Below are 57,671 nucleotides of genomic sequence, written 5' to 3'. Positions count from 1 at the left end.
TTACCGTCACGGAAAAAAAACCAAGGGTTCCATAAGTTGCAATACCGGCTTCAATGAGTTTTTCGCGGCGTGCCTCTTTGCGCTCAGACAGAGATAACCCTTTGAACTGACGTTCTTTACTCACAGTTTTTGTTTTCTTTTTACTAGTTGAGTCGTTTGTCGCCATAAATAAATGGTTTCCTAATTTATCGGTTTTTCGGCAAATATGAGCCCTATGATAAAGCCGTCAACAGAATTGTGCCAATCTATCTGAAATTACAGTGTACTATATTGACAATGTATATTGTCAAAATTATATTGAAAGAGTCTAAATTGCACATGCAATGAACCAGTTGTGCAAATCGAAAAACAAAGGATGGACAATGAAAAATTTTAAAAACAAAGTCGCTGCAATTACGGGTGCGGGTTCTGGCATTGGGCAACAATTAGCAATTCTTCTGGCAAAGCAGGGCTGCCATCTTTCATTAAGTGACATTAATGAAAAGGGCTTAGAGAAAACTGTTGAGCTATTAAAACCGTACAGTAACATTACTGTAACAACCAAGAAGTTAGACGTTTCTGACCGCGAGGCAGTAAAGCAGTGGGCACAGGAAACTGTTCAAGATCATGGCTGTGTTAACCTGATTTTTAACAATGCTGGTGTAGCTTTAGGCTCAACTGTAGAAGGCGCGACTTACGAAGATTTAGAGTGGATTGTGGGAATTAACTTCTGGGGCGTGGTTTACGGTACTAAAGAATTCTTACCGTTCATTAAGCAAACACAAGATGGCCATATTATTAACGTTTCCAGTTTATTTGGTTTAACAGCTCAGCCAACTCAGTCTGGCTATAATGCGACTAAATTTGCGGTACGTGGTTTTACTGAGTCATTGCGTCAAGAGTTAGATATTGAAAAATGCGGCGTAAGTTCGCTATGCGTACATCCGGGCGGTATTCGTACTAATATCGCTAAAGCTGCAAAAATGAGTGATAGCTTGAGTAGTTTGGGTATGGACCCAACTAAATCGATTCAAAACTTTGATAAGTTATTGCGTACCCCACCAGAGGAAGCAGCTCGTCAAATTTTAGATGCAGTTTTGAAAAATAAACGCCGTTTACTCATCGGTAGCGATGCAAAAATTCTGGATGCATTCCAGCGTTTATTCCCAACGGGATATCAACGTGCTTCAACCATTGTAACCAAATGGATGAAATAAGGTTTAAAAGAAAAAAGCCATCAATTGATGGCTTTTTTATAAGGTTTAATGCATTCTAAATAAGAACTTTGATCTTCTTTTTCTTCCAAATAAATTGATAATACAAGCCTTGAATAATACATAAACTGACAAATGCCAAGGCATAGGCGACCCAAATGCCTTTAAGCCCCCACATCGAACTAAACCAGTAAGCACATGGCATTTCAATAAATAAAATAGCAGAGATGTTAATCAGCATTGGTACGGTTACAGTCCCACTGGCACGCATAATTGATGCAAAAATGGCACCTGCACCAAAGAATAAAATTGCCCAAAGTACAATGAATAAAAGCTGTTGCCCTAACACCACCACAGTTGGATCTGTGATGAATAAAGCCATCAAATATTTTGAAAATAGATAGCCAAGTGCAATTAACACACCTGTGAATAAAAAGTTCATGCCTAAAGCAGTGCGGGTAACACGTGCGAGTAAGTCTGATTTACCTGCACCAATGGCTTGTGCTGCAAAAATTGAAGCTGCAATTGAGATAGACAAAGCAGGGAACTGTATATAATTGAGTACTTGGTTGACGGCACCATAGGCAGCTGTGGCATGAGCACCAAAGCGGTTAACTAAACCTACAATCACGAGTCCCGCCATAGAGGTGGTAATCATTTGAATACCAGTTGGAACACCCAGACGTAAAATAATTTTGCTCAATTCTGGGTTGTGGCGGATATGCTGCAAAAGTTGGCGGTTTGGCCGAAGTGGGTGCTTTTTCTTATTTAGATAAATCGCAAGAAAAATTAAGATAGCTACATAACCCGTAATTGTTGCGATTGCTGGAGCAATAATTCCTAGAGCGGGTAAACCAAAATAACCTTTAAGTAAGATCGGTGTAATCACTAAACCAATTACACTGGTTAAAGCCAGCGCCAGTAAAGGGGTAGTGCTGTCACCTACACCACGTAAAATTGAGGTATAGATAATATAAACAAATAGAAGTGGGCTACCTGCGAGCATCCATTGCACATAAGGTAAAGACAGATGCATTACCTTTGGATCAGTGCCTAAAAGCTCTAAAATATCATGGGCAAAAAATACACCAATAATCGCTGTAATGATTCCACCAATGATGGTCATAAAAAGAGTAGAACCCACCACACTTTGAACTTTTTCAATATTTTGAGCACCCCATGCTTGCCCTACTAACACGGTGGTACCAGTCGAAATTCCGATAATAAAAGCGAGCAGCAAGAATAAAATAGGGAAAAAAACAGAGACTGCGGCAATTGCATCGACACCCATCATTTGTCCAACGAAGATGGTATTAATAGTGCCAGATAAATTTTGCAAGATATTGGTAGCAATGAGCGGCAATAAGAAAACAAAAAATGTTTTCCATAGATTTTGCTGATGTATTAAAGACTGTCTTGGTGGCATGTGTTCTCCATCGCCCATCTCTTTGATGAGCGGGGCGGACATTCAACTTAGCATATTTAGTTGAAATTTCTTGTAGTGTTTTACTATGCTAAGTTTCTAAATTTATTAACATTCATTCAAGATTTCTCCTGCTTTTTGCAATGTTTCATCATTTTTAGCAAAGCAGAACCGTATTAGGCGTAAAGACTCTGGGGCTTGTTGGTAAAACACCGAAACAGGAATAGCCACAATCTTATGTTGCTCGGCAAGAAACTGGCACATTTCCACATCGTTTAAGTCAGGTCTAATCTGGCTGTAATCAAGGTTTTGGAAATAAGTTCCTTGCGATGGTTTAAGCAAAAAACGGCTATTGTGAATCGCCTGATTAAATCGGTCTCGTTTAGTCTGATAAAACTGTGAAAGTTCCTGAATATGTTCTGGGTGTTGCTGCATATATTGCGCAAGCGCAATCTGACATGGTGTTGTGCCACAGAAATTAACATATTGATAAATCTGGCGGAACAAACGCATTAAATCAGGTGAAGCAACACAGTAACCGGTTTTCCAGCCTGTGACATGGAAGGTTTTTCCAAAAGAACCAATCACAAAACTACGTTCTCTAAGCTCAGGGAAATGCAACGCGCTAAAGTGCTGTTGACCATCAAAAACTAAGTGTTCGTAGACTTCATCAGATAAAACTACAATATTTTTATCCTGAATTAGTTCAATGAGTTCTAACCAGTCTTGTTTGGACCAGATTGTACCTGTTGGATTGTGGGGAGTATTTACCACAATCATACGGGTTTTATCGTTAATTCGATCTTTAACTTGTTGCCAGTTCACCTTAAAGTCAGGTGCTTGCAAGGCAATATGTACCGCTTTACCACCTGCTAACTCGACAGAAGGTCCATAGCTGTCATAACTCGGGTCAAAAATAATGACTTCATCACCTGTGTTGATGCAAGCTTGTATGGCACAGAAAATTGCTATGGTTGCACCCGGCGTAATCGTGATTTGAGTTACAGGATCAAGTTGAAGATGGTCACGCTGTTGAAATTGTAAAGCGAGCTGTTCACGCAGTGCGAGAATGCCATCACCAGGTGGGTACTGATTGTGTCCAGCCAAAGTTGCCTGAGATAGGGCTTCGAGCAAAGCAGGGGGTGCAGGAAAATCCGGGAAACCCTGTGAAAGGTTAAGTGCACCCAAGCGCTGTGCCATTGCCGTCATCGTACTAAAAATAGTCACCCCTTGTGCGGGCAATTTGGACTGAAGCTGTAGCATATTGTTCTCTTAAGGAAATTATTAACGTTATAAAATTGATTCAATCGCTGCTCGTATTACACCTAGAGTTAAGCCGATAAATGCACCTACCACAACGCCATTCACACGAATCATGTGTAGGTCGCCACCGACTTCGTTTTCAATTTTTCCAATCATTTCACGTGAGTCCCACTCATGAATGCGCTCACTCACATAGCGTATGATTTTATGGCTATATTGGTCCGTAAAGTTCATGGCAAGTCCTGTCATTTCTTTGTTGAGAACTTCACGTACTTTTACATTTTGGACAAGGTTTTCACCCAACTGCTGAATGGCAGCTCTGAGGTTCATTGCAATACCAGAGTCTTCTTTCATTAAATCTTCTTTAATGGCATCACATAAAATAGTGACAGCACCACTAATGAAATTTAGGACCTGAGGACTATCTAGCAGCGCATCTTTGCCACTATTTAGACGTTGGCTGGCAATACTCTCAGGGTTTGCCAACTCCAGCATGAGCGAGTGGGCAATAGTTTCAATTTCCTGTCGCCATGGGTGTTCATGGTCAGCCAGCATTGATTCTACTTTTTCAACCAGTGAATCAATGGTGCGCTGCTGAACATCAATACCGATCCAGCTTGCACCTTTTGCAAGAGACCAGACACCCAGCGCTTTAAACATTTTTCTTGTCAATTCGCGAGTTTTATCCGGATTTTGTACCACCCACTCATGCGCGATATCGAGGCCACGTTGCAGTACATCTTGGTGGAAGTCATTTTCCAATACTGCACGCAGCATTTCACTCGCCAGTTTATTGACTTGAGTGTTACGCACCCATTGCACACTGTTGTTTTGCACGAAATTGGCAATTTGTTCTTGGCTAACAAATTCAAAAACTTTAGGTACAGTTTGCTGAATGAGTTGTACCACTTGCGTATTGTTTTGTGGACTGGCAAGCCATTGGCCAATGGCAAGACTTAAATCAGTTTTTTCTAGGCTTCGTTCGACCACCTGAGGCGACAGGAAGTTTTCCTGCACAAATCGACCCATTGATTCGGCAATACGTGCCTTATTACGTGGAATAATTTCGGTATGATCACGTAAAAACTTAGGGATAGGAAGCTTACCAAATGGGTTTCGAAACAGAACGGTAATCGCATACCAATCTGCTAGTCCACCCACTACACCAGCTTCCGCACCTAGCATTAAAATATGAATTAAGTCTGTGTACTCTGGCAGAAAGCGATTGGCGATCAATAACCCAATCCACAGCACCACCACAATAATAAGTGCCATCGTAGCGAAATATTTGCTGCGCTTCAGATTGGGTGCATGGTGTACTTCTTCTGCCATATTCATACGGTCATCCTATTCATTTTTGTTTTACTGGCGGCTCAGGTGGCGGCAACAATTCTCCTGTCGGGCTTAAACCATATTTTTGTCCGATAGATTTGAGAATTAACGTTGCATCAAAGGCATCTTGAGGAGCCTGCTTTTGATCCCGATAACATTCAATAGTATACGACACTTGAACAGGGTCGATATTGACCACTTGCGGGAAATCGTAGAACGGATCATGCCAGAAACCCGGATAGCGGCGGTAGTAACCATACGGGTAAAAGCTTGGTGCAGATGGGTAAACTACAGCTTGACGCGGTGGCTTTTGGCTTTGATTACTTGGGTCGTTCAGCACTTTAAAAAAGCGGAAACCTTTTTGTACTGTAGTCTGTGCTGATTTCACCAAAGTAATTTCTTCGGCTGCTCCATAGCTCATGTTTGGATCAGCCTGAAAGCTGATTCGAAACGTTTGAGCATTTAACGGATAGGCCGAAAACTGGCCAAGCTGATCGAAAGTTTTTGGTTTGCTGGGTACAGTTGAACAAGCACTTAAAGTTATGGCAGTGCCTAAAGCTAAACAAAGAGAGAGATATTTCATGGTGAACTCCCAGCTGAGCATAAAAGAATGGATGCCTCAGCATTAAAAATAGAGAAGTCTTAAAAACTACTGTTCGGTTCTAATAAAAATTCGGTTTCCTCTGGTGTTGAGACACGTCCAAGGATGGCATTGCGATGAGGATAACGTCCAAAGCGATCTATAATCACTTTATGTTTTTTCTCAAAACTTAAATTAATTTCATTGCCGAGGCGTTGAAATAATTTTAAAGCAAACTCATGAATTAGCTTCGATTCACTATGCATAAATGGCATGTACAAAAACGAGCGCTGTTCTGGGTTAAGTTGTGCATCGAGTTGCAAACTAATTGCTTCTTGTGACAAGGCTAAAGCAAGTCCGTCATAAGCAAAAGATTCGGGTTGATCACGATAAATGTTGCGAGAAAACTGATCTAGCACAATAATCTCTGCAAGACGACCTTCTGGTGTTTTCCGCCAAGACCAAAGTTCTGCCCGAGTTGCCTTTTGATGAACGTCTGCAAATTGATCACGTATTTTTGCGTCAAAATCATCACTTTTTGCAAACCAGAGTGAACGGTGTTCAGGTGAAAACCAGAAGTTTAAAATGTCTTGATCGTTCATGATATTGACAACTCTTTAGCAATTATTCTTCAATAAAATCACAATTCTTTCGTGTCTTAAATAACAAGATTGTGATAAAAATTGCCAAACTGAAATGATGTGATCATATCAATAGCCGTATCATGTCACGATTTTGTATATAGTGATCTTTTATAAGCGAGCAAATGCATGAGTCAACCCACTACACCATCTCAATCAGTTATTCCTGCTTGGGTGGATTCGTCGCTACTACAAGGCATGTTACGTGGAATAGAACGTGAAAGCCTACGTATGCAAAGTAATGGGTTCTTATCACAAGAGTTACATCCAAAGGCATTAGGTTCAGCTTTAACACATCCGAAAATCACCACAGATTATTCTGAAGCTTTGATGGAGTTTATTACTTCACCACAGCCAACCATTGGTGATGCCTTGCATGAGCTCACCGATATTCATGCGGTTGTGCACCGTCATTTAGAAAATGGTGAAAAGCTCTGGCCGTTGTCTATGCCATGTATGCTAGATGACAATGAAGAACGTATTCGTCTAGCTCAATATGGCACTTCTAATATTGGCCGTTTCAAGACGCTTTATCGCCGTGGTTTAGGTATTCGTTATGGTCGCCGTATGCAGACGATTTCGGGCGTACACTATAATTTATCTTTCCCTGATTCTCTTTTTTCTGCTTTGCAGGCACATGAAACTGACGAAAAATTAAAAGCACTTAGTCTGCAAGATTATCGTAGTCATCGCTATTTTGGACTTATCCGTAACTTTATTCGTTTAACGCCACTAGTTATGTTTTTAGTGGGAGCGAGCCCATCGGTTTGCCGTTGTTTTCTGACGGGTCATGAACATCATTTGTTGCCTTTAATCAAAGGGTCATATTATTTACCGTATGCTACAGCTCTGCGTATGGGACGTTTAGGCTACCAAAACTCGGCACAAAAAAGTTTAGGCATTCACTATAACAACTTAACTGGTTATTTGGATGGTTTACAAAAAGCAGTACATTCTCCATACCCGCCATTTAGCCGTTTAGGGTTAAATGATGCCTCTGGTGAACCATTGCAAATTAATGATCATGTTTTACAAATCGAGAATGAATATTACAGTCTCGTGCGTCCAAAACAAGTTCCTCAAGCGGGTGAAACACCATCTCAGGCCTTGAAAAATCGAGGAGTGGGTTATGTTGAACTTCGTGCAGTGGATGTAAATCCATATTCGGCAATTGGAGTCAATGAAACAACAGCAGGTTTCCTTGAGGCATTAGCGCTTTATTGTTTATTAAGCGATAGTCCTGAACTGTTATGCCCTGAGCAAGATTTGATTGAGAAAAACCAGACAGAAGTGGTTAACCGTGGTCGAGCACCAAACGCAACCATTACTGATTTAAACGGGTCTTACCATATTGAAGATTGGGCACGTCAGCATATTTCTAAAATGCAGGACTGTGCTCGCTTACTCGATCAGACCTATGCAACAGATCTATACAGCTCGGCTTTAGCTGTGATGCAAGAACGTATTGATGAAGTAGATGAAACATTATCTGCTCATGTGATTGATGACACATTAAAGCATGGTGGAACCTGGAGCTTTGGTAGTCATATGGCACAGTTACATGCTGAAACTTATGAAAAGCATGAGATTAGTGCAGAGACTTTGCAATATTTTGAACAATTGGCTGTGCAATCTTTACAGCAGCAAGAACAACTTGAGCAAGAGAGTCAGATCAGTTTTGATCAATATCTTGAACAATATAGATAAAAATGAGGTTTTACATGCGATTAAGTTACCGTTTGGTGAGTGGACTGCTTGTTCTGGCAAGCATTGTCGGCATGTCTTTTGCGTTGTATTTGGAACATGTAAAAGGGTTAGAGCCATGTCCGCTCTGTGTTTTTCAACGTGTTGGCTTAATGGCAATGGGTTTTGTGGCTCTTATTGCGTTTTTGCATAACCCCGTTTCCAATGCGATTAAACGCTTTTATGCATTTTTGGCAGGTATTGCAATTTTATGGTCAGTAGGGGTGGCGGGCCGACATGTTTGGCTACAGCATTTACCACCAGATCAAGTACCAAGCTGTGGTCCTGGTTTAAATTACCTCATTGATGCTTTACCAATGAAAACCGTTTTACAAGAAGTACTTTCTGGCTCAGGTGAGTGTGCGGCAATTGACTGGACTTTTTTAGGTCAGTCTTTACCAGTTTGGTCATTGGTTTATTTCGTTTTGCTTTTGCTGGTCTGTTTATGGCAGTTATTCCGTTTTTATCCAGTATTTAAGACTGCTAAAAAGTGAGTTTAACGCGATTAAAAAAAGCTCAACTTAAGTTGGGCTTTTTTTAATCATATTAGAATAAGTGAGAATATAAGAAAAATTGATAAAAATAACGCATAATTTTGTAGACAGATAGTTCTGTTTTTTATAAAGTGCAGCCGTTTATATATCCTTATGATTATAAAAAAATGCTTTTTAATATATTTAGTGTCTTGGAAAAAATAGGGCTAAATGCTCAGAAACGTGCTATCCATGTACAGTTTTCTAATGAACTACTCAATAACCAAATATTCTTACAACGTATAGAAGGCCAACATCAGCTGAATGGTGGTCTAATGGCAGAGTTGATTTGCCTTTCAACCAATGCCCAAATTGCATTGAAGCAATTTATTGGCGTTCAAGTCGCTGTTGATCAGGTCACAGATTCGGGCCAATTGTTCCGAACAACAGGTATTGTGACTGAGGCCAGTTATGGACAAAGTGATGGTGCTTTAACGCTTTATAAGCTGACTATAGAAGACGCGACAAATTTATGGCACAAACGCCGTAATAGTCGTGTTTTTATGAATAAAAGTATCGTAGAAATTACCGAAGTTTTATTTAAAGAGTGGCAAGAAAAAAGTCCACTGTTTGCTGCGAGTTTAAGTCTTGACTTGAGTGGGTTAAGTCAAAATTATGATATTCGACCTTTCACCATGCAGCACAATGAGTCTGACTATGACTTTCTTACTCGTTTATGGCGAAGTGAAGGCATTAGTTGGCTCATTGATGAGTCAGAGCTTTTTGTTCCGCATTTTACTGCGCCAATACAAGCTCAAAAACTAAGATTAATTGATGACAATAGCCAGTATCAGGCTTTAGAGCGTCGTAGTATTCGCTATCACAGAAGTAGCGCAACCGAATATCAAGATAGTATTACTGGTTTTGTTGCAGTGCGGAGTTTGCAACCAACAGCGGTACATGTGCAGCGCTGGCAACCCGATGCCCTTGCACAAGAAGAGGGTAATGGTTCGGTTGTTACTACGCATACACATTCAGACAGCTTTGACTCCGCCACTTTAAGTCTTGAGCAAGCATGGCACGTAAGCCCCGCTTGGATGCAAGATTTAAAAGGGGAAGATCAGGCAACCGCTTCGGGTAGTAGTCAGTTAGAAAAACTAAATCAGCACTTCACCGATATGCATGCGAGTCGGGCTAAATACTTTAAAGCCTATAGTAGTGTCCGCGATAGCCAAGTCGGCTATTGGTTTAATCTACGTGAACACCCTGAAATTGATCAGCATGAAGGGGCAGATCAAGAGTTCCTGATTATTGCTAAAAACTTCTATAACCAAAATAACTTACCTAAAGATTTACATCAGCAAGTTAGCCAGTTATTAACCCAAAGTCGTTGGGACCAACACGGTTATGATGATATAGAGCGTCAAGGTAATGAACTGACTCTAATACGCCGTCAAATCAAGACTGCACCTGAATATAATCCAGAACAGCACCGACCAATTGCCTATCCACAACGAGCAAAAGTCGTGGGGCCACAAGGAGAAACCATTCATGTCGATGAATGGGGGCGCATTAAAGTACGTTTTCTATTTACCCGTAGTGATGATCATGGCCATGATGGTGGCGCAGGTAGCAATGACAACGATACCGACTCGGCTTGGGTGGATGTACTGACTCCTTGGGCAGGAGAAGGTTATGGCGCACGTTTCTTACCGCGTATTGGTGAAGTGGTTGTTATTGACTTTTTTGATGGCAATATCGACCGTCCATTTGTGACTGGGCGCATCCATGAAGCGCAGCGCTCACCCACCAAGTTCGATGTAAAAGGTCAGCTTCCAGCAACTAAAAAACTGAGTGGAATTCGCAGTCAGGAAATAAACGGGAGCGGCTTTAACCAATTACGTTTTGATGACACAACAGGACAAATTAGTACCCAACTCCAAAGTAGCCATGCAGCAACACAGCTGAATTTGGGTAATTTAAGCCATCCGAAAGAACAAGCGACAAGCCAAGGCCGTGGTGAAGGCTTTGAGCTTAGAACAGACGCTTGGGGAGCTGTGCGGGCGGGTAAAGGCATGCTCATTAGTACCTATGCACAAGAGCAAGCGATTGCAGACCATTTAGAGGCCGCACAAGCACAATCCTTACTTTCACAAGGCTATGAAAGCATGAAAATGCTCAGTGAAGTTGCAGCCAAGCAACAAACTGATGCTTTGAATGTAATTAATCGCTTACCCAAATTCATCCAGTCGCTTGAGTTAAAAACCACAGGGCAGGCATTAAATAGTACGGTAAACCTATTCAAAGAAGGTATTAATAACGATCCTATCCATGCCCTAAAAGACTGTGGTGGCTTTATTCAAGACATTGGTGCACTAGGAGGAAACGCAAAAGGCGTTGTAGATGAATTCAATTCTTTCTTTAGCGATGCCAAAGATGCGGTAGAAAATTTAAAAGCATTCATCGAAAACGTTGAAGAACATGGCCCTGATATTGTTAAAGGAAAACTCGCAAGTATTAAAGACCGAATTCATAAAAATCCATTTGAAAGTATTCAAGAGGTCGGGAAAGTCTTAGCAAATGTCGAGACTAAAGACTTTGATTTGATGAGTACGTGTGGAACTTTTAGTAAAGGCAGTAAATTGGAAGTGTCACCTTCTAAAGCATTGAGTTCTTTACAAGGCTTTATGGAGGGTTATACCCAAGGTTTAGAAAGCAGTTCCGATACTAAACAGCAAGAACAAGGCAAAATCTTTAGACAAGCCTTGATGTTATTAGCATCGCCAAATGGCATTGCCTTGACGACACCTGAAAATATTATTTTACAAGCGTCGCAAGATATTGCCGAAAGTGCCAGCGGTTCTATTAATTTAAGTGCGCAAAAAAATATTATTGGGCACGCACAAGACAAAATTAGTTTGTTCGCTGCTCAAAAAGGTTTGCGTGCTTATGCAGCAAAAGGAAAGCTCGAACTACAAGCACAAGATGATGCTATTGAAGCAATTGCGAAGAAGGTGATTAAGCTCATTTCTACCGAAGAAAAAATCGAGCTTACGAGTCCAAAAGAAATTGTATTAACGGCAGGTGGTTCACAGCTCAAAATTAATGCCAATGGCGTATTTTCGACAACAGGTGGTAAGTTTGAAAGTAAAGCTGGGCAGCATTTGTTTACGGGTGGGGCAACAGTAAATGCTGAGTTGCCGAAAATGCCTGAGAGTGGAATTTTTAGTCGAAGATTTGATTTTAGTGAATTAATTAATACTAATTTATTAAAAGATGGATTTAAATATAAAGTCATTAATCACACGAAAAAAACAGAATATATTGGCTTCCTTGATGAGTTCGCAAGGACTAGACGAATCTTTAGTGATAATCCAGATAATATTGAAATTCTTTTATTAGGCAAAAATGATGTGCATTCAGATAAATTACAACTCATTGAAGAAATAATCAATGATGGTCAAGGAAAAAGTTCAGATGAACCCTGCTGTGGAGGTGATGATGAGCATAACCATGACCACGATAGTAATGAACAAATTGAAGATGATGATTTAAAATCAGATTTTGAAAATTTCAGAATCAAGGACTAAGCTGATAATGAAAGTATTAAAGATAGTAATAGGTACATATATTCTATTAAACAGTATAAGTTTATATGCAGAAAGTACAAACGAGTGTATGAAGTATTGGAGTGAAAAATCTGCTGCATCTCTCAAGGTTTTGGGAGAGGTGGAATGTGAAAATATTTGGGAGTATGGAAAAAGTAATGTGACCCAAGGTCGCTTGAAGCTATTGAATCAATTGAAGTTAAAACCGAATAATAATCAATGGATGTCAACAGGTGAGTGTTCTAAAGTTTCATATAATAAAAACAATTATTATATTTACCGCGCATATTATAAGGAAGATAGAGATGAAATATGGATTGCATATAATGATAAAAGCTCATTTTCTTATTTCAGAAAAGTAAGTTCCCCCAAAAAAGAAGGAGAAAATTCTAAAGTATCTTTAAGTTGTGCAAAAAATGGAGAATATGATGAAGCCAGATCTGTGTTAAATACTTATTTAAAAAATAATACTTCAGTTAGTATGAGCTATTATAAAGTAGGGGATTGGTACAAGGGGGATTAATTATGAAAAAAACGATTAAATTTGAAAAAGATAGTAAAAGTTTTGAGACTAATCTAGCTGGATTTATTGAAGCTGTTAGTTTTAAAGAATCATCATCAAATTTACTACTACCCTTAACACACCCTATAAATATGGAAGCAGCCAGTATAACAAATGAAATGGGATTTATAGGATTATTCCAATGGGGTGAAGAAGCCTTATATGATTTAGGATATTATTTAGGAGATCAAGGTATATCCTATGCCGATATTAAAAATACAGATAAGAATTCCTCTTTGCGTATAAGTTGGAAAAATCAATTTAATTCAAATAACTGGGTAGGGAAATGGTCAGGAAAAAGAAATATAAATTCAAAAAAAGATTTTTTAAAGCATCCTGAAATTCAATATGAAATTATCAAGGAATGGATTAAATATTTATGTAATCAACTTAGAAATAATAATTTTAATGAATATTTCGGTACAACCATTCAAAATATAGAAATAACAGAATCGGGTGCAATAGCTGGTATGCATCTTGTTGGAATAGGGGGACTAGGAGCTTTCTTAGGAATCCCAAAATTTCATGGTAAAAAACAAACAGATGGTAATGGAACCCACATTAAAAAATATATTGAAAATTTTGGTGGGTTTGATTTGGAGCAATGTTGTAATAGAAAAATCTACGTTACATTAAAAGATAATTTAGGTTTGGAATTAAAGGATAAAGAAGTAATAATTGTTTCTCAAAATAAGGGTAAATATGTTTCTGGAGAAACAAAGGTTAAAGTTAAGAGCGATGAGAATGGTAATTTACCTGTTATTGTTAGAAGTCCCAATACAGAAATAAAAATTTGTGCTGACGGAAAAGAGTCAAATACTATTATTCAAAAAGCAAATGAAAAACAAAAAGCAATTCTAAGTGATTTTAAGGTTTCAAGTCATCCAGCAACTCTAGAAAAAAATAGTACACCACAACCAAAACCGCAAACTAATAAAACACCACAAGAAGTAAGAAATGAAAAATCACAACCTTCTACTGCTCCAGAAAAAGAGAAAGACTCTTCATCTAAAGATGTAGACTTTAATATTCAAATAGTTGAAGGTGACTCTGGTAAAGCAATCTCTAATATGAATTTTTTTATTACGTATAAAGGTAATATTAAAAAGCATACTGCTGATAGTCATGGGGTCAAGCAAAATATTATTGCAGAGATAGGCCAAGACATTGAAGTTTCTGTACAGGGTACTGGACATAAACAAGTTATACATCATTTTACAGCAAATGCAGCATTAAAAAATAAAACTGTAAAAGTAAGTCTTCCTGTACATTCTTTTAATATTTCAGTAACTCAGGATAATAAACCTGTTCCAAATACTTTGTTTAGTATTTTTTACAGAGGTAGAGAAATCTCTAAAAGGACAGATAGCCGCGGTATACTGAATGTTCGAATGTTAACAGGATTTGTTTTTGGCTTCGGTATAAAGGGAAAAAGTTTAATATTAAGTCGAGTTGAAAAAAATACTGTAACAAAAGCTTTTACAGTGAATGGGAGTGCGGTTCATGCTTCAAAAGCATATGAAGCTAATGATGCAAAACAGAAGCAAAATGTAAATTTAAATAAGCATCAGAAAGAAAAGCAGGAGGAAACTGCCAAAAAACAAGCTGATCAAGCTAAAACTCAGAAAAATAATAAAAATGAAGTAAAACAAAGTAATACTTATACTGAAAATGGAGGTAAGCCATTAACAACTGTTAGTAATCAAGCTAGTGTTACAAGTGATACAACTAGATTTCATATTTATCATAATGGGAAAATAAAAAGAGAGAATAAAGCTGCAACAGGTTTTGCTGAGTTTATTTATTATGATCAAAAAGGGAAATCCCATAATTTAGGAAAATCGAGATATGTAGTTGCTAAGAGATGGGAAAAAAAGGATGTACTAGGTAATGGTAATATTTTCTTAATAGATGTCCGACCTTTCTCATCGTACCGTCAGGGTGATGTCGGATATAAAATGTTAATGAATAGTGGACAGCAAAGATACTATCTTGCTAGTGTGGAAATGGCTGCTTTTTTAGGTGGATTATGCAAATCGGGCTATGATGATATTTCATTCAATGGTTTTAGTACAGTCAATGGATCGCCCGGAGAGAGCGCATCCCATATTAATGGAGAAGCGGGAGATATAAGATATCTTAGAAAAGATAAAAAAGCTAAAGCTGTGACTTTACAGGATGAAATGTATGACCACCAAAGAAGTTTAGAGCTAATAAATAATTTCATAAGCTTTGGATGGGGGAAATCCAAATTAATGATAAGTGAATATTTCACTAATGCTAAAGCAGGTGTAGAGCATAATTATATTTTTCCAAAGTGTTTTCAACTAAAAAGCAAAAAGCCAAGACATAATAATCATTTGCATATGCAAGGATTATTAGCAAATATAGAGGATATTTGAGGATGAAAAAAAAGAGTTTATTTGTGCTGATACTTTTTTTTGCTGGATGTGCAGAAAAAGAAGTTCATGCTTTAAGTAATAGTAATTTAGCTTTTAATCAACTTGATGGTATTCATTTAGGAGATAAGTTTGATGATGTTTTTAAAAAAAATAAAAATAATATAATAGTGCAAAATTATAAAGATATTAGTAATGTAAAAGATTGTGAAAAATCAAAAAATCTTATTATTAATGATAACCAAACTAATGTAGATGTTGATAAAAGAGGAGTGGTAACAGCAATAAATACAACAAAACCTAATGCTATAGATGCTAATGGAATAAGCGTTGGAGAAAATGAAAAAAAATTATTGAAGCTGAAAAATATTACCAAAACAAAAAAAATGGATGCGGAAGAGGGAGGTAGCTATTATGAATATAAATTTCTCTCACAGCACTCTGATTCTTATTATATTTACACTGCTAATCACCAAGGTAAAATTGATTCTATTGGATTGTTTTCTAAAGATTATATAAGTTGCTATGAGGATTAATCTATATTGTTAAATAAATTTTAATAGGTCATTCGTCTTATTTAGAAATAATAGTCTGATAGTTTTTAAAATCAAGTTAACTTGGGAATATTATCTTAAAGATAGAATTCCCTTTTTTATTTTACAGCTATTTAAGTCAAGAAGTATAAATTGAGATTGGCAATCCTTTAAGATTTAAGGGAGATTGAATTTTGTGGAAATATTTATTGTTAGTGATCGAATTAGAAAAGGATCAAAGTTTTGATGTTTGGTATTTGAAAGATCATGGGAAAGGTAATAAATCATTACCAGCAAAGGATCAAGATAGTAGAGGATTGGTGGGGCATTTTGATCCATACCATTTGCTTAAAAACCCATTATCTTTAAGTAAAGAAAAGTGATGAGATTAGATATATATTTAAAAAAGTATTTTTTAATATCAGCTCTGTTAGTGCCAAAAATTTCACAGGGAAAATATTATTCTCCATGGTGATTTAAATAGTATTTTTTTAAGCATATAAAATATTAATTAAATTGGCCGATCTGTAAAAATAGACTAAATGGTGAAAAAATGAAAAATGTATCTGTTAGCTCAACTATACTTGTAGTTTTATTAATTTTAGGATACTCAAGTAATACATCTGTAGCTAAGGATATCAATAAAATCGATGTCAAGGACTGCTCAATCGATTATGATGAGGTGGATTTTTGTTCCAAAGAAAGATTAAAAGATTATAATAATATTTTAAAAAACAAAATATCGAATTTTGATAAAACAAAATTTTAATGAATTTTAAAGAAAAAAACTATTTATATTTTGCAGTTATTGATTTAGAAAAGTTTAAGGTTTTCACATTCCCTGCTTCATTAAGTGTGATGTCAAATATCAAACCTATAGAATTCTCGTCTGATAGTAATTCATTTTGTTTAAATGGTGACTTTAATCAATATCGGAATTCTTATAGCGCAGTCAAAACTTGTTATACATATAGCAATGGAAGTTTTGATTTTAAATCTAGAGTTGAAATAGATAAAGGCATAAATAAATATAATAATTCTAGTTCTAATAATGTGATAAAAAAACTCAATTTACCAATTTCGTCAGATTTTTTTTCTAAATGTAGGGAGAAGAACTCAGCTAAGAAATGTACGCAACTTGAAAATTCTAATAATCGGGCTTACTCTTTCTCTGAATTAGAAAAAATATCTCCTGATTTTATAAATGTACTTAATGACACAAAAGTGGATTCGTTAAATATAAATACATTTAGATTCCTACCTCAATTCAAAGATAGCTTTTATTCTATTGCTGAAAAATATATTGATACAGATGAAAGTTCTAGTTCTGAATTTTATTTAATAAAAATAAAGCCTGATTTAAAAGTGGAAAAAATAGGAGATTACTACTCAATTGATAGTTCAGGCGTAATAAGTTATAGAGATAAAAATGGTAAAATTTTAAAGAAAAATTTAAAATAAAAAAAGGACTTAAATTAGACTAATATATACTTTGATTGTACCCCAATAGTTGGGGTACAGAGAGAAATTTTTAATGAACCTTTTAAAAAATTAGTAATATTTTTTATTGTTACATAAATATCAAAGTATTTTTCACGAGGAAGATATTTAAAGAGTAAATGTTCCCCTATTAGTTTCAAAAAAATGTAAATGAAAAATAAAAAATGTTGCGAAGTTTTTTATAATTTTTTCTTGTAAAATAGGTTATCAGCTTAGGTATAATTTATGAAATACAAATTATTTACATTTATTTTTCTATCTATTTTATGTAGTGTTACAAATGCAAGTAATGATGATAAATATTTTAAAGACTCAAAAAATTAATCACAAACTTGTATAAAAATTATCCTACAGATGGAGAGAAAATTATTGAGAGTGCTGATAGAAAAACTATTTCTAGGTTTTTTGCTAATCAATTAACAAATATGCTAGTAAAAGATTATGAGTGTAGAAGTAATTTAAATAGCATGTGCAATATAAATTTTAATATTTTAAGTAATGCACAAGATGATATAGGTAAATTTAGTATACTACAAGCAATAGATAATATTGTTACTGTTAAATTTGATACGCCTACACATGGTGAGTTTATTAATTTTTATTGAAGGTACATATAGTGAGAACTAGTTTTATTAAATTTTATAATTTTTTATTGGTTTCCAGCGTATGTATTTACTCAAATGCTGCAGATTATAAACCACAACGATTAGACGAGAAAACAATATATAGTAATAGTAAGCATGATCTGAATAGTATATATTCAGATATAAAAAGCTATATCAGTGATAATAAAAATGAAGTTAAGTATCTGGTAGATACTCAACGTTCTTGGTTGAAAAATAGAAATTTAAAATGTAAATTTAATGGGAAAGAAGCAAGTAGTGAAAACTATAAATGTTTAAGTGATTTTAATAATTCTAAAATAAAAGATTTGAAAAAGTCATATCTGGACCTTGATAGTTTAGAGGGAAACCTAATAAAACCATTTAAATACACAAATGGTATTGTGAAAGAGTTAGAAACAGGTGAATGTTATTGTAGTGAAAGTACAATTAAAATTTTAAAAAACAAAATTTATATATATCAAGCTTGTGATCAAGGGTTAAAGGAGCCACGTATATATAATATTGTTGGTAAGAAAAAAGACGGATTTTCTTTGGAATATCAGATTGATATGAATAATAATAAAGTTCCGGAATTTAATTTGGCATTCGTTACTAACGGTAAAAATGTTTGGAATATAGTTCCGAAAATCTTTAGAAAAGAAGATTTAATAAATTTAAATTTTGCAATTAATTATACAACAGATAATAATCTTAAAGAGATGAAACTAGTATGTTCAGTTGACTGATGTAAATTTTAAATTTAAAGATTAATATTTTTTGTAAACTGAGAAACTGCATGTTTAAATTTTTTTTAATTGGTATGTTAGCTTGGACTAATGCTGCTAATGCTGAGTTTAATATAGAAAATAATCAAGATCAGCCAGTAAATGTCAAATTAGGGTACCGGAGTGTTTTAAATTCTTCCTTTATATATACTGATGTCAGCAAAAATGTAGATTTGAAAAAAAATATCATTACTGTTCCATATGGCGAAGTTACAGTTTTACTAAATCCGGTTTTGAATAATAATAATGAAATAAAAGGAAAGAATTATTACTTTATAAGCTATCAACCTAAAATTCTATTAGGGGAAAGTCAGTATAAACTTCCTTTTGTTATTTCAGATGTTGGAGCAATTGGTACTAGTATTATTTATAATGATAATAATATTTCTATTTTTTCAATTGAAAGTTATACAAATCCTGTATCCAATAATGATTCAAAAAAATTTAAAAGTGATATATATGTATTTAATAAAAAAAGTTTAGGAATATACAATCCATCATTTTTATCAATAAATGTTAAATTAAGAAGTTTAAATGATGCTTCAATGAAATTTACAAAATTATCATCTATAAAGTATAATAAAAAAGATAAGTCATATCAAGTGGTATATGATTTTCAGAAAGTAACTGAAGATTTTACTTCAACTGGAAAAGTTAATTATGAGAATTTCCCAATTCAATATTCTTTTTCCTTGATTCCTGATAAAAATAAACCTTTTTTAATCAAAGATATTATTGAAAAGAGAAAGGGTGATAAAAATATTGTTTCGAAAATTGAAAATAATGATATGTATTCATATTTTTTAAAATAGAAATATTTTAATATAAATATATTCTTATAAGCAGTAATAAATTAATATAATTTTTTTGCTGCTTATAAATAATTGGTAATATTGAAAATATTTTCTTATTAATAAAAGTTAATACCGAATGACTAAATATCTTAAATTTATAGTTTTTACCACTTTCATGATTGGATCTACTGAGGCTTCATATGCTGATTTTGGTTTTATTCAAGATAAAGATGGGTATGTGAATGTAAGGGAAAATTCAAGTTTAAGTTCGAAAGTTACAACCAAATTAAATAATAATGAAATTGTTTCTTGTGTGATGGATGAAGAGACTAATAATTTTTGTTTAGTTAATGCAAGTAATGGTGTAACTGGATTTGTCTATAAAAATAGAATAAATAGTTTTGGTGGTTACACTTCTATTAAACTATCTCAATATTCTAGAGAAAAAGCTGTTTATAGTGATAAAAATATAATAGTAGAAGTGTATGCAAAAAAAGCTATTTTAGATCTTAAACTTTATAAAACTTTTAAAGGTGAATATAAGTATTTTAATGATAAAAAGTTCTTTGGTACAGATGGTAGCTTACCTAACAATAATTTTTTACAACTTGATAAAATTATTGTTAAAGAAAAAGATAACAGAATAGAAATCAGTAGAACTGAGCTCGAGCAATATTTTTTCCCTAAAGATGGTGTCGATGGAGGCAAGAATGAGCTTGCTGATTTTAAAATATATTATTTAAATAATAATATTTATATTTTAAATACTTTTAATAATGGTGGTACAGCAGCTTATAACATTGTTTTAAATATGAAAAATGGAAAAGTAGTTGCCAATAAAGCTTGGAAAGTTGAAATTTAAAAATATTTTCTTCCCTCTACAAAAGCCAATTAATTAAAGAAGACCAACAAAAGTTGGGCTTCTTTTACGTCTTTACAATCCCTTCCAAATCTTTGAATGTATAGTTCAATTCATTAATTATGAGTTTGAATACCTTCTTGCACATAATTATGTACATGAGGAAACTGCTAACAAGTATTTTTTAGAAAAATTAAGTGGTACTGAATTTAAGAATACTTTAAACTAAAAACATTACTTTATATGAGTTTGTAACTATAAGCTTGAATAAATAATTGATTTAAATTCAATAATGTTATGTCGATAAATTGAGTATATTAGATGTCTAGAAGTAAATTATTTTTAATATTAGCTTTATTAATACCAGACCTTTCTCAAGCAAAAAATATTATTCTATATGATGATTCAAATAGTTTTATTTCTCAAGGATATCAAAGTATTAATGAAATTGGTCAATCTGTAAAAATAGATCAAGATTATGAAATTCTAACTAAAGAAAATTCTTTTAATTCTAGTGATGAAAATGCTCATTCTTATAGTATTCTTTTGAGGAAAGGAAATAATATATATACTTTGGATAATAATAAAATATATGGTTTGAATCGATATATTATTTCATCATATTTTTCAGATAATAATTTTATTGGTTTTGTGGAATATACGGAAAATGTATTAAGAGGTGATTTTTATATCATAAATAAATTTTATATTTTTAATAAAAAAGCAAAAGAAATTGCTGTTGTTAAACTAATGGATACAAGTGTTTTACCAAATAAAAAAGGTCAATATGATTATAATTTTCTTGATCAAAATCATATAAAGAAAATTACTCTGGATGATTCTTTAAATATTTATACTATAAATTCTATATATGTTCAAAACAATCCTACTGTTTGGGGAGTGATGTCAAAAGAATTTAAATCAGGCTATAAAGTTAATGATGGTTTTAAATTTAGATTAACAAAAGGTAATAAAATTAAATGTGAGAATTTAAAAGGTTCAACTTTAGAATGCAATGAAGGTTTTATGCAAATTCATCAAATAAAATAGAGCTTTAATATTTTACTTAATTCTTAAGTGTGTAATTATATTTAATTTAGTGCCAGATTAACCGGTAAAAATCACTTTTATAGGCACTTTTAGTAATAAAAGTGCCTATACTATCTTTATTTAGTCGGTAGAAAGCTTATATAAACAATACTCATATCATAACTTTAAAACCAATTTAATAGCTTTAAATTTTTGATTTTAATATTTTTAATTTTGTTGTTATCACTATTAATTAAGTAGGGCTTTTTGGCGCCCATCAAAATAGGTAAGCCATCATCAATATCATCACTGTATGTTGCAAACCAAGGTTGTTTGATATCAAGCTTATTCAATCTTTTTACTTTTTCTTCAGCCCTACAATGTGTTCCACTTACCCATCCTCCTAGTTTATTTTGTAAAGGAGTACCAATAATTCGTACATCTAGATTGGTAGACTCGAGTAAAATGCTCGCTAACTTTTCTGGTGCAGCCGTGGCAATAAACACAATTCTTCCATTGTTTAAATGATCTTTAACTTCGGCTATACCTTGCTCAAACCAATATAATGAACTGGAGGGAGAGTTTTTGATATTATTAGAGAAATTTTTAAAGCTGTATTTTAATTCTTCTTCGTTCAAACTATACGTTGCAATCCATAAATACAATGAAGCGCCTTTAGATTTATATTTCTTAAATTTCATAAGAGGTAAAGCGATGGGTGTAACAATAAGTGCAGCGATAAATCTAAAAATATTAGACTTCAATTTATCTGTTAACCATGCCTTTGTAGAGTCACCCGATAGTAATGTCCCATCCAAGTCAAAAACAACAATTTCTTTCATATATTTCTCTAGATTTGGTAATTGTGGTAAGAATTAATTTTCAAAAAGAGTATTTTTAATAGTTGATTTATAAAACAATAAAATATTTTATTGTATTGTAATTTGGTTATAATAGTTTGACTTGATTATTTATAAATTAATTAAATGAAAAATTTTTGTTTATTATTGCTGGCTCTTTTTGTTACCACATTTGCAAATGCAGATAAGTGGAATGGTACTTATCATTATTATAGTTCAGAAGAGTTGCCGGGTGGTAATGTTGCGACGATAGAATCGGTTTTAACGCTAACACCCAAAAAGTGTGAGTATTCTATTGCTGGCTTTCAGGTTGATAAATCTTATATATGTAAAGTGAAAGAGAAAAATAACGAACTATATTTCTTTAAAGTTCAAACTGGTGAAAAGTTAGGAAAAGTAGTCTTTAAGAAAGGAAAATATTATCTTTATTCCGATGAAGTTTTAGATATCAAAGATAATCTATTTTATAAGGATAAATAATTGATATAGGGTTCTTTATAACCTTTTCTATTTTTTAATATTTAAAAAAAGTAAGAAAAGTTTTAAAATTTTATAAAAAAGCCTAACATAAGTTCACTTTTTATATATCTTTACAGTTCATTGTTAACATTTAAGCATATGGCTCGGCATATCTAAGATAAAGGTTTTAATACCTAAGTGATGAAGATGTTGATGAAAGTAGTTATAGGATAGAACATGATTGAAATATTTAAACGAAAGATAAGGGAAGTTACAGGATTTAATATGAAAAAGACTTTTATATCAATTTTTTTATTAAGTGGAATTATTTTTAGTTTTAATATATATGCAAATGATGATACTTTTGTAGTTTCTGCAAAATGTAAGGATGAATATAGTTCTAATTGTGACATTGTGAGAACTATAAATAGTAAGAATGAAATAGTTATAAAAGATGTCAAACTTTTAAATATTTCAAAAATAAATAAAAACTTATATAAAGTGAAAACATCTTGTGGGTCTCCATGTTTAGTTACGCTTTTCTATAGTCAAAATAAAGAGGATTCCACAGACGAATTTATTACTATTGATAATAAAAATAATTGTTTAATTGAAAGTGATAGTCAGAAAAAAGTCATTTATGCTAGAAAATTGTTTACAAATAAGCCTAGAAAAATTGTCGATTTAAAAACTAAAGAATTTAATGGGTTGTTACAAAGATTTGATTATTATAGTTATTTTAAGGAGGAGAGTTTTTTCTCACCTGATGGTAGTTTAAATTTAATTGCAAATGATTATGGGGAAATATTGGTTAAAAAGAAAATAAAAAATCCTTGTGGTGGTGATAAGAAATAATTTATTTAGTGCCTTTAATTTATAGAAATACTAATTTTCTTTTAGGTCTAGTGTAAGTGTTAAAAAAAGTATCAGAATTAATTTTTGGTTGGAAAATTGAGTCTTTTGATAATTAAGAGATTAGTGTTCATGGTTATAGAGAAAAGCATAAACGTGCTTAAAGATTTAAAAAATAAAATTATAAAATTTTACCTTTTTTATATTACGAAGCTAACTATATTCGCTCTTACCTTTTGTGGATTTATTATTGGATCGACCATCTATGCAAAAGATACATTTAATGTTGAATTGAAATGTAAAGGGCATGATCAAGAATATTGTGATGTCGTAAAAAAACGCTGATAATAAAACTAATTTTATTTTAAGAGACATGAGATATCCGGAGGTTGATAAAGTAAATGAAAATATTTTTCATGCTTATGGTAGTTGTGGCTCACCATGTCAATATCACTTTTTTATAAGTAAAACACAGGAAGATCAGACTAAAGAGTTTATTACTTTAGATAAAAATAATAATTGCCTAGTTGAAAGTGACTCTAAACGAAATCTTATTTATGCTAGAAAACTTTTTAATAAAAATAAAAAAATGATCGTTGATTTGAAAAACAAAGAATTTAATATTGTTCCAATCGATGTTGCTATATATAACTCATTTCAAGAAAGGTCATATTTTGATGATCAAGGACAGCTACATTTAGTAGCAATGTTAGCAGATGTTGATAAAAATGGTGTTAGTTTATACTTTAATAAAATAATCAAGAAAGCTTGTGAATAATAAAATGATTGATTGTGGAGGGTAAAATGTTTTAGCTAACTTGAATGCTATCTAAAAATATTATTTGATTTCTAAAATATAAGATAAGCTTGAATGTAAGATAGTAGTAAATTTTTTTGAAAATTTTAGAATAAAGGTCTAAGTTAATAATGAAATTATTAAAGATAGCAGTAATGATATATCTTTTATTAAATAGCATAAATTTATATGCAGAAAGTGCGAAAGAATGTATGAAGTATTGGAGTAAACCAGCAGTACAAGTGAGTGTGCTGCCAGACGTCCAATGTTCTGATGTCTGGGATGATAGTTTTAGCCTAGAAAATAAAAAACTAGTAAAACAAATAGGATTTAATCTAAAAGATAAAAATTGGATTTCTACTGGTTCATGTAGCCATATCCAGTATAAAACTAAAGACTATTATATTTATTGGGCTGATATGAAAAATAATAAAACTGATCTTATTATGATTTATAGTCCTAATAATTCATTTGCTTACTCAAGAGCATTAGATCAAAAAAAAATTAAAGAAGGATTCAAAATAGAGGACTCTGTCGACGTAAATTTGTCTTGCGGTAAAATAGGGGAAGATATAAATATTATATCTGTCTTAAATGGATATTTACATAAGGAAACATCGATTAAGAATATTTCTAAATATAAAATTTATGACAGATTTAAATGATTGTAAACTATACAATTTAGAAGAAGCCCAACAAAAGTTGGGCTTTTTTTAAGTCTCTACAATTCCTTCTAAATCTTCGAGCGTATAGTTCGGCATATCAATAATATGGGTTTGAATACCGTCTTGCACATAATCATTTACATGAGGATATAACCAGCGAGTAATCTGTTCGGCAACACTTGAGTGATACTGAATTTCAAAGTGATTTAAGCCATAAAACACCGCTTTATGTGAGTCTGGAACTTTAAGCTGAAAACGTGGATTAGGATGTTCACCTAGTGCGCTTTTTACACTCACTAAGTAATCGCCAATCACGGTAAGCGCTTTATTACGCACCTTTTCAAACTCGAGTGTTCCTGCCACTAAAAAGGTATTGATATGGGAAGGTAGAGGAGCCGGAGCACGGTTGTCATCCATCATACCAATACGGGCATCCATGTATTCCCAGTCATCATCTCGAACACTACCATGGCGTAGGTCTAAAATCCCATTACTACGGATGTTAACCAACTGACCAATTAGGCCAACAAATGGAAAAGCGCCTAGCCGATCTTGTAGTGCAAATCCAAAACGCTCAAGTACTGCACCGTGGTGGGGAGATCCAATACAGACGAGGTTTTCGACCATATGAATCCATTGGTACATATTTTGTTTACCGTAAAACAGTGCGCTACGGGAAACTAGTCCACCCATACTATGACCAATTAAATCAATGCTGGTAATTCTTGGATTACGCTGTACTAAATCTTCTAATAAATTTGAGAAACTGCGGCCATTGGCTGAAATACGGCGGCCTGTATTGTAATTTAAATACAGCATCGTGTTGTGGTCACGCTGCGCTAACAGACGCTCACCAATCCCGCCATAATGTGCATTTGACCAAGTAAGATGGTTCATGCACAAACCATGAACTAAAATTACAATACGGCCTGCAAGTTCGCCTTGTTGGATTGCACCGTAGTGGTCGTATAGAACCATTGGCAAGGCGAGGGGACTGTGCTGTTTAAGTAGATAGTCTCCGAAAATACCATTTAACACTCCTACTAAAAAATGAAGGGTTGGTGTTAATGGCTTCTCATGAAGGGTTGGAAATTTTTCAATAATGCGACGCAGCCCTGGTGCTAAAAAACAACTACCATATTTTTGTAAGGCACCATAAGAAAACTGATATGCCTTTTGGACAGAGGGCCGTTTTTGGAAATTTTTAGCATTTTGGGCACTAATACCAAAAGCATTTTTTAATACTTCAATATTAATGACTTGTATTAATTCATGTACACCATTTAAGCTGGTACTGAACAGTTGAGCTAAACCTTCTAGTACGTCGGCCTGACTAGGTGGCGTACGATCCCATTTACAATAAGTTTCATGTAACGGTGTTAAGCTCGGCATATCTTTCCCCCATTTACGTTATAACCGACGTTTTAAGCTGTACTTTTTATGAACGGCAGCTAACGTTTCCATCTTAGTAGTTTAAATAACACATGTTTTTAAAATACTGATGAATGGTAAGTTGAGTGGTTTTTCTTGTCTGACAATAGTGTTTTTATATACAAACTGAGAACAAAAATGTGAGTTTATTCTCAATTTAGAGGGAAAAATATATGAATATTATCTACCTCCATGGCTTTAATAGTAGCTCTTCTTCAATTAAAGGGCTCAGCCTTAAGCAGTATTGTAGCGAATTGGGCATAAATGTGCATTTGCCAGATTTAAATAGATCTCCGGAACAGGTAGTAGCACAGATTTCAGAGCTGATTGAGTCTTTACAAGAGGTGGCTTTAGTCGGCAGTAGTCTTGGTGGATTTTTTGCGACATATTTTGTCGCGAAATATAATATTCCGGCTGTACTGATTAACCCTGCTATGCAACCATGGAAGCTGTTTGATGAGTTATTTCAAGTTGAAAGCATGCCTTATAAGGTGAACGATCAATGGTCAATTGATCATGTTCAGTTACGACAGTTAGAACAACTGGAACTGAAACAGCCTGAAAATGCTGACAAAATACTCGTCTTGTTGCAACAAGGCGACGAAATTTTGGATTATCGTCAAGCACAACGCTATTATAGTGCTGCAACACCATCCTCATTGATTTTGACGGATGCTCATGGCAATCATGCCATGGAAGATTTTGAAGAAAAATTACCCTTAGTGATCGAATTCTTTGCGCACACCATCAAATAAGGAAAACGTACAACGTGACACAATATACGGCTCAATCGCTTGAAGTTCTTTCCGGTTTAGACCCTGTTCGTCGTCGCCCGGGGATGTATACCGATACTTCTCGTCCTAACCATTTAGCCCAAGAAGTTATTGATAATGCTGTCGATGAAGCCTTAGCCGGTCATGCCGACAAAATCTGTGTCACGGTTTATAAAGATGGTTCATTGTCAGTTGAAGATAATGGCCGTGGTATGCCAGTCGATATTCACCCTGAATATGGACAAAGTGGTATCGAAATCATTTTAACCAAGCTGCATGCTGGCGGTAAGTTTAGTACTGATAACTATCAGTTTTCAGGTGGTTTACATGGTGTGGGGATTTCGGTTGTAAACGCTTTATCTACACGTGTTGAGGTAGAAGTTCAGCGGCAGGGTAATTTATACCAGATGGCATTTGAGCAAGGTGAACCCGTTGCTCCTTTAGCGGTGTTAGAAGGTAAAGCACCTAAACGTGCGACAGGAACTACTGTACGTTTTTGGCCTGAAGCTAAATATTTTGATAGCCCAAAATTTGCTTTAAAAGCACTTAAACATAATTTAAAAGCCAAAGCTGTTCTAGCTGCTGGTTTAAAAATCACTTATATCGATCAAATTAACGATGAAAAAATCGAATGGCAATTTGAAAATGGTCTTGTCGATTATTTGATGGATGAATTACAAGATCGTGAAATTTTGCCAAACCCTGCATTTGTAAGCAGTGGCCAAGCAGACCGTGCGGCATGTGAATTTGCGATTTGCTGGAATGTAGAGGGTGGCGAACAGGTTCAAGAAAGTTATGTCAACCTGATTCCAACTGCACAAGGTGGTACTCATGTGAACGGTTTGCGTTCGGGGGTGACCGAAGCGCTACGTGAATTCTGTGAGTTACGTAATTTATTACCACGTAATCTTAAACTTTCGGCTGAAGATGTTTGGGATGGCGTGAACTATATTTTATCCCTTAAGTTCCAAGAACCACAGTTCTCTGGTCAAACCAAAGAGCGTCTTTCGAGTCGTGAAGCTGCCAATATTGTTTTAAACATTGCTAAAGATGCGTTTGCGCTCTGGCTCAACCAGCATGCTGAAATTGCCATGCAACTTGCTGAAATGGCAATTTCTAAAGCAGGACGACGTTTAAAAGCTGCAAAAAAAGTTGAGCGTAAAAAGATTGTTTCTGGCCCGGCTTTACCGGGTAAGTTGGCAGACTGCGTGGGCCAAACACGTGAAGAAAGTGAACTCTTTATTGTCGAGGGTGACTCTGCGGGCGGTAGTGCCAAGCAGGCGCGTGATAAGAACTTTCAAGCCATCATGCCAATTCGTGGAAAAATCTTAAATACATGGGAAGTTTCTTCAGATGAAGTACTTGCTTCTCAGGAAGTTCACGACATTGCCATTGCAATTGGTGTAGACCCAGGCAGTGATGATTTATCTGAATTACGTTACGGCAAAATCTGTATTTTGGCCGATGCTGACTCGGATGGTTTACACATTGCGACTTTGCTTTGCGCTTTATTCGTTAAACATTTTCCAGCATTGGTTGAAGAAGGGCATTTGTATGTAGCAATGCCACCATTGTTCCGTATCGACATTGGTAAAGATGTCCATTACGCGCTAGATGATGAAGAGCTTGAAACCATTTTGAAAAATGTTAAAGGCAATAAGAACCCGCAAATTACCCGATTCAAAGGGTTGGGCGAGATGAACGCAATTCAACTACGTGAAACAACAATGGATCCGAACACCCGTCGTTTGGTGCAACTCGATCTAGATGATGCACATTTAACGGCAGGTTTACTCGACAAGCTCCTTGCAAAAAAACGTGCAGCAGACCGTAAGCAATGGCTTGAGCAGAAGGGTAACTTAGCTGATATTACGGTTTAAAAATAAATAAAAAAATCCCCGCTCAATTGGCGGGGATTTTTTTATTTAAACCTAAATTGTTGGAAATCACCACAACGGGTTCTACTATTAAATTAAAAAATAGATAGATTTGTCTATTTTAATTTAGACAGTAATTTTTATCGGATGGGGAAATTGAAAAATATCGCAATTTGCACCGCCTCCAATTCGATCCACTACTGCAAAATCACTCGGTGCTTCAAAGGTAAGCAAAGGATGATGCCAAGTACCTGCCCGATAATTGATACTTTGCTTGCCATCCGAAACAAAAGCACATAGTTTTGAAATATCAGGAGTATTTTCGTCTAAACCAGGAGCCACAATAATTAAAAATTTTTGTTGCTGTAATGGAATGAATGCTTGAGAGCCTTTCGGATGGCGCTCTAGCATTGAAATTTCTAGAGGCAACACACTGGCCTTAATATTACGGAAAATACTAATTCCTGCCTTTGCTTCCCCTTCAATTTCAGTTTCAACGAGCGCATGGTAGCGCTCGGTGTGTGCATCATTAATATGAAAAAAATCATGCCCGTCACAACAAATGACTTCTCCGAAGGGCTGAAAGTTCTCAATGGTTAAAGGCTGAATTTGAATATTCTTCATGATCATGACTTGGCAATTTTTCCCCATAAACGGACACGGCTAATACCACCATCCGGAATCATGTTAATACGGATATGAGAGATTTTTTCATGCTGTAAAATTTCATTCACATATTCATGAATATGGTCCATTTGCATAGGTTGGGCTTCAAGTAAGTAAGACCAAAACATACTTTGTGGAATCAGTTGTGCATCGGTTGCATTTTCAAGGTAGACCGCCTGAATAGAAACTTCAGCAGGAAAGTTACCTTTAAAATGCGCCGTATCAATTTCAATTTTTTCAATTTTTCCGCTTTTACCCAATGCAAGAATACACCAGTCATAACCTGGTGCGCGGCGGCGTTTGGTTTCCCACCCATCTCCCATGTTGACGCCACGGCCTGGGTTAATCAAATTACGTGGATGTCCAAAGTGCGCATCGCTATAAGCAATTACACGACCGCCATTTTCTAAGGCCAATAAATCGAGAGTCTGCTCGTGGTCGGTCACCTGAATATGAACGTCACCATAAACGCGTAAACGGGCAACACCACCATCTGGGAAAATATTGAGGCGTATATGCGTGAAAATTGCATCATTATTGACCATAAAAATATGATGTTGACTCGGCCCTAGCTCGGTATTTTCTAAAATACTCTGCCACTTTGCCCCAGTAAGGTCACCATTTGGTGCATAACATGCCTCTAATGAGGCAGAAGCAGGATAATTTCCTGTAAAAAACGTGGTGTCGATATCAAGTGCACTGATTTTTCCACTCACACCTAGTTTCACAATACACCAGTCATAGCCTGCATGACGCTTACGGCGGGTTTCCCAACCGTCCATCCATTTGCCATGATCATCAAATTTATCTTCAACAAAAATAGGTGCTTCAAATTGCAGCATACGCTTTGCTTCTGCAAAGAAATCATCTGAACACTCAATCACTTGTGCACCAATTCGGGCATCTGCCAAATTTGTTTTAGTATTCAAAATTTCAGGAAGTTCAAAAGCTGGAGCGTGCAATGTTGCCATAATGGAGTATCCGTATTTCTTGTTAAAAACATGATTTTTCATTTAAAACTGCACTCACACTGAGCGTGTTGAGATGAGTTTTATACATAAATATATAAGCATGGTGCATGCCAGTTTTGTGGAAAAGCTAAATAAATTTTGAACGATGGCATGTTTTTAGCATAAGCACCCTATAGGTGAATATCTATAGGAGCGTGTTATGAATGTGGTGATTATTGGTGCGGGAATGGGAGGTCTAACCACAGGCATTGCATTAAAGAAATTTGGTCACCAAGTTCGTATTTTTGAGCAAACTGAAAAGATTCTTCCGGTCGGCGCCGCAATTTCGCTGTGGTCAAATGGTGTGAAATGTTTAAATTATCTGGGATTAACTGAGAAAATCGCCAAACTTGGTGGACAAATGGATGACTTGGCCTATGTAGATGGTTTAACTGGAGATGTGATGACGCAATTCAGTTTACGGCCATTAATTGAAGAAGTAGGACAACGTCCTTATCCGGTTGCACGTGCCGATTTACAAAATATGTTAATGGATGAGTTTGGTCGAGATCAGATTTATTTAGGCAAAAAAATGGTAGGCCTTGAAGATAAAGCTGATTTTGTAGAGGTCCATTTTGCTGATGGTAGCTCAACACAGGCTGATTTACTCATAGGGGCAGATGGTACGCATTCAATGACTCGGGCCTATGTGTTAGGTCAGCAGGTACAACGTCGCTATGCAGGTTATGTGAACTGGAATGGTCTGGTTGAAATATCCGAAGATTTAGCACCAGCTCAGCAATGGACGACTTATGTAGGAGAGGGCAAGCGCGCGTCTCTGATGCCAGTTGCGGATGGACGTTTTTATTTCTTTTTAGATGTACCTTTACCAGCAGGGTTAGATAATAATCGGGATGAATATAAAAAACTTTTAAAACAATATTTTGCTGATTGGTGTCAGCCAGTGCAGCAGCTTATTGAGCGCTTAGACTCGCAAAAAACCAATCGGGTAGAAATACATGATATTGAACCGTTCACACAGTTTTATAAAGGTCGTGTGGTGATTTTAGGTGATGCTGCACATAGCACGACACCTGATATTGGGCAAGGCGGTTGCCAAGCTATGGAAGACGCGATTTATTTAGCGCGGTCTTTGCAAATTAACACTTTGGGACTAGAAGATGCTTTACGCCGCTATCAAAACAAGCGTAATGAACGTGCCAATGAATTGGTGCTTCGTGCGCGCAAACGCTGCGACGTAACGCATATGAAAGATGAAACGGTCACGCAGGCATGGTATGCAGAACTACGCCGTGAACAAGGCGGACATATTATGCAGGGGATTATTAGCAATATTGTGGGTAATCCACTCGATTAAAAACAAAAACAGCAAGGAGTTTTCCTTGCCGTTTTATCTTCTAAATAAAAATTTTAGAAGTGGTATTTAACCAAAGCACTGACGTTATTTTCGTCTCGACCTTGAAGGCCAAATTTATTATTCCACACTGAATGCTCAATACCGAGGTATAGACGTGTATCAGGAGAAATGTGTTTACCTACATTCCATTTCCATTGAGTGGTCCAGTTCAACTCGCTTGCATGGTCGCCTTCAGCAGTTGACCAGTCAAGGAAACCATCTACCAAGAAATCTTCAGATGCGATTTTAAATGGAATGCCATAAACGAATGTCATTTGATAATCGTCGTCAGTGTTCTCATTATTCGCACGGTAGAAGTTTAAATTCGCATATTGGAAATATGGGATATCTAAATCAACTGCAAAACCATAAAGGAAGTTGTCGAAGTTATTGCCGTTTTCGCTATTACTTTCCCAAGTGGTACTAATGAGCACATCTTTAATTGGGCCGTATGCCAGTTTTTTGCCAGAAACTTCACCTAAGCTTAAACGTGGTGATAACTCAAAATAAGTACTCTTGTGGTCATTTTCGCCACGCATGCGGTCCATAAAGAAAAACACATCAGCGTATTTAACTTTTGCTGCATATTCCAAAGTAATGGTGGTTTCTTTGTCATCTACAACTTCATAGTTTTCACCATAAAGTCCAGTCACGCTAAAATCTTGCCAGATTGGTTTTGCCTGAACCATGGCAGTTGCAGATAACAAGGCACAAGTCGCCGCAAGTTGCTTTAATTGCATTTAAATGATCTCCCCCCAAATAAAGCACGCTAAGGATACAGGGTCTTAAGCAAAAATGAAGCCAAATTTGATCAACGGTTAAAAAAAAGCCCACCGAAGTGGGGCGCTAAAAACTAACTCATTAATGTGTATTTCGTGTGTTTATTGTTTGGCTTAAATGAGGGGTACGCGAGCTGCGAAATGAAGGTAAGTGATTAAATAACAAATTCAATAAGATAGCAAAGATACAAGTCGAACTAATACCCGAATGGAACAAAGTTTGTACCCAAACTGGGAAATGAGCATAAAATTCATGGTTAATAATTGGAATCATCCCAGCTGATAAAGCAGTTGCTACAATAATCAAATTTTTCTGATCGTTATAATCAATTTTTGCCAAAGTGCGAATTCCACTTGCTGCAACCGACCCAAATAAGACCAAACCCGCACCACCAAGTACTGGCATAGGAATTGCCGCAATAAGGCGGCCCATAACAGGTAATAGACCTAAAATAATCAGAATGACTCCGCCTGCTGCCACGACAAAGCGGCTTTTGATACCTGTAATTGCCACCAGTCCAACATTTTGGGCAAAAGCACTTTGCATGAATGAACCAAAGATAGGAGCAATAGCGCTTGAAAACATATCTGCACGTACACCATTGGCAATACGCTTTGAATCGACTTGGGTTCCTACAATATCTCCAACAGCAATAATATCGGCTGTGGTTTCCGTCATAATCACCAAAGTAACGATTAGCATCGATAAAATTGCACTTAGCTCGAAAGTTGGTAAACCAAATGCAAATAAGTGTGGAAATTGCAGCCATGCGCCTGAGCTCACCTGACTAAAATCTCCAAAACCCATAAAGTAGGCAAGGGTAGTACCAGCAACAATAGCCAACAAAATTGATAAACGGCGAATACTTGCTTGTGGCAGCATATTTAGAATAATCACAATGCCTAAGGTCAGCAAAGCTAAAGAGATATTCTCGACGCTACCCCAATCAGGTGCTTTGTTGTTACCACCCATCATCCAGCGAATCGCAACGGGTAACAGAGATAACCCAATAATCGTGATGACACATCCCGTCACAACAGGTGGAAAAAAACGAATAATTTTTGAAAAGTAAGGCGCAAGGCATAGTCCAATTAAAGATGCGGCAATAACCGCGCCGTAGACAGCAGGTAAACCACCGCCTGTAGTGATAATAGCAACCATGGTTGCCACACCAGCAAAAGACACACCTTGCACTAGAGGTAATTTTGCCCCTAGATATTTGGTTCCGATGGTTTGTATGAGAGTTGCCAACCCGCCTACAAATAGGGCCGCTGCAATGAGCATTCCGACTTGTGCTGCGCTTAAGCCAGCTGCCGTTCCAATAATCAGTGGCGGGGCTACAATGCCCCCATACATGGTGAGCACATGCTGTAAGCCGTAAGCAAAACTTTTGGAAATTCCTAAATATTCATGCTCTGGAGAAATCGCATTCTTTTGCTGATGATTCATATTTTTCTCCTATTTATATTTGAGTTAGCTGCCGCGATAAGTGGAATAAGCAAACGGGCTGATCAGTAATGGAATGTGGTAATGCTGATTGGTGTCTTCTATGAAAAATTGAATACAAACACGGGGGAAAAAAGTTTTGATTTGCTGTGATGAAAAATAAGGGGCAACTTCAAATTCAAGTTGATAAGCACCTTTACCTAAGTTTTTTATTCCAAAATCACTCACTCGCCCATCTTGGTTGGTAATTGCAGTCGCTATCAGTTCATGAGTGGCTGCATGAAACAACTTCACTTCGACCTGTGCAGCCGGTTTACCTAAATTCGTATCTAAAATATGAGTGCTGATCATGCTTGTACTTCCTGAGATAGACGTAATAGAGCAATTGCAGCGAGTTGCTCATGTACAATTGTTTTTTCAATAGCTAAGTTGTTTTGAAGACGTTGATGGAGTTTTTTTAAAACCTCGTCGCTACTGAGGCCTGCGGCTTTAATTAGAAAAATAAAACCAAACTTCTGCTCATACTCGATATTACCTTGCAGCAGGGCTTGTTGTGTTTGTTCATCTAAGGAAATGCCAGCTTGTTCTTGGGCTGAAAAATTTTGCTCTTTTGCATTGAGCTGCTTTTTTGCTTGTCTTTCACCAATTTTTGGATGGGTGGCTAATGCGGCCTGAATCTCTTGCCATGACCATGTGTGGCTTAATTGTTCTGCATACCCTAAAAGAACTGAAGTTGATGAGTAGGGACGTTCTGAAATAATTTTTTCGGCCCATACAGGAATATGGACGCAGTTGTTTAACAGAGTCTTGAGTTGGTCGGGTGGGGCTTGATTAAACTCGGCTAAAATCACTGTTATTCCTAAACTCGTAGTCGTGATATAGAGTTTTAGCAATAACAGTGCCAAGAGTGATTTGAGATTTGCTTAAGAATTTGGAAAATTAATAATCAATTATTGATTTATGTGATTTTTATACCAATATTCTGCAATATCCTGACGGCGACATACCCAAACACGATCATGCATTTCAATATAGTCCAAGAATCTTTGTAATGCTTTAAAACGACCCGGACGCCCTAAAATACGGCAGTGCATTCCAATAGACATCATTTTTGGTGCAGTTTCTCCCTCGGCATACAGCACATCAAAACTATCTTTTAAATATTGAAAAAACTGTTCTGAGCTATTAAATCCACCTGGGGAGCAGAACTTCATGTCGTTACATTCTAAAGTATAAGGAATAATCAGATGAGGTCGTGATGCACCCGCCGTATCGGTAAGTGTGGTCCAAAAAGGCAGGTCATCACCATAGTAATCAGAGTCGTATTGTATTTGCGGGAACTCAGCAAGCAACTGACGCGTATTGGGGCTATCACGTCCGGTGTACCAACCTATGGTTTTATTTTCAAACAAGTTTTCTAAAACAGATAAAGCTTGTTCCATATGCTGTTTTTCGACTTCAAGATCACTCTCTTGATAATGAAGCCAGCGGTAGCCATGAGAAACCACATCGTAATCGGCTTGTTTAATTGCCTCTACAATATAAGGGTTGCGAACAAGTGCCATTGCTACTCCAAAAATGGTCATGGGGAGCTTGCGCCGTTGAAACTCATTATGAATGCGCCAAAAACCAGCACGTGAACCATATTCGTACATAGAGTCCATCGACATATGTTTGGCTGGGTAACTTGCAGCGCCAATAATCTCGGATAAAAACTGCTCTGAACCTTCGTCGCCGTGTTCAATATGTTTTTCACCACCTTCTTCATAATTCAGCACAAATTGCACGGCAACCTTAGCATTATTAGGCCATTTCACCTCTGGAGGCTGTCCGTGATAACCGACTAAATCACGTGAATAAGGAGACTTTTGAATCTGCTCAATAAGTTCTGCTCCAGATAGATAAGATTCGGGCACAATTGCTCTCCTTTTGTTCAATTTTTCATAAAAATTTAAAAAATCAGCTTGCATATTTTTATAGATGGACTGATATTGAAGGTATGAAGATCTTCAAAATAAATTAAAAGCAGTACGTTTAAGTCAGGAGATAACAAACCATTACACCATCAAAATGTACAATTGAAGTCAGTTCATGCATGCTTAAAACATGCCAACATAAAAAAGTTTTGCATAGAAAAGATCCACAGTAAGAAAGAGAGGATGGTATTTATGAATATTGAAATCCGCACAGATAAAAACATCCATAATAGTGAACGTTTAATTACTTATGTACGTGCAGAACTTACTCAAGAATTCCAACGTCATAGCGAACGTATTACACATTTCTCGGTTCATTTTAGTGATGAAAATGGGGACAAAGGTGGAGACAAAGATATCCACTGTATGATCGAAGCACGTCCTTCTGGCTTAAAACCAGTTGCAGTGCACCATAAAGCAGGAAATATTGACGCTTCAATTCATGGCGCGATTGAAAAGCTAAAACGTAGCCTTGAACATACCTTTGAGAAAAAAGAACACCCGAGAGGTGGTCAACCAGAATTCATTGATGATGAAGTTTAAAAAACACTAAAAAGCCCTTCGGGGCTTTTTTTATGAATACATAAAAAGTCCAATAAAAACTCTTCACAACTTTAGGTTTGCAATGCAATAGCGTTGACCTCTAAAATCTTCAGTAGAGATTAGGCATAATAGCGCTAATATATTTTTGAGAGATGGTCATGTTAACCACCCAACAGCAGGCTTTAATTAAAGCCATAGAAGAATTAGAACTCGCGCAAGTACAAAAATTACTTGCTGAGGGTCTTGATCCGAATTTCATTGATCCGGAACAAGGACCGCCAGTGTCCATTATTTGTGATGGAATTTTTAAATGGTGGGAAGACGTCTCTGAAGCGTATGAAGCGGGGACTCCATTATCACAAGAAGAAAAACAGCAAGCCCTGCAAGTTTATCTCGATATTCTTGAAGCCCTCATTCAGGCAAAGGCAAATGTCCATCTTTGGGATGCAGAAGAGTTTTATGGTCCACTATGGGATGCAGCAAGTTCGGCATGTGCACCAGCAGTTCAGCGCTTGCTAGATGAAAAAGTTGATCCAAACACACGTGATGAAGAAGGACTCACCATTTTATCTTCAATCAGTCAGTTGTTCTTTGATTGTGATTTTGATGAAATAGATTGGTCAGAAGCGCTTCAAGAAGAGCGTGAAACACTAGAGTTATTGCGCCGTCATGGAGCAAAAATGTCAAAAGAATTAACTACTTGATTGGATAATAGAATGAGAACATTTCAAATTTTAACTTTTGCTCTGACCACCGTTGCTGCAGGAAGTACTTTTGCCGCAGAGTTCTCGTTTGATCGTCCGGGTTCAGGCTTTGGAACAGGCATTACGCCAGTTGGTAAATTAGCATGGGAACAAGGCTTACCAAATGCAACCTATACAGAGACAACTGTTGATGGCGTTAAAGAAAAAACAGTTACTGTAAATGAGGATATGTTATTCCGTACAGGTTTAGCTGATGGTTTGGAATTGCAATTAGGCTGGCAAGGTCCGGCATGGACTCAAACTAAACGTGCTGGTAAAAAAACGGATAACTCAGGTTTTGGCGATGTAAGCATCGGCTTAAAAAAAGCGATTGATTTAAATGATGAAAATTTAACAATGGCTGTATTGGCTGAAGCTGTTATTGCAACAGGTAATGATGAGTTTACTGCCCATGACGATATATATAGTTTAAGTTCAGCAGTAGCTTATAAATATAATGATTTGTTGGATACTTCTATTACCATGCGTTATGAAGTACAAAACAGTAACTGGGCAGTGACTGCAATTCCAACTATCAATTATAAGATTGCGGGCAAACTCTCAGGATATTCTGAATTTGTTTATCGTAAAGCTGAAAGCCAAGACTACCAATATGGTTTAGGAACAGGTTTAGTTTACGCAGTAAATAACCGCACTCAACTTGATGCAAATATTGGTGTGGACTTAGAAGGTCAAGATAAGAGCTACAAAGGTGGCTTAGGCATGGCATTCTTATTCTGATCAGACTAACTTGAACTCATTATTATTGATGAAAAAGCTTATTTCTCAGGCAATTATTTATTTTCTAGTAGCCGCTACTTTTGTATTGAGTCAGTTTGTCTATGCAGAAGATAAGTTATTGTCACCCGAACAGGCTTTTTCATTTTCGGTTGAATCGCCACAATCGCATACCGCAAAGTTATCGTGGCAGATTCAGCCGAATTATTATTTATATCAGCATAAATTTACCGTACAACAGGGCAATCAGCCTTTAACTTTAAAATTGCCTAAAGCGGTTTCTCAATATGATGAGAACTATGGCCAAAGCGAAGTTTATTACCATCAAGTCAACTTCCAGATTAAAACCAAGCCTTCAGAGCACTACACTGTAACTTGGCAAGGCTGTGCCAAAGACCGTATTTGTTATCCTCCACAAACTATTGAGTTTCAAACTGACGCAGATGGTCTGGTCGGTTTGCAAAATCAGGCTAGTGCAGCACCAAAACGCTTATTAGATTTGGCAAATACCCAAGCATCAAGCTCTACGGAGTCTTTAGAGAATCAGAGTTCAGCTACTCAAGCTGAAGGAGCTGCTCCAGAGATTGCCCAAGATCAGGTTTGGTCAGCAAAGTTAATTGAACACTCGCTTTGGTATGGTGTTTTATTATTTTTAGGTTTAGGCATGCTGCTTGCATTTACGCCATGCTCTTTACCAATGCTGCCTATTTTAACCTCGTTGATCATTCGAGATCACAAAGGTTTAAAAGCTTGGACGATTGCACTTACTTTTGTGTGTAGTATGGCATTGGTCTATGCAGGTCTAGGCTTGATTGCTTCTTCAGCGGGTTTAAATTTCCAACGCTGGCTACAACAGCCTGCTACTCTTATTGCGTTTAGTTTGTTGTTTGTGGTTTTTGCGCTAAATCTGTTTGGGCTTTTTGAGCTTCGGTTACCGCAAACTTGGTTAAATCGCCTTGATCGTATTCAGTCTATGCAACAAGGCGGCACTTTAGTTGGTGCAGGCGTTATGGGCGTGGTTTCTGCGCTCTTGGTTGGCCCATGCATGACTGCGCCTTTGGCTGGAACTTTATTATTTATTTCTCAAACCCAGAACCAATGGCAAGGTGCTTTGCTTTTATTCTGTCTCGGTTTTGGCATGGGAATACCTTTACTCATCGCGAGTGTTTTAGGTGCAAAGTTCTTACCTAAAGCGGGCGACTGGATGCATCAGATTAAAGTGATTTTTGCTTTTCTGATGTTGGGGTTAAGCCTTTATTTCATTCGCCCTTTATTGCCAGATTGGGGCATGCAAGTGCTTAGTTTTGTACTTGGGCTAGCTTTTATTATCTATGCGCTGTATCAGTTCTTTTGGAAAAAAGGGCAGTTACAGTGGCTTTATGCGCTCCTACTTTTATTGGTAACGCCATTTGTGGTTTATAACCAGTATCAACATATTCAAAATCGTAGCTTACAAAATTCTGAGCATATGGCTGAGTGGCATGTGGCGACCACGGCAGCAGATTTTCAAAAGATTTTAGCAGCAGCTCCTGCTGATCGGGCTATTGTTGTTGATGTCTATGCCGATTGGTGCGTGGCTTGTCAGCCTATTGAACATCGTATTTTAAAAGCGCCTGAGGTTCAGACGGCTCTTGCGCCTTACTATCTCATTAAACTTGATTTGAGCCATTATGACCAATCACATGAAGCTCTACTCAAGCAGTGGAATATTCTTGGGCCACCTACATATCTCTTTTTAAACAAGCAACAGCAAGAAATTCGTTCTTTACGTTTAACAGGCGCATTTAGTCAGCAAGAGCTTTTACAACAGCTGGCAAGCTTATTAAAAGCTAAAGATTCAAATTGATTTGATCTGAGGTAGTTGGTGAAAAGTGCGTACTTGATTACGCCCAGAGGCCTTTACCGCATAGAGCGCTTGATCGGCTTGTCTAATCACAAGATAGGGGTCATTTGCAAATGCGGAACTGCTGATGCCAAAGCTGGCACTTACATGAATTTGGATATTTTGATTATTGAAGATAGTCAATTCTTGTAAAGCTTGCCGGCAACGTTCAGCAATTTTTTCTGCTTGAATAATATCGGTATGAGGAAGTAATAAAATAAATTCTTCTCCACCAAATCGACCAATGATGTCTTCATTACGTAAATTTTCAGAAAGACATTGAGCAATTTTAATCAAAACCTGATCACCTTGGTGATGTCCGTATATATCATTAATTTTTTTAAAATGATCGATATCAAGAAGTATCACGGCATAATCAAATTGTTGCTCATGAAGTGCTTCAAGATGAGTGTTTAAGCTTCGTCTATTTAAGACATTAGTTAACGGGTCGATTTGGCTTAAACGTTGAATATAGGTTTCTCGTTGACGCCATTGGGTCAGCAATATTTCAAATAAAATAAAACACGCCACTAAAATGGGCATAATAAAAAACAGCATACTTCCTAGCCAAAATGGATTGGTTTGGGCATGACGCATCGCTGTAAAATTAAATAGGGGAGCATATGAAATAACCCCCGTCATACTTAAATATGTACATATCGCTAGAATAATAGTTGCAGGTATAAAAGCGCTATAAACAATTTTTCTTTCAAATAAAACCAAACCTACGCCAATAGTGCCTACGTAACCCACCATTGTGGCAGGGCTGATACTACCAATTAAATATCCATCGTGGCACAACATCAACATAAAGGCTTGTACACTAATTAAAGGCACAATTTTTTGCGCCCAAGCTTGGTCTTTGTAGCGATAACAAGGAATAATGAGTACAGCTAATAAAAATAAGGTCAGTAAATTCAGCCAGATTTGTGATTCAACTAAAGATAGGTTTGCCCATTGCCAAACACTAGGAGTAATTAAAATATAGCCTTTCCATAAAATCCAACTGAAATTCATTGCGCAGGCGAGGGTAAGCATTAATGCGCTTTTTTGTAATGGGGTCCAGTTAATAATGTGATTGTGATGGATGAAATCGAGAATCACCTGTTTTATTTTATTTATAGGACGAGTGATTAAACGAATTTTCATAATAATAAAGGAACTCCTAAATAGAGATGTCTCTTGGTCAGATCATCCTAAAGAGGGAGAGTTTGAAGGATTCATAACCTAAACATACCATGATTCATAAATTAAACCTTATGATTTGGATGATGAAAAATAAGAAGAAGCGACAAATTTTAAATTTGTCACTTCTTCATTTTGATTACGTCTTATCAAGTTCATGAGCAAACTCAGCAATATCCGCCATAGCCTGTTTTGCTTCTTCGAACCAAGCATTAAACATTTGGAAGTTATGCCACATGCCTGTGTAAAGTTTAAATTGTACTTTTACACCTGCTTCTTCAGCTTTCTCTCTAAAACGTTTGGCATCGTCTAATAAAATTTCTTTTGAACCGACCTGAACTAATGTTGGTGGTAAACCTTCTAAGTTGTCGAAAATAGGTGAAACACGCGGGTCGTCTGCCGCAATATGATTGCCAATATAATGTTGAATACCGATCTGAAGAGCTTCAAGAGAAAGTAGGGCATCATGTTTTTGGTTAAATCTTAAAGACTCACTGGTTAGGGTTAAATCTAGAAAAGGTGACAATAAAATCAGGCCACTTGGCATAAGTTCGGGTTGTTCTTTTAAACGTAAGCAAAGTGCCAAAGCTAAATTAGCTCCACAAGAGTCACCAGATAAAATAATATCTTTAGGCTGGATACCTTGAACTAATAACGATTGATAGACGTCATATAAGGCCTCAGTTGCTTCAGGATATGGATGCTCGGGTGCAAGTGGATAGTCCACATGAATAATTTGCATTTGGGTACGAGCAGCCAAATCTGTCATAAACGCATGATGTGTTTTTAAACTTCCTAAAAAAAAGGCGCCGCCGTGAATATGAAAAATAAGCTGGGTCGCTGAATCTTGGGCTTTAATTTCTTCACCCTTAATACCAGCCAGACGGATTGGTCGAACGGTTACATTTTTTTGTTTTGGAAAGGCTCGGCAAAGTTGTTCAAGCATAGGGCGCAGAGCAGTTGGAGGTAAATTCAACTGACTTGGTTTGCGAATTGCTGTTTTAAGAAATGTTTCTGTGAAATAATATTTTAAAACATTAGGTATATTCATATAGTATCCGCTTATGTTAATTACTTGTTTCCCTATAAATTTTATTTTTCAAGGTTACAAGGTTACACGAAACAGTCACATTCAAAAATTGCAATATCGTTGCGAGTTTTGAATACTGAAGTCTTGGAAGACCCAAGGATATTACAAAAATGAAAAAGATTGCTTTAGCTTTAGGACTTGTTGGTATGGCTGCATTTGCCAATGCGGCTGACCCACTAAACGGAACGGTATGGAAAACGATTGATGACCAAACCAATAAGCCCAAAGCCGTAGTAAAATTTACGGAACAGAAGGATGGAACCTTAACTGCAACCATTCAAAACATTTTGACACCAGGTGAAGAAAACGCTTGTACAAAATGTGAAGGTCCGTATAAAAACAAACCGCTTAAAGGTGTGACCATTGTACATAATCTAAAAAATGTAGGTGGCAACAGTTATGAAAACGGTACAATTTTAGACCCTAAATCTGGCAAAACTTACAAATTAAAAGGTGAGTTGGCTGAGGGCGGTAAGAAGCTTAAATTACGTGGTTATATTGGCGTTTCAGCATTGGGCCGTAACCAAACTTGGATTCGTGCGAACTAAAAGCCTAAATAAAAAACGAGCCATTGGGCTCGTTTTTTTATGCGCTTAAGTTTTGATAGGCCGTTTCATCAAAGCCCACAAGAAACCCTTTAGAGGTCTGTAGAACTGGTCGCTTGATTAAGCTTGGCTGAGCAATTAGCGCCTCAATAAGATGATCTTCACTGCTTAAAGCACGCGTTTGTTCTTCTTCAGATAGTTTTTTCCACGTAGTACCTTTCTTGTTGAGCACCGTATCTTGTCCAATTTCTTTTAGCCAGATTTTTAGAGTATCAGCATCGATCCCTTGTTTTTTATAATCGTGAAATTCGTAGCTCAAACCTTTTGCTTGTAAAGCATCAAATGCTTTTTTCATCGAGTTACAGTTTTTAATACCATAAATTTTTAACATTTTATCGGACCATGTCAAAAAGAAAGAACACACAGCCTAACCCAAAATGCATTTGAGCACTACTTTATACAGATACTTTTAAAACAAATGAAAAATAATGATTAAAACAATAAAGAATGTCATGTTATTGTCATAAGACAAGGTAATAATGAGCTTAATAAGAATAAATTAAAAACTAAAAGAACGTAGCGCAAAAAATAAGAGATAGAAAAGAGAAAACCCGCATTTAATCATCCTGATCATGCGGGTCTCATTTCAACGTCCATTGTCACATCCTTGCAAATAAACTTATCTTAAGTTTATTTTATCTTCCTACGGCGTCCTATCCTTTTGCGTCATCCTGACTGCTTCCCTGTGCCGTGGGGCTATAATGCCGTTAAACATGTGTAAGAAAAATACTCAAAAGCGACATGTGTTGTAAGCAAAAACGACAATGTAAGTGAACATGTGTTCACTTATTCTTGAATTTTATAGTCGATAATAACTGGAGCATGGTCACTAAACCATTGATCTTTATAGACCCATGCATTTACAGTGCGCGCTTTCCAGTCTGGTGAACATGCGTGGTAGTCAATACGCCAACCTACATTTTTCGCACGCGCTTGTCCGCGATTTGACCACCATGAATACAATTCCGCTTCTGTTCTTACAACACGGAAGGTGTCTACATAGCCAAGTTCATCATAAATATGATCAAGCCAAGCACGCTCATGTGGTAAACAGCCAGAAGACTTTTGGTTGCCAGACCAGTTTTTAATATCAATTCGTTTATGAACAATGTTGTAATCGCCACAAATAATGATGGACTTATTCTCATCACGCCATTGTTTCAAGATTTTGGCGTATTCACCTAAAAATAAATCTTTACGTGCTTGCGCTTCTTCACCACTTGAGCCTGAAGGTAAGTATAATGATGCAATATGTACGGGATGTGACAAACCTAAATCGAATTCGGCAGAAATGAAGCGGCCTTGGCTATCGGCCAATTCAAACCCTAAACCATCTTTAATAGAGACAAAGGGTAAGCGGCTATAAATTGCAGTACCTGCGTAGCCTGCACGCTCTGCTGGAAAGAGATGGGTATGCCATCCCTCGGGTCTAAATTTCTCAGTCCATTGTTCATGGGTAATGCGGCTTTCCTGCATGCATACGACATCGGCATCTGATTGTTCTAACCATTCAAGTAAGCCTTTCGTCACTGAAGAACGTAAGCCATTTACGTTAATGGAAACGACTCGAAGAATTTTTACATCACTTGGATACTGATCCTTTGGTATCATGCGAAAATTTAACCTCAATTGTGAATTTGGAGCACCTCATGACAACGCCTGTGTCATTTCACCCGCAAGCATTTATCGAACTCGCATTATCACGCGGTGTGCTTAAATTTGGTGAGTTTACTTTAAAATCTGGACGCGTGAGTCCTTATTTTTTTAATGCAGGCCTACTCAACGATGGTGAAGCTTTATCTCTTTTAGCACAAGGCTATGCCGATAAATTAACACAATGTGAAAATGTTGATGTGATTTTTGGACCAGCTTACAAAGGTATTCCATTTGTAGCTGCGACTGCTGTTGCTTTATCGCAAACACATAACAAGAGCGTGCCATGGGGCTTTAACCGTAAAGAAGCAAAAGATCATGGTGAAGGCGGTGTTTTAGTTGCAGTTGAAGGTAAAAAAGTCTGGATCATTGATGACGTGATTACCGCAGGCACAGCGATTCGCGAAGTGGTAACGATTTTGAAAAATGCCGGTGCAACTATTGCGGGTGTGTTGGTTGCGCTAGATCGTCAAGAACGTGGGCAAGGTGAACTTTCTGCAATTCAAGAAGTTCAAAAAGAATTAGAAATCCCTGTGCACGCACTGATTACCATGAAAGATTTAATGGATTATTTAGATGGAAAAGACGAAAAAGAAGCTTTAGCCGATATGCGAGCGTATCGTGAAAAGTACGGAATTTAATTTTTAACAATTTAAAAGGAAGCACAAAGCTTCCTTTTTCATTATTAATTTTTCTTAAAGGATATATAAAAAATAGAGTTAAAAATTATATAAAATATTCTTTCTTATTGTAAATATTATAAATTACTAAATAATACTTTGATTTTTTTACTAAATAATATTTTTTATTTTTATTTTTGGTTTTGTTTTTATTTTAAAATTCATGTGAAATCAATAATTATATTTAAAACTTAAAATACTCTTTAGAAACTATATTTTTTTCTTTTTGATAAAATATATTAAATTGCTGATGAATAATAAATTTAATAATTTTTAATTTTAAAAATTTTACCTAAGTTATTGATCTTGACGAATGCTAGAAATGAGCTCATTTATAGATAAAAGCGTTAAAAGATGTAAGAAATTTTCCAGTTTTTCATTTCATAAGGATAAGAGGTGGAAACATGGCAGTTTTTGGATATTCATCAGCAACTTCCGTCTTACCTGGAAGTTCAATTAGTTTTTATCTCAGTACTGATGTACCTGGGGTAATGAATTTAACCATAGAGCGTATAGGAACAACCTCAGTATCATCAACAATTACTACAACTCTTTTTACCCGATCACTTCCGACTACCAACCCATGGGAAGGATTTGGTTGGCCAGTTTCAACAACATTTAATATCCCTTCAAATTGGCCTTCTGGGTTATACAGACTTGCCTATATGTCTCAAGATGTGCTTACTTTTGTGATTCGGCCAGTCATTCCGGCGGCCGTTTCTAAGGTGCTTTTACAAGTCTCTTTTCTGACACCGACCGCCTATAATGCGGCAGGTGGCAAAAGTTTATATGATTTTAATAGTGTGGGAGGAGCTCGTGCGAATAAAGTTTCATTTAATCGATCTGGTGGTACACCAGCAAGTAATGGGCCTGAGTCTATTCTCATTCACTGGCTTGAAACTGAAGGAATAGCAATTGAATATTGCTCAAGTGTGGACCTCCATAGTATTTCAAATCTACTCACGAACTATGAGTGTTTGATCATTGCAGGACATGATGAGTACTGGACAAGAGCAATGCGAGACCAAACGGAGCAGTTTATTGCTAACGGTGGTAACCTGATCATACTTTCTGGTAACACATGCTACCGAGCTGTAAGGTTAGAACAAGGGAACCGCATGGTTGTTTTTTATAAATTTGCTGGTAGTGACCCGAATCAAAATGCTTATGATACGACTGTAGCATGGGCAGAGCCACCATTGAACCGACCCCAGAATTCATTTCTTGGGACTGGTTTCACTGAAGGTGCTTATGGTGGAACAGCGACAGCATATACAATCCGGTTTCCAGAACATTGGGTGTTCAACGGAGTTTTATCCACAACTACAACATCAGCTTTTATGACCTATGAGACTGATGCTGCAGCTTATGTAGATGAGGAGGAGGGTTACCCACGTGTTACTGGAGATGAAAATACACCACTGACTATGACTGTGCTTGCCTCAGCAGAGCTTGGTTCATGGACTGGTAAACCAGGGCGCGCGACAATGGGTATATTTTCTCATAACGGTACAGTTTTTAATGCTGCAACAACGGACTGGATATATGTTTTGGGTAGTGATGCCGTTGTGACTACTATCACACGTAATGTATTTTCCCGTCTTAAACAGCGTATAACATGGGATTGGGAGAATATTGGATATGCAAATGATTGCTGTGCGCTCACCGCATTGCAAGGCAAAATTTTCATGGCAACAACACAAAATAGACTTTTACAGCGGTACCCTATTGGTGCAGATGTAGCTTGGCGTGATGTTAGTCATGCGTATAATGTCGTTGCAATGACAGCTCTTGGAGATACACTTTATTGTGTTACATCCGATAATCAACTTTGGTGGAAGCCGGGCGTCAATGGGGACTGGCCCGACTGGTGGAACCAAGGCGTTAGCTGCTACGGGCGGAATGCTTTATGCAGTTGATAGTCTGGGAGCATTATGGAGGGCGCCAGCAACGAGAACAACTCCGTCATGGGTAGCAATGACGACATTCACGCAGGATGCTACTGTTAATGCAATGGCTGCTTATGGAGATATTCTCTTCGCTTCAACTACAGATAATCGCTTGTTACGTTCAAACAATGACTTTATTTGTGAAAGTAGTGCATGGGCCTATATCCATCACTGTAACTATTCTGCTGGTCTGGCAGTAGTTGAATCAATCCTCTTTGTTGCTACAACCCAAAATCTTCTTTGGAAAATTGACCTTTATGGACTCCGTCAGCCTTAAGATTCTAAAATGTATACTATCTAATAAAAAGGCATACCTCTAAAATAGGGGTATGCCTTTTTAATATTTACTTAAAACTGATAATTCAAACGCAATAACACATTACGTGGTGTGCCTGGCATGCTGTCTGAACGCCAGTACTCTTTATTGGTTAAATTGTTCACCGCAAGTGTGACATTCCACGGCTCTGCACTATACCCAATCGCCGCATCGACACGGTTAAAGCCTTCCATTTTTACCTGATTATTAATATTTGGATAATAAGACCCGACATAGGTCACGCCCACTTCGGTATACCACTGTTCAGTTGGTAAATAGCGAACAAATAAATTACCCGTATTTTTAGAAGTGTTGGCTAAATAATTGCCTTCTCGCTCAGGGTTTTGATTATCTTCTTTAACTTTGGCATCGGTATAGCCATACCCACCGCGAACAAAGACATTATCAAGTACACGGCCAATAAAACTAAATTCGAGACCACGAGATTGATGTTGACCAGCAGTTGCCCAAACCTCTGGTTTACTGTCAGGGTTTGGTTTATAGCGAATATTATTTTTACGGATATCAAAGACAGAAAATTGAGTATTTAAACGATTATCGAACCATTCACTTTTTACCCCAACTTCATATTGCTCGTTATATTGAGGCTCTTTATCCATTTTCGCGACATCGGTACTTCCAGTAACTTGGTTGACACCCATTTGTCCACCAAATGGTGCGAAGCTTTTAGAGTAAGACGTATAAAAGCTATGTTCAGGAACTGGTTGCCATACCAAGCCAACATTTGGGCTAAAAGTACTGTCTTTTACATTACGATGTTCATTCTTAATTTTGTTAGTAGTTGAAAAGTCGAAGTAATCGTAGCGGAGTCCCATCATAAGTTTAAGTTGGTCATTTAGACCAATTAAATCTTGAATAAATACGCCGTAAGTTGTGCCTTCATTATAGTTATGCTGACTAATCTTTAATGGGCCATTGCCACGACTGTACTCTCGTTCACCAGTGATTGGATTAACGTAACCATAAATGGCCGATCCATTTTGAGTTTTATTGGCTAGACGTGGTTCTCGTTGTTCATAAGTCCAGTCTGTACCAACCATAATTTGGTGTTCAAGCTGGCCTGTCTTGAACTTTCCTTTAATATCAAATGTATTGGTGGTGGTCTTATTGCTGGTTTGTTGCCAGTAGTAAATTTGGTCGATGTAACCTTTTTTTGTACAAGCCTCATTCTTTGAGTTTTTTCCATCTAAACCACAATAATTTCCAAAATAAAAGTGGTCAAAGTTCTGTTCTGCTTGTCGGTAACTTGCCGCCCAGTGGAAGTTCCAATCAGGCGCATATTCATAATTCACATCGGAGCGAACGACTTGCAAAATATCATCAACATAATCGCCGTCTTGGGCAAATCCCATTTTAATTGAAGTTCCCGCAGGCAAGTTGTCACGTGTTGGTCCACGGTCAGGAACTCGACCTAATTTGTCATAGGTATATTGTGTGGTCCAAGTCAGCTTTCCATCGTCATTTTTATAGGTAAAGCTTGGGGAAAACATCTCAATCTTATTTTCAATACCAGAGCGGAAGCTGCCTGCCTCGCCATATTCTCCAGTCAAACGCACTGCTAAATTGTCATTAAGTACTTGGTTGATGTCAGCGGTTGTTCCGTAGTTATCGTATGAACCCGCATATGCGCCAACTGAACTTTTAGAGTCAAAATTGGCGAATTTACTCACCATATTTACAACCCCGCCGCCAGCACTACGGCCATATAAAACCGAAGCGGGGCCTTTTAAAATTTCTATACGTTCGATATTGGCTGTACTACGGCGTACTTGTCCGCTTTCACGTATGCCATCACGGTAAATATCACCTGTATCAGCACCAAAACCACGAATCGTGATCCCATCACCACGCATATCGTAACTGGTTGATACCCCTGGTGTACCTTGCAGCATGACGCTTAAGTCATTCGATCCATAAATTTTATATTTCTGGACATCAATGGTATCAACGGTTTGAGGGATATCTTTTTTATCTAAACCATTACGAGTGACATTGGCTTTGTCATAATCGATATAGCTTTTAATCGGGTCGAGCTCACTCATGGCCTCGATTTTTATGGTTGGCATGCTGGCTGCGGCTTTTGATGAGGAGCCAATCAATTCCTCGGCGTTAGCACCTTGAATATTTAAAATCATTAAACTGAGTAAGCTGAGCGGGAATGAACCCTTAATTTGGGGAGATGATATAGAAATTCTTAACATAAAAATAAAATCAATTAACAAAAATAAAAGTATAAATGATAATTATAATCATTTAATTGTTTAGAATAAAAGAACTATTAACTTAAAAAATGGCATATTTATTTTTTATTAACTGATTTTTAGGTAATTAATTAGCAAATTAAAGGATTTGTTGAGTTGACTCATTAGTTTTTCTTGCTAATTAGGTTTTAGAGGGGGCTTTTTATTGATAAAAATGCCCCCTCTAAAATCACGCATTATTTTTGAGAACATCTAAAATATCCATTTCTGGATCATAATTTTCATCAATTGTTTTGCAAATCGCTTGGCCTACAATAACTTGAGATCCATTAAAAGTCATAGTAGGTGCTTCATAGAGCTCCCAACCATGATTAAGTGCTTTAGTCACTCGTGCACAAAAAGCAGAGTCATCAGGTCCGGTTAAATAGCGATAAAGTTTCATCTTTAGCCTTTAAAAATAATATTTTATGGGAGTAGTTTAACTGAATTTACCTTAATTCAAGATAAAGAAATAACGGATAAGGTTTTACTAAAATTAAGAAAAACGAGTGAAAAATCTCAGCTATACTCATGCTAATTTAAATTTTAAGAAGAGCTTGAGCATGCGTGTACTTGTCGTCATGGATCCGATTGAAACCGTAAATCTGAAAAAGGATTCAACCATGGCAATGTTGTGGGCGGCGAGCCGTCGTGGACATGAGTTAGGTTATGCATTACAACAAGATTTATATATCGATCAAGGTAAGGCTTACGGTCTCATCTCTCCGTTAAAAGTTTTCGAAGATTACAACCATTATTATGAGTTAGGCGAAAAGAAAAAAGAATCAATCGCGGCTTATGATGTTGTACTCATGCGTAAAGATCCGCCTTTTGACATGAACTTTGTCTACACAACTTACGTGCTCGAACAAGCTGAGCGTGAAGGTTCATGGATTATTAATAAGCCTCAATCACTGCGTGACTGCAATGAAAAATTGTTTGCTACGCAATTTCCTGAATTACAGGTGCCGACACTAGTAACATCGCAGCAGAGCTTGATTCGCGAATTTATTACCGAGCACGGTGATGTGATCGTTAAGCCACTTGATGGTATGGGTGGTATGGGTATTTTCCGTTTATACCAAGACGGTGTAAATATTGGTTCTACCTTAGAAATGCTTACAGAATTAGGCACCCGCCCAATTATGGCTCAGCGTTATATTCCTGAAATTGTAGAAGGGGATAAACGAATTTTAATGGTAAATGGCGAGCCTATTCCTTACTGTCTGGCACGTATTCCGCAAAATGGTGAAGTACGCGGTAACTTGGCAGCTGGTGGCTTAGGTCAAGCGCGTCCACTCACAGAAAATGACAAACTCATTGCTGCTAAAGTTGGTCCTTTCTTACGTGAAAAAGGTTTGGTATTTGTAGGTCTTGATGTAATTGGGAATTATGTCACTGAAATTAATGTGACAAGTCCAACCTGTATTCGTGAAATTGATGCGCAATTTGGTACATCAATTGCCGATGACCTATTTGATGTATTAGAAGCCGGTCGTCCAGCATAAGGGTCTAGTTCGGGTGGTTTCCTAAGCTTATTATTGGAAATCACCCGAAAATATATGAATTAATAAAATCACAATATGAAATACGCTAGCGCTTTGTAGGCATATTTTCAAAAAAGCACATCTTTCTGTTATAAACGAGTGAAATTCGCTTTTCGTTAATGAAGCTTTAGGATTAAAATAAACGGCTACAAAAATAGATGACAATTTCCATTGTTTTTTGAGTTGAAGAATTAGACCGTGACCGATTCACAGCAAAGCAAACCTAAACATGTCATGATGATGGCTGCCGGTACTGGTGGACATGTTTTTCCAGCCCTCGCCGTAGCCAAACAACTTCAACAACAAGGTTGTCAAGTTTCATGGTTAGCCACGCCAACAGGTATGGAAAATCGTTTATTAAAAGATCAAAATATTCCAATTTATCAAATTGATATTCAAGGTGTGCGTGGAAACGGAGTGATCCGTAAACTTGCTGCACCTTTTAAAATTTTAAAAGCAACTTTTAGTGCAATGCGCTATATGAAACAGCTTAAAGTGGATGCTGTTGCAGGCTTTGGGGGATATGTGGCAGGCCCGGGTGGGCTAGCAGCGCGTTTATTAGGTATTCCTGTTCTCATCCATGAGCAAAATGCGGTTGCAGGATTTACCAATGCACAGTTATCCCGTGTTGCTAAAGTGGTATGTGAAGCGTTTCCAAATACATTTCCTGCTAGCGAAAAAGTAGTAACAACCGGCAATCCGGTACGTCGTGAAATCACTGATATCTTAAGTCCAAAGTGGCGCTATGATGAACGCGAGCAAGCGGGTAAGCCGTTAAATATTTTAATTGTGGGCGGATCTTTAGGTGCAAAAGCACTGAATGAACGCTTACCTCCGGCATTAAAACAACTTGAAGTTCCACTGAATATTTTCCATCAATGTGGTCAGCAACAGGTTGAAGCAACTCAAGCTTTGTACGCAGATGCGCCAGCAAATTTGACCGTACAGGTTTTGCCGTTTATTGAAGATATGGCGAAAGCTTATAGCGAAGCAGACCTGATTATTTGCCGTGCTGGCGCTTTAACTGTGACAGAAGTAGCAACAGCTGGTGTTGCAGCAGTTTTTGTACCGCTTCCTATTGCGGTGGATGACCACCAAACTGCAAATGCCAAATTTCTGGCTGATGTCGGTGCTGCAAAAATTTGCCAGCAATCGACTATGACACCAGAAGTTTTAAATCAATTGTTTACTACGCTGATGAATCGCCAATTACTTACAGAAATGGCAGTGAAAGCGCGTCAACATGCCCAACCAAATGCAACTCAGCATGTGGTTGATCTTATCCAAAAAATGTAATCGGATTTACTATGTCTCCAACAACAGCTGCGAACCAAGCAAAAAAACTGATTAAAGTGCCTGAAATGCGCCGTATCAAACACATTCATTTTGTGGGAATTGGCGGTGCAGGTATGTGTGGTATTGCTGAGGTGTTAGCTAACCAAGGATATAAAATTTCCGGTTCAGATATTAAGGCCTCAAAAACCACACAACAATTAGAAGAAAATGGCATTAAGGTCTATATCGGACACGAAGCAGAAAATATTAAAAATGCAAATGTGCTTGTCGTGTCAACAGCAATTGACCCGGAAAATCCGGAAGTTAAAGCTGCCATTGAACAACGTATTCCGATTGTACGTCGTGCAGAAATGCTCGGTGAACTTATGCGTTACCGTCATGGTATTGCTGTGGCAGGTACACATGGTAAAACTACAACCACCAGTTTATTAACAACAATGTTGGCGGAAGAAAACCTCGACCCAACTTATGTGATCGGTGGTTTACTTAACAGTACAGGCGTAAATGCAGCGCTTGGTGAAAGCCGCTTTATTGTTGCTGAAGCTGACGAATCGGACGCATCTTTCCTTTATTTACAGCCAATGGCAGCGATTGTAACCAATATCGATGCTGACCATATGGATACCTATGAAGGCAGTTTCGATAAATTAAAAGATACCTTCGTACAGTTCCTTCATAACTTACCATTCTACGGCTTGGCTGTGGTTTGTGGTGATGATGCGAACATCCGCGAGATTTTGCCACGTGTAGGCCGTCCGGTTATTACTTATGGTTTTAATGAAGATAATGACATCCGTGCGATTGATGTAGAGCAAGATGGTATGCGTTCGCACTTTACGGTATTACGTAAAGGACGTGAGCCGTTACGTCTAACCATTAATCAACCGGGTTTACATAACGTTTTAAATGCTTTGGCTGCAATTGGTGTTGCAACTGATGAAGGCGTTTCGGATGAAGCAATTAGCCGTGCATTAAAAGGTTTTAGTGGTGTTGGACGTCGCTTCCAAGTACAAGGTGAATTTGAACTTGGTGAAGGGAATGTAAAATTAGTCGATGACTATGGACACCATCCTAAAGAAGTGGAAGCTACGATTAAAGCTGCTCGTCAGAGCCATCCTGATCGTCGTTTAGTTATGCTTTTCCAACCACACCGTTACTCTCGTACTCGTGATTGTTTTGATGACTTTATTGAAGTTTTATCTCAAGTCGACCAATTATTATTACTAGAAGTTTATCCGGCTGGGGAAAAACCAATTGTTGGTGCAGATAGCCGTACTTTGGCGCGTAGTATTCGCTTGCGTGGTCAGGTTGAACCGATTTTGATTGATCCGGTTGAAGGTAATTTGCAAAACATCATGCAAAATGTGTTACAACCAAATGACTTGTTATTAACGCAAGGTGCAGGTAACGTGGGAGCAATTTCAGTAGAACTTGCACAGCACCATTTGTATGTGAAATAAACAAAAAGTATTGAATTATCGGGTTAAGGATTTAAACGTGTCAAATGCTACAAAATTCGGCAAAGTTGCCGTGTTACTTGGTGGGAAATCGGCTGAGCGTGCTGTGTCTTTAGATAGTGGTCAGGCAGTTTTGGACGCCTTGTTACGTTCAGGTGTTCAGGCTGAGGCATTTGATCCGCAAGACCGTAGCGTGACTGAACTTGTAAACTATGACCGTGCATTTATTGTATTGCATGGTCGTGGTGGCGAAGACGGTCAAATCCAAGGTGTGCTTGAGTGGTTGAACATCCCTTATACAGGAACGGGTGTACAAGGTTCTGCCATTGGTATGGATAAAGTCAAAACCAAGCAAATCTGGCAAGGTAGTGATTTACCAACCGCACCGTATCGCATTATTACTAAAGAAACTGACTTGGATTCAGTGATTGCTGAATTGGGGTTGCCTGTCATTATCAAGCCTGTACATGAAGGTTCAAGTGTAGGCATGAGTAAGGTTGAGAAAGCTGAAGATTTTGCGGCAGCAATTGAAAAGGCAACTCAGCACGATGCTGTAGTTATGGCAGAAAAGTGGATTACAGGACGCGAATTTACGATTTCATTCTTAAATGGTCAGCCTCTACCAGTTATTCGTTTGCAGCCACCAGCAGATGTTGCTTTCTATGACTATGAAGCAAAATATCAACGTAATGATGTTGAGTATGGCATTCCTTGTGGTCTTAGCGAAACTGAAGAGAAAAAACTACAAGCTCTATGTTTACGCGCTTTCCAAGCCGTAGGTGCAGAAGGCTGGGGACGTATTGATGCAATGCAGGATGAGCAAGGTAATTTCTGGCTTTTAGAAGTAAATACTGTGCCAGGCATGACCAGTCATTCGCTTGTACCAAAGGCTGCTAAAGCAGTAGGTTATAGCTTTGATGAATTGTGTGTTGCAATTCTTGAGCAAACATTGGAAGGTACGGCTTAAATATGGCACAACTTCCGGCATCCATGCGCCGTAAACGTGCGGCAATTACCTCCATTCATGAAAAACCGCCTACGCGCAAGCAAAAACTTGCCAATGCCGGCGGATGGGTGTTGCTGGTTATTGCCTTTTTAGTCTTGGCGGTCGGAATTTACGGACTATATAAAGTTATTACTGATGCAACTGTTGCAAAACTTGAAGTTGTAGGTTCAACGACTCCAGTTGAGACTCAGCAAGTGATGCGATATGTGCAGCCGATTGTAAAAGATAACTACTTTACATCTGATTTAGAGCAGATTCGTGATAAAGCATTAGAAATTTCATGGGTAGACCGAGTCGTCGTATCTCGTGCCTGGCCCAATGGTATTCGCGTTCGTGTTATGCCTCGACATGCTATCGCCCGTTGGGGAACAGGTCGCTTATTGAGCGATGGTGGCGATGTATTTAGTGAAGCAGAGCCGAGACTTCATCCTGAGCTTCCGTTACTACACGGTCCGGTAAGTCAGTCTAAAATGATGATGCGACGCTATAATGAAATTAATCAGTTATTCCATCCTGTTAATTTGCGTTTAAAAGAGTTATATCTAACAGAGCGAATGACTTGGTTTATGCAGTTTGACTCTGGTTTACGAATTATTGTTGACCAAGATCAAACAATGAATAAATTGCAACGTTTAAGTCACTTGGCACAATCTGACCTAAAACCTGTGTGGACGAAAATCTCAGCCATTGATTTGCGATATCGTAATGGATTATCTATTCAATGGAAGAATGCAACCCCACCTAAAATCGTGAATGGTCAGTTTGTTGTAACGAGTGATGACACAAGCATTGCAGGTGGTACAAAAGCAAAGCCATAATACGTGGCTTTAAAATAGGCAATTTGCCTGGTATTAGACAACAAAGAAATGGTATGAGTGATGAGTGAAGCTGTTCCCTCAGTTGTTGCGATTGACATTGGGACGCATAAAGTTTCAGTTTTGATTGGAAAAATTCATGCGCCGGATAACATTCAGGTTATCGGTATGGCAACTGCTCGCAATCGAGGCATGAACAAAGGAAAAATTGTAAGTCTCGATAAAGTCATTGCTGCGATTAAAAACGCTGTTGCTGAAGCGGAAAATATGGCCGAATGTCGCATTCATAGTGCGTGGGTATCTATTCCGAGTACCGAGCTACAAAGTTTCTATGCTTCTGGACGCACACCTGTTGCTAACCCGGCACATGTGATTACAACCAATGAAGTTGTACGTGCATTAGAGTTGGCAAAAGCAAGCCATGTGACTTCTGACTATTATCTAGCGAGTGCAGTCCCATTAGGATTTGAATTAGGCGACTCATCTGAATGGGTTCAAAACCCAATCAATATGACCGCTCACAGCATGACTGGTCATTATCAGCTTATGATGATGCCGATTGCCACTATGCAAAACCTTGATCGTGCCATGAAAGGCGCGAACATTGGAGTTGAGAAAATGGTGGTTTCTTGCTTGGCTACGGCTGAGGCAAGTTTGCTTAAAGATGAAAAAGAATATGGTGTCTGTCTTGTCGATATTGGTGCAGGTATTACCAATCTGGCAGTTTATTTAGATGGCCGTTTGGCTTTAGCACGCACCTTACAGCGTGGTGGTGAGCATGTAACACGTGATATTGCTGCTGTGTTACAAACAACCACTGAAGAAGCTGAACGTATTAAGATTCTGCATGGCTGCGTTGATCTAAGTGCTGTTAAGCCTGACCATATGATTCAAGTACAGGGTATTGATGGTCCGCAAACGATTAGCCGAATTGAGTTAGCGGAAATTATTATTGCTCGTTATGAAGAGATTTTTAGCCAGATTCGCGAAGAACTCGAACAAAGCGGTGCAATCCATGGTCTATATCATGGTGTTGTATTGACTGGTGATGCTTGCCAGATTGAAGGTATGGTAAGTTTGGCGCGTCGTATGTTAGGTGTGTCTGCCCATCTAGGTAATCCGCCATTACAGGTGTATGCTGATGATCAGCATCAAGCTGCATTACGCCGCTCAATGTATGCAACAGCAGCTGGTTTACTTATGTTTAGCCAAAGTGAATTACAAGAAGCTGTTGAGGAGCCTGAAGAGGGAAATGACCGTTCGGTATGGGAACGAATGGTGAATGGCTGGAATGCTTTTAATAGCAAACTTAAAGCCATTTTTTAGGATGTATGTATTTATTGGTAGAATTGTTAGGAAGTTGTAAGAGAAAACCACTGTACTTGACAAGGTTGGTATTGCACAGCATTCTTAAAATTAGTTATTTTTGAAAATCAAGGCAGTATACGGGCTGAAGTGACTGCCATAATGTATTAGGAACCCTAAAGGTCATGGCCTCATTTGAATTTATAGAAGATGAACTAAACGATGGCAACGGTCAAGCCCGTTTCACTGTATTTGGTGTAGGTGGCGGTGGCGGTAATGCCGTTCAGCACATGGTACAGTCTGATATTCAGGGTGTTAAATTCGTTTGTG

55 protein-coding genes and 2 pseudogenes (1 of these 57 running past the window's edge) are annotated in these 57,671 nt (G+C 37.2%); 36 read left to right on the top strand and 21 right to left on the bottom strand.

Annotated features, from left to right (window positions below):
* A protein-coding gene (locus tag C1642_RS03780; RefSeq protein WP_000224581.1) for a TetR/AcrR family transcriptional regulator crosses the window boundary here: on the bottom strand, nt 1–166 show its start. 506 nt of this gene lie to the left of the window's left edge; only the first 166 of its 672 coding nucleotides appear in the window; it begins with the start codon at nt 164–166; the stop codon falls past the left edge of the window.
* 196 nt (nt 167–362) lie between these two features.
* On the opposite strand from C1642_RS03780, the gene C1642_RS03775 reads away from it, so the two are divergent.
* A complete protein-coding gene (locus tag C1642_RS03775) occupies nt 363–1,196 on the top strand; it encodes an SDR family NAD(P)-dependent oxidoreductase (protein WP_000787755.1) in 834 nt (277 codons plus the stop codon).
* A gap of 55 nt (nt 1,197–1,251) precedes the next feature.
* Here C1642_RS03775 and C1642_RS03770 read toward each other — a convergent pair whose 3' ends face one another.
* The 5 genes from C1642_RS03770 to C1642_RS03750 form a co-directional block, all read right to left on the bottom strand.
* A complete protein-coding gene (locus C1642_RS03770) occupies nt 1,252–2,619 on the bottom strand; it encodes an MATE family efflux transporter (RefSeq protein ID WP_213064246.1) in 1,368 nt (455 codons plus the stop codon).
* Nucleotides 2,620–2,724: 105 nt separating this feature from the next.
* On the bottom strand, nt 2,725–3,879 hold the full coding sequence (locus C1642_RS03765; RefSeq protein ID WP_103235938.1) for a pyridoxal phosphate-dependent aminotransferase: 1,155 nt from the start codon (nt 3,877–3,879) through the stop codon (nt 2,725–2,727).
* A 27-nt stretch (nt 3,880–3,906) separates the two neighbouring features.
* A complete protein-coding gene (locus C1642_RS03760) occupies nt 3,907–5,217 on the bottom strand; it encodes a DUF445 domain-containing protein (RefSeq protein WP_001055481.1) in 1,311 nt (436 codons plus the stop codon).
* A gap of 13 nt (nt 5,218–5,230) precedes the next feature.
* A complete protein-coding gene (locus tag C1642_RS03755; RefSeq protein WP_000876371.1) occupies nt 5,231–5,794 on the bottom strand; it encodes a CC0125/CC1285 family lipoprotein in 564 nt (187 codons plus the stop codon).
* 59 nt (nt 5,795–5,853) lie between these two features.
* A complete protein-coding gene (locus C1642_RS03750; protein ID WP_103235937.1) occupies nt 5,854–6,393 on the bottom strand; it encodes a DUF924 family protein in 540 nt (179 codons plus the stop codon).
* A 168-nt stretch (nt 6,394–6,561) separates the two neighbouring features.
* Here C1642_RS03750 and gshA point away from each other — a divergent pair, with 168 nt between their 5' ends.
* The 13 genes and pseudogenes from gshA (at nt 6,562) to C1642_RS03685 (ending at nt 21,343) form a co-directional block, all read left to right on the top strand.
* Nucleotides 6,562–8,139 carry a glutamate--cysteine ligase gene (gshA, locus tag C1642_RS03745; protein WP_032050626.1) on the top strand — a complete coding sequence of 526 codons (1,578 nt, stop codon included), beginning with the start codon at nt 6,562–6,564 and terminating at the stop codon, nt 8,137–8,139.
* Between the two features lie 14 nt (nt 8,140–8,153).
* Nucleotides 8,154–8,669, top strand: coding sequence for a disulfide bond formation protein B (locus C1642_RS03740; protein WP_103235936.1), 516 nt, complete (start codon nt 8,154–8,156; stop codon nt 8,667–8,669).
* Between the two features lie 167 nt (nt 8,670–8,836).
* Entirely contained in the window at nt 8,837–12,238 is a 3,402-nt protein-coding gene (locus C1642_RS03735) for a type VI secretion system Vgr family protein (RefSeq protein WP_103235935.1), read from the top strand.
* A 7-nt stretch (nt 12,239–12,245) separates the two neighbouring features.
* On the top strand, nt 12,246–12,779 hold the full coding sequence (locus C1642_RS03730) for a hypothetical protein (protein WP_000866182.1): 534 nt from the start codon (nt 12,246–12,248) through the stop codon (nt 12,777–12,779).
* A gap of 2 nt (nt 12,780–12,781) precedes the next feature.
* A complete protein-coding gene (locus tag C1642_RS03725) occupies nt 12,782–15,220 on the top strand; it encodes a hypothetical protein (protein WP_103235934.1) in 2,439 nt (812 codons plus the stop codon).
* A 2-nt stretch (nt 15,221–15,222) separates the two neighbouring features.
* The gene (locus tag C1642_RS03720; protein WP_103235933.1) at nt 15,223–15,753 is read left to right on the top strand and encodes a hypothetical protein; all 531 of its coding nucleotides are present in this window, start codon (nt 15,223–15,225) and stop codon (nt 15,751–15,753) included.
* 191 nt (nt 15,754–15,944) lie between these two features.
* Nucleotides 15,945–16,133, top strand: coding sequence for a hypothetical protein (locus tag C1642_RS03715; RefSeq protein ID WP_000266124.1), 189 nt, complete (start codon nt 15,945–15,947; stop codon nt 16,131–16,133).
* A 170-nt stretch (nt 16,134–16,303) separates the two neighbouring features.
* A pseudogene (locus C1642_RS03710) lies at nt 16,304–17,211 on the top strand (hypothetical protein).
* 371 nt (nt 17,212–17,582) lie between these two features.
* Nucleotides 17,583–17,855 (top strand): hypothetical protein, encoded by a 273-nt coding sequence (locus C1642_RS03705; RefSeq protein ID WP_228153826.1) that lies wholly within the window; start codon nt 17,583–17,585, stop codon nt 17,853–17,855.
* 11 nt (nt 17,856–17,866) lie between these two features.
* Nucleotides 17,867–18,601 (top strand): lysozyme inhibitor LprI family protein, encoded by a 735-nt coding sequence (locus tag C1642_RS03700; RefSeq protein WP_103235932.1) that lies wholly within the window; start codon nt 17,867–17,869, stop codon nt 18,599–18,601.
* Between the two features lie 50 nt (nt 18,602–18,651).
* Nucleotides 18,652–19,452, top strand: coding sequence for a hypothetical protein (locus C1642_RS03695; RefSeq protein WP_103235931.1), 801 nt, complete (start codon nt 18,652–18,654; stop codon nt 19,450–19,452).
* Nucleotides 19,453–19,570: 118 nt separating this feature from the next.
* Complete coding sequence (locus C1642_RS03690) at nt 19,571–20,296, top strand: SH3 domain-containing protein (RefSeq protein ID WP_103235930.1); 726 nt, start codon at nt 19,571–19,573, stop codon at nt 20,294–20,296.
* Between the two features lie 318 nt (nt 20,297–20,614).
* Nucleotides 20,615–21,343 (top strand): RND transporter, encoded by a 729-nt coding sequence (locus C1642_RS03685; RefSeq protein WP_103235929.1) that lies wholly within the window; start codon nt 20,615–20,617, stop codon nt 21,341–21,343.
* A gap of 164 nt (nt 21,344–21,507) precedes the next feature.
* Here C1642_RS03685 and C1642_RS03680 read toward each other — a convergent pair whose 3' ends face one another.
* Nucleotides 21,508–22,164, bottom strand: a complete 657-nt coding sequence (locus C1642_RS03680; protein WP_103235928.1) for a haloacid dehalogenase-like hydrolase — start codon at nt 22,162–22,164, stop codon at nt 21,508–21,510.
* 144 nt (nt 22,165–22,308) lie between these two features.
* On the opposite strand from C1642_RS03680, the gene C1642_RS03675 reads away from it, so the two are divergent.
* The 4 genes from C1642_RS03675 (at nt 22,309) to C1642_RS03660 (ending at nt 24,954) form a co-directional block, all read left to right on the top strand.
* Nucleotides 22,309–22,662, top strand: coding sequence for a DUF5991 domain-containing protein (locus tag C1642_RS03675; protein WP_000787570.1), 354 nt, complete (start codon nt 22,309–22,311; stop codon nt 22,660–22,662).
* 216 nt (nt 22,663–22,878) lie between these two features.
* Entirely contained in the window at nt 22,879–23,496 is a 618-nt protein-coding gene (locus C1642_RS03670; RefSeq protein WP_000569740.1) for a hypothetical protein, read from the top strand.
* Nucleotides 23,497–23,866: 370 nt separating this feature from the next.
* The gene (locus C1642_RS19105; RefSeq protein WP_228153825.1) at nt 23,867–24,271 is read left to right on the top strand and encodes a hypothetical protein; all 405 of its coding nucleotides are present in this window, start codon (nt 23,867–23,869) and stop codon (nt 24,269–24,271) included.
* A gap of 149 nt (nt 24,272–24,420) precedes the next feature.
* Nucleotides 24,421–24,954 (top strand): hypothetical protein, encoded by a 534-nt coding sequence (locus C1642_RS03660; RefSeq protein ID WP_000770991.1) that lies wholly within the window; start codon nt 24,421–24,423, stop codon nt 24,952–24,954.
* Between the two features lie 48 nt (nt 24,955–25,002).
* Here the strand turns inward: C1642_RS03660 and C1642_RS03655 are convergent, their stop codons facing one another.
* Entirely contained in the window at nt 25,003–26,346 is a 1,344-nt protein-coding gene (locus tag C1642_RS03655) for an alpha/beta fold hydrolase (protein ID WP_001139636.1), read from the bottom strand.
* Nucleotides 26,347–26,558: 212 nt separating this feature from the next.
* Here C1642_RS03655 and C1642_RS03650 point away from each other — a divergent pair, with 212 nt between their 5' ends.
* Entirely contained in the window at nt 26,559–27,140 is a 582-nt protein-coding gene (locus C1642_RS03650; RefSeq protein ID WP_103235927.1) for a YqiA/YcfP family alpha/beta fold hydrolase, read from the top strand.
* 14 nt (nt 27,141–27,154) lie between these two features.
* Complete coding sequence (parE, locus tag C1642_RS03645; RefSeq protein WP_000195974.1) at nt 27,155–29,038, top strand: DNA topoisomerase IV subunit B; 1,884 nt, start codon at nt 27,155–27,157, stop codon at nt 29,036–29,038.
* Nucleotides 29,039–29,161: 123 nt separating this feature from the next.
* On the opposite strand, the gene C1642_RS03640 is transcribed toward parE, so the two are convergent.
* Complete coding sequence (locus C1642_RS03640) at nt 29,162–29,665, bottom strand: ureidoglycolate lyase (protein ID WP_213064247.1); 504 nt, start codon at nt 29,663–29,665, stop codon at nt 29,162–29,164.
* Nucleotides 29,662–30,672, bottom strand: a complete 1,011-nt coding sequence (gene alc, locus C1642_RS03635) for an allantoicase (protein ID WP_103235925.1) — start codon at nt 30,670–30,672, stop codon at nt 29,662–29,664. Before alc ends, C1642_RS03640 begins: the two co-directional genes overlap by 4 nt.
* A 199-nt stretch (nt 30,673–30,871) precedes the next feature.
* On the opposite strand from alc, the gene hpxO reads away from it, so the two are divergent.
* A complete protein-coding gene (gene hpxO / locus C1642_RS03630; protein ID WP_032058959.1) occupies nt 30,872–32,029 on the top strand; it encodes an FAD-dependent urate hydroxylase HpxO in 1,158 nt (385 codons plus the stop codon).
* Nucleotides 32,030–32,082: 53 nt separating this feature from the next.
* On the opposite strand, the gene C1642_RS03625 is transcribed toward hpxO, so the two are convergent.
* From C1642_RS03625 to puuE, 5 genes are all read right to left on the bottom strand, one after another.
* The gene (locus C1642_RS03625) at nt 32,083–32,808 is read right to left on the bottom strand and encodes an outer membrane protein OmpK (RefSeq protein ID WP_001176279.1); all 726 of its coding nucleotides are present in this window, start codon (nt 32,806–32,808) and stop codon (nt 32,083–32,085) included.
* A 121-nt stretch (nt 32,809–32,929) separates the two neighbouring features.
* Nucleotides 32,930–34,297, bottom strand: coding sequence for a nucleobase:cation symporter-2 family protein (locus tag C1642_RS03620; RefSeq protein ID WP_001016457.1), 1,368 nt, complete (start codon nt 34,295–34,297; stop codon nt 32,930–32,932).
* Nucleotides 34,298–34,321: 24 nt separating this feature from the next.
* Complete coding sequence (gene uraH / locus C1642_RS03615; protein ID WP_000626018.1) at nt 34,322–34,645, bottom strand: hydroxyisourate hydrolase; 324 nt, start codon at nt 34,643–34,645, stop codon at nt 34,322–34,324.
* Nucleotides 34,642–35,145: a 2-oxo-4-hydroxy-4-carboxy-5-ureidoimidazoline decarboxylase gene (uraD, locus tag C1642_RS03610; RefSeq protein WP_103235924.1), complete on the bottom strand. Its 504-nt coding sequence runs from the start codon at nt 35,143–35,145 to the stop codon at nt 34,642–34,644. The genes uraH and uraD overlap by 4 nt, the downstream gene beginning before the upstream one ends.
* A gap of 99 nt (nt 35,146–35,244) precedes the next feature.
* Nucleotides 35,245–36,210: an allantoinase PuuE gene (gene puuE, locus C1642_RS03605; RefSeq protein ID WP_174757667.1), complete on the bottom strand. Its 966-nt coding sequence runs from the start codon at nt 36,208–36,210 to the stop codon at nt 35,245–35,247.
* A 252-nt stretch (nt 36,211–36,462) separates the two neighbouring features.
* On the opposite strand from puuE, the gene C1642_RS03600 reads away from it, so the two are divergent.
* From C1642_RS03600 to dsbD, 4 genes are all read left to right on the top strand, one after another.
* Nucleotides 36,463–36,813, top strand: a complete 351-nt coding sequence (locus C1642_RS03600) for an HPF/RaiA family ribosome-associated protein (RefSeq protein WP_001019316.1) — start codon at nt 36,463–36,465, stop codon at nt 36,811–36,813.
* Between the two features lie 158 nt (nt 36,814–36,971).
* A complete protein-coding gene (locus C1642_RS03595; RefSeq protein WP_000958427.1) occupies nt 36,972–37,517 on the top strand; it encodes an ankyrin repeat domain-containing protein in 546 nt (181 codons plus the stop codon).
* Between the two features lie 12 nt (nt 37,518–37,529).
* A complete protein-coding gene (locus C1642_RS03590) occupies nt 37,530–38,297 on the top strand; it encodes a transporter (protein ID WP_103235922.1) in 768 nt (255 codons plus the stop codon).
* 28 nt (nt 38,298–38,325) lie between these two features.
* Nucleotides 38,326–40,140 (top strand): protein-disulfide reductase DsbD, encoded by a 1,815-nt coding sequence (dsbD, locus tag C1642_RS03585; RefSeq protein WP_103235921.1) that lies wholly within the window; start codon nt 38,326–38,328, stop codon nt 40,138–40,140.
* Here dsbD and C1642_RS03580 read toward each other — a convergent pair.
* Nucleotides 40,132–41,325 (bottom strand): GGDEF domain-containing protein, encoded by a 1,194-nt coding sequence (locus C1642_RS03580; protein WP_103235920.1) that lies wholly within the window; start codon nt 41,323–41,325, stop codon nt 40,132–40,134. The two genes, dsbD and C1642_RS03580, sit on opposite strands and share 9 nt — an antisense overlap.
* Nucleotides 41,326–41,500: 175 nt before the next feature.
* Nucleotides 41,501–42,412, bottom strand: a complete 912-nt coding sequence (locus C1642_RS03575; RefSeq protein WP_103235919.1) for an alpha/beta hydrolase — start codon at nt 42,410–42,412, stop codon at nt 41,501–41,503.
* 149 nt (nt 42,413–42,561) lie between these two features.
* Here C1642_RS03575 and C1642_RS03570 point away from each other — a divergent pair, with 149 nt between their 5' ends.
* Entirely contained in the window at nt 42,562–42,999 is a 438-nt protein-coding gene (locus C1642_RS03570) for a DUF2147 domain-containing protein (protein ID WP_000717015.1), read from the top strand.
* A 37-nt stretch (nt 43,000–43,036) separates the two neighbouring features.
* Here the strand turns inward: C1642_RS03570 and C1642_RS03565 are convergent, their stop codons facing one another.
* The gene (locus C1642_RS03565) at nt 43,037–43,387 is read right to left on the bottom strand and encodes an arsenate reductase (protein ID WP_000913165.1); all 351 of its coding nucleotides are present in this window, start codon (nt 43,385–43,387) and stop codon (nt 43,037–43,039) included.
* A 455-nt stretch (nt 43,388–43,842) separates the two neighbouring features.
* Nucleotides 43,843–44,667 carry an exodeoxyribonuclease III gene (locus C1642_RS03560; protein WP_000612365.1) on the bottom strand — a complete coding sequence of 275 codons (825 nt, stop codon included), beginning with the start codon at nt 44,665–44,667 and terminating at the stop codon, nt 43,843–43,845.
* Between the two features lie 38 nt (nt 44,668–44,705).
* Here C1642_RS03560 and pyrE point away from each other — a divergent pair, with 38 nt between their 5' ends.
* The 3 genes from pyrE to C1642_RS03545 all read left to right on the top strand — a co-directional run bounded on the left by pyrE (nt 44,706) and on the right by C1642_RS03545 (nt 47,615).
* Nucleotides 44,706–45,350: an orotate phosphoribosyltransferase gene (gene pyrE / locus C1642_RS03555; protein ID WP_103235918.1), complete on the top strand. Its 645-nt coding sequence runs from the start codon at nt 44,706–44,708 to the stop codon at nt 45,348–45,350.
* Nucleotides 45,351–45,793: 443 nt separating this feature from the next.
* Nucleotides 45,794–47,308, top strand: coding sequence for a N,N-dimethylformamidase beta subunit family domain-containing protein (locus C1642_RS03550; RefSeq protein ID WP_228153824.1), 1,515 nt, complete (start codon nt 45,794–45,796; stop codon nt 47,306–47,308).
* Entirely contained in the window at nt 47,241–47,615 is a 375-nt protein-coding gene (locus tag C1642_RS03545; protein WP_015011127.1) for a hypothetical protein, read from the top strand. Before C1642_RS03550 ends, C1642_RS03545 begins: the two co-directional genes overlap by 68 nt.
* Nucleotides 47,616–47,686: 71 nt before the next feature.
* Here C1642_RS03545 and C1642_RS03540 read toward each other — a convergent pair whose 3' ends face one another.
* Nucleotides 47,687–49,876 carry a TonB-dependent receptor gene (locus C1642_RS03540; RefSeq protein ID WP_103235917.1) on the bottom strand — a complete coding sequence of 730 codons (2,190 nt, stop codon included), beginning with the start codon at nt 49,874–49,876 and terminating at the stop codon, nt 47,687–47,689.
* A gap of 229 nt (nt 49,877–50,105) precedes the next feature.
* A complete protein-coding gene (locus C1642_RS03535) occupies nt 50,106–50,318 on the bottom strand; it encodes a DUF1737 domain-containing protein (RefSeq protein ID WP_000781166.1) in 213 nt (70 codons plus the stop codon).
* 160 nt (nt 50,319–50,478) lie between these two features.
* Between C1642_RS03535 and gshB the strand changes: the two genes are divergently transcribed.
* From gshB to C1642_RS03500, 7 genes and pseudogenes are all read left to right on the top strand, one after another.
* Nucleotides 50,479–51,423, top strand: a complete 945-nt coding sequence (gshB, locus tag C1642_RS03530; protein ID WP_001265491.1) for a glutathione synthase — start codon at nt 50,479–50,481, stop codon at nt 51,421–51,423.
* Nucleotides 51,424–51,660: 237 nt separating this feature from the next.
* Nucleotides 51,661–52,758: an undecaprenyldiphospho-muramoylpentapeptide beta-N-acetylglucosaminyltransferase gene (murG, locus tag C1642_RS03525; RefSeq protein WP_000132435.1), complete on the top strand. Its 1,098-nt coding sequence runs from the start codon at nt 51,661–51,663 to the stop codon at nt 52,756–52,758.
* Between the two features lie 11 nt (nt 52,759–52,769).
* Entirely contained in the window at nt 52,770–54,218 is a 1,449-nt protein-coding gene (murC, locus tag C1642_RS03520; protein ID WP_000075472.1) for a UDP-N-acetylmuramate--L-alanine ligase, read from the top strand.
* A gap of 37 nt (nt 54,219–54,255) precedes the next feature.
* On the top strand, nt 54,256–55,182 hold the full coding sequence (locus tag C1642_RS03515) for a D-alanine--D-alanine ligase (RefSeq protein WP_000063661.1): 927 nt from the start codon (nt 54,256–54,258) through the stop codon (nt 55,180–55,182).
* A 2-nt stretch (nt 55,183–55,184) separates the two neighbouring features.
* Entirely contained in the window at nt 55,185–56,039 is an 855-nt protein-coding gene (locus tag C1642_RS03510) for a cell division protein FtsQ/DivIB (protein WP_000057904.1), read from the top strand.
* A gap of 60 nt (nt 56,040–56,099) precedes the next feature.
* A complete protein-coding gene (ftsA, locus tag C1642_RS03505) occupies nt 56,100–57,362 on the top strand; it encodes a cell division protein FtsA (RefSeq protein WP_001287630.1) in 1,263 nt (420 codons plus the stop codon).
* A 164-nt stretch (nt 57,363–57,526) separates the two neighbouring features.
* Nucleotides 57,527–57,671: pseudogene (locus tag C1642_RS03500) on the top strand (cell division protein FtsZ); the annotation flags it as partial.

The sequence above is a fragment of the Acinetobacter sp. AKBS16 genome (assembly GCF_002899995.1).
Lineage (GTDB): Bacteria > Pseudomonadota > Gammaproteobacteria > Pseudomonadales > Moraxellaceae > Acinetobacter > Acinetobacter baumannii.
Note: the sequence above shows the minus strand (reverse complement) of the source record. Positions and strands in the feature narration are given on the sequence as shown.

What these genes read in the sequence shown, in the direction of transcription:
- C1642_RS03775 (WP_000787755.1), top strand. Translation starts at nt 363, where the DNA reads ATGAAAAATTTTAAAAACAAAGTCGCTGCAATTACGGGTGCGGGTTCT.
- C1642_RS03770 (WP_213064246.1), bottom strand. Translation starts at nt 2,619, where the DNA reads ATGCCACCAAGACAGTCTTTAATACATCAGCAAAATCTATGGAAAACA.
- C1642_RS03765 (WP_103235938.1), bottom strand. Translation starts at nt 3,879, where the DNA reads ATGCTACAGCTTCAGTCCAAATTGCCCGCACAAGGGGTGACTATTTTT.
- C1642_RS03760 (WP_001055481.1), bottom strand. Translation starts at nt 5,217, where the DNA reads ATGAATATGGCAGAAGAAGTACACCATGCACCCAATCTGAAGCGCAGC.
- C1642_RS03755 (WP_000876371.1), bottom strand. Translation starts at nt 5,794, where the DNA reads ATGAAATATCTCTCTCTTTGTTTAGCTTTAGGCACTGCCATAACTTTA.
- C1642_RS03750 (WP_103235937.1), bottom strand. Translation starts at nt 6,393, where the DNA reads ATGAACGATCAAGACATTTTAAACTTCTGGTTTTCACCTGAACACCGT.
- gshA (WP_032050626.1), top strand. Translation starts at nt 6,562, where the DNA reads ATGAGTCAACCCACTACACCATCTCAATCAGTTATTCCTGCTTGGGTG.
- C1642_RS03740 (WP_103235936.1), top strand. Translation starts at nt 8,154, where the DNA reads ATGCGATTAAGTTACCGTTTGGTGAGTGGACTGCTTGTTCTGGCAAGC.
- C1642_RS03735 (WP_103235935.1), top strand. Translation starts at nt 8,837, where the DNA reads ATGCTTTTTAATATATTTAGTGTCTTGGAAAAAATAGGGCTAAATGCT.
- C1642_RS03730 (WP_000866182.1), top strand. Translation starts at nt 12,246, where the DNA reads ATGAAAGTATTAAAGATAGTAATAGGTACATATATTCTATTAAACAGT.
- C1642_RS03725 (WP_103235934.1), top strand. Translation starts at nt 12,782, where the DNA reads ATGAAAAAAACGATTAAATTTGAAAAAGATAGTAAAAGTTTTGAGACT.
- C1642_RS03720 (WP_103235933.1), top strand. Translation starts at nt 15,223, where the DNA reads ATGAAAAAAAAGAGTTTATTTGTGCTGATACTTTTTTTTGCTGGATGT.
- C1642_RS03695 (WP_103235931.1), top strand. Translation starts at nt 18,652, where the DNA reads ATGTTTAAATTTTTTTTAATTGGTATGTTAGCTTGGACTAATGCTGCT.
- C1642_RS03690 (WP_103235930.1), top strand. Translation starts at nt 19,571, where the DNA reads ATGACTAAATATCTTAAATTTATAGTTTTTACCACTTTCATGATTGGA.
- C1642_RS03685 (WP_103235929.1), top strand. Translation starts at nt 20,615, where the DNA reads ATGTCTAGAAGTAAATTATTTTTAATATTAGCTTTATTAATACCAGAC.
- C1642_RS03680 (WP_103235928.1), bottom strand. Translation starts at nt 22,164, where the DNA reads ATGAAAGAAATTGTTGTTTTTGACTTGGATGGGACATTACTATCGGGT.
- C1642_RS03675 (WP_000787570.1), top strand. Translation starts at nt 22,309, where the DNA reads ATGAAAAATTTTTGTTTATTATTGCTGGCTCTTTTTGTTACCACATTT.
- C1642_RS03670 (WP_000569740.1), top strand. Translation starts at nt 22,879, where the DNA reads ATGATTGAAATATTTAAACGAAAGATAAGGGAAGTTACAGGATTTAAT.
- C1642_RS19105 (WP_228153825.1), top strand. Translation starts at nt 23,867, where the DNA reads ATGAGATATCCGGAGGTTGATAAAGTAAATGAAAATATTTTTCATGCT.
- C1642_RS03660 (WP_000770991.1), top strand. Translation starts at nt 24,421, where the DNA reads ATGAAATTATTAAAGATAGCAGTAATGATATATCTTTTATTAAATAGC.
- C1642_RS03655 (WP_001139636.1), bottom strand. Translation starts at nt 26,346, where the DNA reads ATGCCGAGCTTAACACCGTTACATGAAACTTATTGTAAATGGGATCGT.
- C1642_RS03650 (WP_103235927.1), top strand. Translation starts at nt 26,559, where the DNA reads ATGAATATTATCTACCTCCATGGCTTTAATAGTAGCTCTTCTTCAATT.
- C1642_RS03640 (WP_213064247.1), bottom strand. Translation starts at nt 29,665, where the DNA reads ATGATCATGAAGAATATTCAAATTCAGCCTTTAACCATTGAGAACTTT.
- alc (WP_103235925.1), bottom strand. Translation starts at nt 30,672, where the DNA reads ATGGCAACATTGCACGCTCCAGCTTTTGAACTTCCTGAAATTTTGAAT.
- hpxO (WP_032058959.1), top strand. Translation starts at nt 30,872, where the DNA reads ATGAATGTGGTGATTATTGGTGCGGGAATGGGAGGTCTAACCACAGGC.
- C1642_RS03625 (WP_001176279.1), bottom strand. Translation starts at nt 32,808, where the DNA reads ATGCAATTAAAGCAACTTGCGGCGACTTGTGCCTTGTTATCTGCAACT.
- C1642_RS03620 (WP_001016457.1), bottom strand. Translation starts at nt 34,297, where the DNA reads ATGAATCATCAGCAAAAGAATGCGATTTCTCCAGAGCATGAATATTTA.
- uraH (WP_000626018.1), bottom strand. Translation starts at nt 34,645, where the DNA reads ATGATCAGCACTCATATTTTAGATACGAATTTAGGTAAACCGGCTGCA.
- C1642_RS03600 (WP_001019316.1), top strand. Translation starts at nt 36,463, where the DNA reads ATGAATATTGAAATCCGCACAGATAAAAACATCCATAATAGTGAACGT.
- C1642_RS03595 (WP_000958427.1), top strand. Translation starts at nt 36,972, where the DNA reads ATGTTAACCACCCAACAGCAGGCTTTAATTAAAGCCATAGAAGAATTA.
- C1642_RS03590 (WP_103235922.1), top strand. Translation starts at nt 37,530, where the DNA reads ATGAGAACATTTCAAATTTTAACTTTTGCTCTGACCACCGTTGCTGCA.
- dsbD (WP_103235921.1), top strand. Translation starts at nt 38,326, where the DNA reads ATGAAAAAGCTTATTTCTCAGGCAATTATTTATTTTCTAGTAGCCGCT.
- C1642_RS03580 (WP_103235920.1), bottom strand. Translation starts at nt 41,325, where the DNA reads ATGAAAATTCGTTTAATCACTCGTCCTATAAATAAAATAAAACAGGTG.
- C1642_RS03575 (WP_103235919.1), bottom strand. Translation starts at nt 42,412, where the DNA reads ATGAATATACCTAATGTTTTAAAATATTATTTCACAGAAACATTTCTT.
- C1642_RS03570 (WP_000717015.1), top strand. Translation starts at nt 42,562, where the DNA reads ATGAAAAAGATTGCTTTAGCTTTAGGACTTGTTGGTATGGCTGCATTT.
- C1642_RS03565 (WP_000913165.1), bottom strand. Translation starts at nt 43,387, where the DNA reads ATGTTAAAAATTTATGGTATTAAAAACTGTAACTCGATGAAAAAAGCA.
- C1642_RS03560 (WP_000612365.1), bottom strand. Translation starts at nt 44,667, where the DNA reads ATGATACCAAAGGATCAGTATCCAAGTGATGTAAAAATTCTTCGAGTC.
- pyrE (WP_103235918.1), top strand. Translation starts at nt 44,706, where the DNA reads ATGACAACGCCTGTGTCATTTCACCCGCAAGCATTTATCGAACTCGCA.
- C1642_RS03550 (WP_228153824.1), top strand. Translation starts at nt 45,794, where the DNA reads ATGGCAGTTTTTGGATATTCATCAGCAACTTCCGTCTTACCTGGAAGT.
- C1642_RS03545 (WP_015011127.1), top strand. Translation starts at nt 47,241, where the DNA reads ATGGGGACTGGCCCGACTGGTGGAACCAAGGCGTTAGCTGCTACGGGC.
- C1642_RS03540 (WP_103235917.1), bottom strand. Translation starts at nt 49,876, where the DNA reads ATGTTAAGAATTTCTATATCATCTCCCCAAATTAAGGGTTCATTCCCG.
- C1642_RS03535 (WP_000781166.1), bottom strand. Translation starts at nt 50,318, where the DNA reads ATGAAACTTTATCGCTATTTAACCGGACCTGATGACTCTGCTTTTTGT.
- gshB (WP_001265491.1), top strand. Translation starts at nt 50,479, where the DNA reads ATGCGTGTACTTGTCGTCATGGATCCGATTGAAACCGTAAATCTGAAA.
- murC (WP_000075472.1), top strand. Translation starts at nt 52,770, where the DNA reads ATGTCTCCAACAACAGCTGCGAACCAAGCAAAAAAACTGATTAAAGTG.
- C1642_RS03510 (WP_000057904.1), top strand. Translation starts at nt 55,185, where the DNA reads ATGGCACAACTTCCGGCATCCATGCGCCGTAAACGTGCGGCAATTACC.
- ftsA (WP_001287630.1), top strand. Translation starts at nt 56,100, where the DNA reads ATGAGTGAAGCTGTTCCCTCAGTTGTTGCGATTGACATTGGGACGCAT.